Source organism: Streptomyces sp. NPDC006798 (assembly GCF_040635975.1).
Taxonomy (GTDB): domain Bacteria; phylum Actinomycetota; class Actinomycetes; order Streptomycetales; family Streptomycetaceae; genus Streptomyces.
In genome coordinates this window covers 1-57288 of the sequence record NZ_JBEYIS010000037.1, presented here as the reverse complement: position 1 = coordinate 57288, position 57288 = coordinate 1, and the positions used below count along the sequence as shown (strand labels likewise).

The 57288-nt window shown below is 71.0% G+C and carries 48 protein-coding genes and 2 pseudogenes (1 of these 50 only partly in view); 22 read left to right on the top strand and 28 right to left on the bottom strand.

Annotated elements, in window-relative coordinates; genetic code table 11:
* The 15 genes and pseudogenes from ABZ714_RS23760 to ABZ714_RS23690 form a co-directional block, all read right to left on the bottom strand.
* Window positions 1–1244 carry the 5' portion of an NAD(P)/FAD-dependent oxidoreductase gene (locus ABZ714_RS23760; protein WP_358827319.1) on the bottom strand. The gene continues 253 nt to the left of window position 1, outside the view, so the window shows 1244 of its 1497 coding nt (coding positions 1–1244); its start codon is at window positions 1242–1244; the stop codon falls past the left edge of the window.
* 132 nt (window positions 1245–1376) lie between these two features.
* Window positions 1377–3047, bottom strand: coding sequence for a class I adenylate-forming enzyme family protein (locus tag ABZ714_RS23755; protein ID WP_358827318.1), 1671 nt, complete (start codon window positions 3045–3047; stop codon window positions 1377–1379).
* Complete coding sequence (locus ABZ714_RS23750) at window positions 3044–4837, bottom strand: lyase family protein (RefSeq protein ID WP_358827317.1); 1794 nt, start codon at window positions 4835–4837, stop codon at window positions 3044–3046. Before ABZ714_RS23750 ends, ABZ714_RS23755 begins: the two co-directional genes overlap by 4 nt.
* Entirely contained in the window at window positions 4834–5583 is a 750-nt protein-coding gene (locus ABZ714_RS23745) for a 4'-phosphopantetheinyl transferase superfamily protein (RefSeq protein WP_358827316.1), read from the bottom strand. The genes ABZ714_RS23750 and ABZ714_RS23745 overlap by 4 nt, the downstream gene beginning before the upstream one ends.
* On the bottom strand, window positions 5580–6758 hold the full coding sequence (locus ABZ714_RS23740; protein WP_358827315.1) for a C45 family peptidase: 1179 nt from the start codon (window positions 6756–6758) through the stop codon (window positions 5580–5582). The genes ABZ714_RS23745 and ABZ714_RS23740 overlap by 4 nt, the downstream gene beginning before the upstream one ends.
* A gap of 20 nt (window positions 6759–6778) precedes the next feature.
* A complete protein-coding gene (locus ABZ714_RS23735; RefSeq protein WP_358827314.1) occupies window positions 6779–7711 on the bottom strand; it encodes a 3-oxoacyl-ACP synthase in 933 nt (310 codons plus the stop codon).
* 214 nt (window positions 7712–7925) lie between these two features.
* A complete protein-coding gene (locus tag ABZ714_RS23730) occupies window positions 7926–8357 on the bottom strand; it encodes a MaoC family dehydratase (RefSeq protein ID WP_358827313.1) in 432 nt (143 codons plus the stop codon).
* Window positions 8354–8818, bottom strand: coding sequence for a MaoC family dehydratase N-terminal domain-containing protein (locus ABZ714_RS23725; protein ID WP_358827312.1), 465 nt, complete (start codon window positions 8816–8818; stop codon window positions 8354–8356). The genes ABZ714_RS23730 and ABZ714_RS23725 overlap by 4 nt, the downstream gene beginning before the upstream one ends.
* Window positions 8819–9071: 253 nt before the next feature.
* Entirely contained in the window at window positions 9072–10544 is a 1473-nt protein-coding gene (locus ABZ714_RS23720) for a UbiD family decarboxylase (RefSeq protein ID WP_358827311.1), read from the bottom strand.
* A gap of 170 nt (window positions 10545–10714) precedes the next feature.
* Window positions 10715–11296: pseudogene (locus ABZ714_RS23715) on the bottom strand (UbiX family flavin prenyltransferase); the annotation flags it as partial.
* Window positions 11297–11641: 345 nt separating this feature from the next.
* Window positions 11642–12232, bottom strand: coding sequence for a hypothetical protein (locus tag ABZ714_RS23710; RefSeq protein ID WP_358827310.1), 591 nt, complete (start codon window positions 12230–12232; stop codon window positions 11642–11644).
* A gap of 89 nt (window positions 12233–12321) precedes the next feature.
* Window positions 12322–12876, bottom strand: a complete 555-nt coding sequence (locus ABZ714_RS23705) for a beta-ketoacyl synthase chain length factor (protein WP_358827309.1) — start codon at window positions 12874–12876, stop codon at window positions 12322–12324.
* Entirely contained in the window at window positions 12873–14021 is a 1149-nt protein-coding gene (locus ABZ714_RS23700; protein WP_358827308.1) for a beta-ketoacyl synthase N-terminal-like domain-containing protein, read from the bottom strand. Before ABZ714_RS23700 ends, ABZ714_RS23705 begins: the two co-directional genes overlap by 4 nt.
* Window positions 14022–14054: 33 nt before the next feature.
* On the bottom strand, window positions 14055–14759 hold the full coding sequence (gene fabG, locus ABZ714_RS23695) for a 3-oxoacyl-ACP reductase FabG (RefSeq protein ID WP_358827307.1): 705 nt from the start codon (window positions 14757–14759) through the stop codon (window positions 14055–14057).
* A gap of 791 nt (window positions 14760–15550) precedes the next feature.
* Window positions 15551–16939, bottom strand: a complete 1389-nt coding sequence (locus ABZ714_RS23690; RefSeq protein ID WP_358827306.1) for a transcriptional regulator — start codon at window positions 16937–16939, stop codon at window positions 15551–15553.
* Between the two features lie 658 nt (window positions 16940–17597).
* Here ABZ714_RS23690 and ABZ714_RS23685 point away from each other — a divergent pair.
* Window positions 17598–19391, top strand: coding sequence for an AMP-dependent synthetase/ligase (locus tag ABZ714_RS23685; protein ID WP_358827305.1), 1794 nt, complete (start codon window positions 17598–17600; stop codon window positions 19389–19391).
* A 78-nt stretch (window positions 19392–19469) separates the two neighbouring features.
* On the opposite strand, the gene ABZ714_RS23680 is transcribed toward ABZ714_RS23685, so the two are convergent.
* Entirely contained in the window at window positions 19470–20966 is a 1497-nt protein-coding gene (locus ABZ714_RS23680; RefSeq protein ID WP_358827304.1) for an oligopeptide:H+ symporter, read from the bottom strand.
* Between the two features lie 202 nt (window positions 20967–21168).
* Complete coding sequence (locus ABZ714_RS23675) at window positions 21169–21291, bottom strand: DUF3039 domain-containing protein (RefSeq protein ID WP_358827303.1); 123 nt, start codon at window positions 21289–21291, stop codon at window positions 21169–21171.
* Window positions 21292–21440: 149 nt separating this feature from the next.
* Between ABZ714_RS23675 and ABZ714_RS23670 the strand changes: the two genes are divergently transcribed.
* Both ABZ714_RS23670 and ABZ714_RS23665 read left to right on the top strand, forming a co-directional pair.
* Window positions 21441–22118 (top strand): response regulator transcription factor, encoded by a 678-nt coding sequence (locus ABZ714_RS23670; RefSeq protein WP_358827302.1) that lies wholly within the window; start codon window positions 21441–21443, stop codon window positions 22116–22118.
* Window positions 22119–22572: 454 nt separating this feature from the next.
* Complete coding sequence (locus ABZ714_RS23665) at window positions 22573–23838, top strand: ATP-binding protein (protein ID WP_358827301.1); 1266 nt, start codon at window positions 22573–22575, stop codon at window positions 23836–23838.
* A 67-nt stretch (window positions 23839–23905) separates the two neighbouring features.
* On the opposite strand, the gene ABZ714_RS23660 is transcribed toward ABZ714_RS23665, so the two are convergent.
* Window positions 23906–24556, bottom strand: coding sequence for a GtrA family protein (locus ABZ714_RS23660; protein WP_358827300.1), 651 nt, complete (start codon window positions 24554–24556; stop codon window positions 23906–23908).
* 512 nt (window positions 24557–25068) lie between these two features.
* Between ABZ714_RS23660 and ABZ714_RS23655 the strand changes: the two genes are divergently transcribed.
* From ABZ714_RS23655 to ABZ714_RS23645, 3 genes are read left to right on the top strand one after another with little or no spacing between them, the layout of a single operon-like run.
* Complete coding sequence (locus ABZ714_RS23655) at window positions 25069–26208, top strand: 5-(carboxyamino)imidazole ribonucleotide synthase (RefSeq protein WP_358827299.1); 1140 nt, start codon at window positions 25069–25071, stop codon at window positions 26206–26208.
* On the top strand, window positions 26205–26735 hold the full coding sequence (gene purE, locus ABZ714_RS23650; RefSeq protein ID WP_358827298.1) for a 5-(carboxyamino)imidazole ribonucleotide mutase: 531 nt from the start codon (window positions 26205–26207) through the stop codon (window positions 26733–26735). The genes ABZ714_RS23655 and purE overlap by 4 nt, the downstream gene beginning before the upstream one ends.
* A gap of 22 nt (window positions 26736–26757) precedes the next feature.
* Complete coding sequence (locus ABZ714_RS23645; RefSeq protein WP_358827297.1) at window positions 26758–27966, top strand: dipeptidase; 1209 nt, start codon at window positions 26758–26760, stop codon at window positions 27964–27966.
* Window positions 27967–28027: 61 nt separating this feature from the next.
* Here the strand turns inward: ABZ714_RS23645 and ABZ714_RS23640 are convergent, their stop codons facing one another.
* Window positions 28028–28384: a VOC family protein gene (locus tag ABZ714_RS23640; protein ID WP_358827296.1), complete on the bottom strand. Its 357-nt coding sequence runs from the start codon at window positions 28382–28384 to the stop codon at window positions 28028–28030.
* A gap of 80 nt (window positions 28385–28464) precedes the next feature.
* Between ABZ714_RS23640 and ABZ714_RS23635 the strand changes: the two genes are divergently transcribed.
* Window positions 28465–28992 (top strand): CGNR zinc finger domain-containing protein, encoded by a 528-nt coding sequence (locus ABZ714_RS23635; RefSeq protein WP_358827295.1) that lies wholly within the window; start codon window positions 28465–28467, stop codon window positions 28990–28992.
* A gap of 482 nt (window positions 28993–29474) precedes the next feature.
* Here ABZ714_RS23635 and ABZ714_RS23630 read toward each other — a convergent pair whose 3' ends face one another.
* Entirely contained in the window at window positions 29475–30809 is a 1335-nt protein-coding gene (locus ABZ714_RS23630) for a UDP-glucose/GDP-mannose dehydrogenase family protein (RefSeq protein ID WP_358827294.1), read from the bottom strand.
* Between the two features lie 159 nt (window positions 30810–30968).
* Here ABZ714_RS23630 and ABZ714_RS23625 point away from each other — a divergent pair, with 159 nt between their 5' ends.
* A complete protein-coding gene (locus ABZ714_RS23625) occupies window positions 30969–32141 on the top strand; it encodes an acyl-CoA dehydrogenase family protein (RefSeq protein WP_358827293.1) in 1173 nt (390 codons plus the stop codon).
* Window positions 32142–32341: 200 nt separating this feature from the next.
* Here ABZ714_RS23625 and ABZ714_RS23620 read toward each other — a convergent pair whose 3' ends face one another.
* Window positions 32342–33517 carry a site-specific integrase gene (locus ABZ714_RS23620; RefSeq protein WP_358827292.1) on the bottom strand — a complete coding sequence of 392 codons (1176 nt, stop codon included), beginning with the start codon at window positions 33515–33517 and terminating at the stop codon, window positions 32342–32344.
* A gap of 121 nt (window positions 33518–33638) precedes the next feature.
* Between ABZ714_RS23620 and ABZ714_RS23615 the strand changes: the two genes are divergently transcribed.
* From ABZ714_RS23615 to ABZ714_RS23585, 7 genes are all read left to right on the top strand, one after another.
* Window positions 33639–34208 carry a hypothetical protein gene (locus tag ABZ714_RS23615; protein ID WP_358827291.1) on the top strand — a complete coding sequence of 190 codons (570 nt, stop codon included), beginning with the start codon at window positions 33639–33641 and terminating at the stop codon, window positions 34206–34208.
* 23 nt (window positions 34209–34231) lie between these two features.
* Window positions 34232–34384 (top strand): helix-turn-helix domain-containing protein, encoded by a 153-nt coding sequence (locus ABZ714_RS23610; protein WP_358827290.1) that lies wholly within the window; start codon window positions 34232–34234, stop codon window positions 34382–34384.
* Window positions 34385–34466: 82 nt separating this feature from the next.
* The gene (locus ABZ714_RS23605; protein ID WP_358827289.1) at window positions 34467–35075 is read left to right on the top strand and encodes a hypothetical protein; all 609 of its coding nucleotides are present in this window, start codon (window positions 34467–34469) and stop codon (window positions 35073–35075) included.
* 349 nt (window positions 35076–35424) lie between these two features.
* Window positions 35425–35772, top strand: a complete 348-nt coding sequence (locus tag ABZ714_RS23600) for a hypothetical protein (RefSeq protein ID WP_358827288.1) — start codon at window positions 35425–35427, stop codon at window positions 35770–35772.
* Between the two features lie 14 nt (window positions 35773–35786).
* A complete protein-coding gene (locus ABZ714_RS23595; RefSeq protein WP_358827287.1) occupies window positions 35787–36701 on the top strand; it encodes a hypothetical protein in 915 nt (304 codons plus the stop codon).
* A 438-nt stretch (window positions 36702–37139) separates the two neighbouring features.
* Window positions 37140–37991, top strand: coding sequence for a histone-like nucleoid-structuring protein Lsr2 (locus tag ABZ714_RS23590; protein ID WP_358827286.1), 852 nt, complete (start codon window positions 37140–37142; stop codon window positions 37989–37991).
* An 88-nt stretch (window positions 37992–38079) separates the two neighbouring features.
* Window positions 38080–39492 carry a DUF3987 domain-containing protein gene (locus ABZ714_RS23585; RefSeq protein ID WP_358827285.1) on the top strand — a complete coding sequence of 471 codons (1413 nt, stop codon included), beginning with the start codon at window positions 38080–38082 and terminating at the stop codon, window positions 39490–39492.
* Window positions 39493–39740: 248 nt separating this feature from the next.
* Here the strand turns inward: ABZ714_RS23585 and ABZ714_RS23580 are convergent, their stop codons facing one another.
* Window positions 39741–40952: a helix-turn-helix domain-containing protein gene (locus tag ABZ714_RS23580; protein WP_358827284.1), complete on the bottom strand. Its 1212-nt coding sequence runs from the start codon at window positions 40950–40952 to the stop codon at window positions 39741–39743.
* A gap of 345 nt (window positions 40953–41297) precedes the next feature.
* Here ABZ714_RS23580 and ABZ714_RS23575 point away from each other — a divergent pair, with 345 nt between their 5' ends.
* The 4 genes from ABZ714_RS23575 (at window position 41298) to ABZ714_RS23560 (ending at window position 44324) form a co-directional block, all read left to right on the top strand.
* Entirely contained in the window at window positions 41298–41471 is a 174-nt protein-coding gene (locus tag ABZ714_RS23575) for a hypothetical protein (protein ID WP_358827283.1), read from the top strand.
* A 59-nt stretch (window positions 41472–41530) separates the two neighbouring features.
* Window positions 41531–42439, top strand: coding sequence for a radical SAM/SPASM domain-containing protein (locus tag ABZ714_RS23570; RefSeq protein ID WP_358827282.1), 909 nt, complete (start codon window positions 41531–41533; stop codon window positions 42437–42439).
* A gap of 26 nt (window positions 42440–42465) precedes the next feature.
* Entirely contained in the window at window positions 42466–42807 is a 342-nt protein-coding gene (locus tag ABZ714_RS23565; RefSeq protein WP_344476076.1) for a hypothetical protein, read from the top strand.
* A 392-nt stretch (window positions 42808–43199) separates the two neighbouring features.
* A complete protein-coding gene (locus tag ABZ714_RS23560; protein ID WP_358827337.1) occupies window positions 43200–44324 on the top strand; it encodes a glycosyltransferase family 39 protein in 1125 nt (374 codons plus the stop codon).
* Window positions 44325–44389: 65 nt separating this feature from the next.
* Here the strand turns inward: ABZ714_RS23560 and ABZ714_RS23555 are convergent, their stop codons facing one another.
* Complete coding sequence (locus ABZ714_RS23555) at window positions 44390–45691, bottom strand: LCP family protein (RefSeq protein WP_358827281.1); 1302 nt, start codon at window positions 45689–45691, stop codon at window positions 44390–44392.
* A 195-nt stretch (window positions 45692–45886) separates the two neighbouring features.
* Here ABZ714_RS23555 and ABZ714_RS23550 point away from each other — a divergent pair, with 195 nt between their 5' ends.
* Window positions 45887–46444 (top strand): acyl-CoA thioesterase, encoded by a 558-nt coding sequence (locus ABZ714_RS23550; RefSeq protein ID WP_358827280.1) that lies wholly within the window; start codon window positions 45887–45889, stop codon window positions 46442–46444.
* Between the two features lie 100 nt (window positions 46445–46544).
* Here ABZ714_RS23550 and ABZ714_RS23545 read toward each other — a convergent pair whose 3' ends face one another.
* A complete protein-coding gene (locus ABZ714_RS23545; RefSeq protein WP_358827336.1) occupies window positions 46545–47912 on the bottom strand; it encodes an LCP family protein in 1368 nt (455 codons plus the stop codon).
* Window positions 47913–48323: 411 nt separating this feature from the next.
* Between ABZ714_RS23545 and ABZ714_RS23540 the strand changes: the two are divergent.
* Window positions 48324–48635: pseudogene (locus ABZ714_RS23540) on the top strand (glycosyltransferase family 2 protein); the annotation flags it as partial.
* Window positions 48636–48809: 174 nt separating this feature from the next.
* On the opposite strand, the gene ABZ714_RS23535 reads toward ABZ714_RS23540, so the two are convergent.
* The 4 genes from ABZ714_RS23535 to ABZ714_RS23520 form a co-directional block, all read right to left on the bottom strand.
* Entirely contained in the window at window positions 48810–50543 is a 1734-nt protein-coding gene (locus ABZ714_RS23535; RefSeq protein ID WP_358827279.1) for an LCP family protein, read from the bottom strand.
* A 61-nt stretch (window positions 50544–50604) separates the two neighbouring features.
* Window positions 50605–52416, bottom strand: a complete 1812-nt coding sequence (locus ABZ714_RS23530) for an LCP family protein (RefSeq protein WP_358827278.1) — start codon at window positions 52414–52416, stop codon at window positions 50605–50607.
* A gap of 237 nt (window positions 52417–52653) precedes the next feature.
* Window positions 52654–54297, bottom strand: coding sequence for an LCP family protein (locus tag ABZ714_RS23525; protein ID WP_358827277.1), 1644 nt, complete (start codon window positions 54295–54297; stop codon window positions 52654–52656).
* Between the two features lie 402 nt (window positions 54298–54699).
* Complete coding sequence (locus ABZ714_RS23520; RefSeq protein ID WP_358827276.1) at window positions 54700–55506, bottom strand: TIGR03089 family protein; 807 nt, start codon at window positions 55504–55506, stop codon at window positions 54700–54702.
* A gap of 138 nt (window positions 55507–55644) precedes the next feature.
* Here ABZ714_RS23520 and ABZ714_RS23515 point away from each other — a divergent pair, with 138 nt between their 5' ends.
* Window positions 55645–56976, top strand: a complete 1332-nt coding sequence (locus tag ABZ714_RS23515) for an N-acetylmuramoyl-L-alanine amidase (RefSeq protein WP_358827275.1) — start codon at window positions 55645–55647, stop codon at window positions 56974–56976.
* Window positions 56977–57288: the final 312 nt, after the last annotated feature.

Here is a 57288-nt window from a genome sequence, read left to right as displayed (position 1 = left end):
GGGGAGACCGCCTTCAACAGCTCCAGCAGGGACTCCGCGTACTCGGCCTTGGCCCGCCGGTACTCCTCGACGGGTACGGACTCCCACGGCTCCGCGTACTGGAGGGCGACCAGGTTGAGCTGGGTGGCGCCGGCCGGGGCGCCCCCGTTGGGTTTGACGTCGTAGCAGCTCGCCAGCAGGAACGGCGCCGGTTCGAGGGTGTGCATTCCCCGGAGCAGGCTCTCCTCCGTGAGATCGCTGTGGATGAAGTTCGCGGCCGTGGTGAAGCCCAGCTCGGCGGGGCTCGCGTCGAGCCCCAGATAGAGCACCGACGCCGAGATCCCCATCCGCCGCGACCGCAGATCCCGCAGGACGTGCCCGGGCACGTCCGCCGGGTCGAGCAGCCGGGTGTAGGTGGTGGTGGCGGGCGCGTTGGAGACCACCAGCCGGCAGCTCACGGTCTCCCCGTTCTCCAGCCGCACCCCGACGGCCCGGCCGCCCCGGGTGACGATCCGGTCGACGGCGGTGTGGAATCTGGCCCGCCCGCCCGCGTCCTGGAACGAGCGGAGCATCGCGTACGACAGCGCCTGGCTGCCGCCGACGACCTGGTAGGGCTTGGTCTCCACATAGAGCGCCATCACCCGGGCGTAGTCCATGAACGAGATCCGGGACGGCAGCTGGCCGTTGTAGCACCAGTAGGAGGAGAGCACGAGCCGGACCCGCTCGTTGTCGACGTACTCCTCCAGTACGTCCCGGAAGGGCCGCAGCCCGTGCCGCCGGACGTGCGGCAGACTCCGCAGCCGCTCCATCTCGTGGTCGAGCCGGTGGAGATTGGCGCGGGCCGTCAGCTGCCACATCCCGACGTCCCGAACCAGCTCCAGAAAGGCCGTCAGCCGGGCCCGGTCCACCGGGTACTGCTCGTCCAGCGCGTCGGCGATGCCCCGCCAGTCGGCGGGCAGCGTCACATCCAGCACCCCGGGCACCACGGTCCGGTACAGCTGGTCGTCCTCGATGAACTCCACCCGGCGGGTGACGTCCATCTCGTCCAGGACGTGCCGCAGCGGGGCGGGCCCGGCCATACCGCCGAGCTGGTGCAGCGACACCTCGAACTCGAAGCGGCCCCGGACGAACGTGGTGGCCGCCCCGCCGGGCACATTGTGGCGTTCCAGCAGCAGGACCCGCTGTCCGCCGCGTTGCAGCGTGGCCGCCGCGGCGAGCCCGGCGTTGCCCGCTCCGATCACTATCACGTCGTAGTCGACGCCCATGGGTTGTCTCCCTCCGGAGGAATCACGGTCGTGGTCCCGATCCCGGGGCCGGGGCCCGGTGCCGGGGGCGGACGGCAGACGCCCGCCCCCGGCACCCCGCGCGTTCGGCCCCGCGCACGGCCGGGCCGCGGCTCAACAGCCGCCGACGAGTTTCCGCGCCTCGGTCCGTACCACCCGCTTCAGGACCTTGCCGGTGATCCCGACCGGGATGGTCCCCTCGGTGACGACCGAGGCGCCCGCGGTCCTGGGCAGCCCGGCTTTGGTCAGCGCCTCGTTGATCCACGCCGTCGGGTCGTCCGGCGCCTCCGCGCCCTCGACCAGGTTCACCAGGACGTGGGTGGTGGCCCTGCCCTCGCCCTCCCAGCCGAAGTCGACGCCGTCGTCGGCGATCCCGACCACCGTGCAGTCGAGGATCTCCGGATAGGCCCGCAGCAGCACCTCCTCGGTGTACGCGCTGAAGACGAAGCCGTCCTCGGTCCGGATCGCGTCGGTGGTGCGGTCCAGATGGAAGAAGGTGTTCGTGGCGTCCCGGTACGCCAGGTCACCGGTGAGGAAGTAGCCGCCGAGCCACTGCTGGTGCCAGCGGACGTTGTCGTTCCAGAAGCCGGGCGTCAGCGACTTGGAGCGCACCCCGAGCCGCCCCACCTTGCCGGGCGGCTGCACCGAGCCGTCCTCCGCCAGCACCACGGCCTCGGCGAACCGCATCGGCCGCCCGATGCAGCGGCCGATCACCGGCCCGCCCGCCCGGTGCACGAAGTCGAAGAGGACATAGCCCATCTCCGTGGAGCCGAACATGTCGATGAAGATCGCGCCCGGCTCCTTCCGCGGCTTCAGATCCGGGCCGGTGACGGTGTGGTAGCCCTTGTCCAGCAGCCGCCTGATGTGCACCGCGTGGGCCGCGTCACCGGACGCGTAGTACGCCTCCACACTGCTGAGGTCGCGATCGGTGAGGTCCTCGCCCGCCATCTCCGTGAAGGTGTGCGTGAAACCGAAGACGATCGTCGGCCGGTGCTTCTCGATGCCGTCGAGCACGGCCTTGCCGCTGGGGTCGGTGTAGTGGATCACCGGCGCGCCCAGGGTGAGTCCGAGCAGGGTGTTCGACATCGCCGACACATGGTGGCCGGGGAGCGCCAGCAGCCGGGCCCTGGTGGAACAGTCGAGCCCGTCGGCGAGCCGGGACAGCGCGCCGTGGAAGAGCGTCTCGTGGGTGTGGAAGGCCGACTTGGGGATGCCGGTCGTCCCGGACGAGTGGGAGATCAGGATCGGGTCGGTCGGGGCGTGCCGGAACGGATACTCCGCCGGACGGTGCTCCGCGTCCCCGGGGACGATCTCCGACTGGAGCGCCACGAACAGCGGCGGCTGTGGATCCTCCAGATGGGCCCGGAGGTCCTGGTGCCACGGCTCGCGGGTCATGATGCCGACCACCCGCTGCCGCCGGATGTACTCCCGGCGGGTCTCGGCGGGCATATTGGCGTTCACCAGCGACGCGATCGCGCCGATGCTGGTCAGCGCCATCAGATTGAGCGCGAAGTCGGTGATGGACGTGGAGACGATCGCCACCGCGTCCTTGGCCCTGACTCCGGCCCGGGTGTAGTACCCCGCGTACGCGGCCACCACCTCGTGCAGCCCGCCGAGGGTCAGCGACTCGGGGTGGTCGCCGTCGGGGGCCCGCCAGGTGCCGTCGAGCCACAGCACCGGAGCGTCGAGGGAGCGGCCGTACAGGGGCAGGCGATGGATCACATTGCCCGCGCCCAGCGCCGCGTCGGCGAGGATCTGCCGACGGACGTCTTCACTGATCATCATGGGGTTTTCTCCGAATCCTCTGGTACGTCCCGGTCGAGTGCAGCGGCCGGATTCGTCGGGGGAGTGGGGGTGGAGATGGGGACGGTCCCCGCCCGGCGCACGGCCCGGTCCACCAGGGGACCGGCCGAGCCGAGGTAACCGGCGGGGTCGAGCAGCCGTTCGGGCGATACGGACACCTCGTCCGCCCAGCCGGCCTCTTCCAGGGCGCTCCGCACCGCCGCGACGAGCGGGGCGCCCCCTTCCGCGGCGCGTACGGCACGCGTCACGATCTGTTTGGCGCGGGTCCGGCCCAGCTCGGCGCCGAGGGCGACCGAAAGCCGCTCGGCGACCAGGCTTCCGCCGGTCAGCGCCGTATTGGCGGCCACCCGGCCGCCGTGCACGACCAGGCCCTCCGCGAGTTCGGCCGCGGTGTGCGCGGCGCCGCCGGTCAGCCGCAGACAGTGGCGCAGGGGCTCCCACTCGGCGTGCCAGGCGCCCGCGGACCGCTCGTCCTCGGCCACCACCGACTGCTGGAGCACCAGCGCGTACACCGGCACCTGGCGGGCGGCGGCGGCCACCAGCGTGCTCAGTACCGGATTCCGCTTCTGCGGCATCGCCGACGACTGGCCGCGCCCGGTGGCGGCGGGCTCCGCGACCTCGCCGATCTCGGTCCGCGACAGCACCAGTACATCGGCGGCGAACTTGCCGAGCGCGCCCGCCGCGAGGCTCAGCACGGCGGCGAGTTCGGCGACCGGGGTACGGACCGCGTGCCAGGGCACCCCGGGGACGGCCAGCCCCAGCCGCGCGGCCACCAGCTCCACCAGCCGCAGCTCCGGATGGTCCCCGGCGGCCCCGGCGGCGAGCAGCTGGTCCCGGTAGGCGGCGAGGGTCCCGGCCGCGCCGCCCATGGACACCGGCAGCCCCCGGTCCAGCACCGCGCCGACCCGGTCGTGGGCGTCGGAGACCAGGGTGAGCCAGCCCGCCGCCCGCAGCCCGAACGTGGTGGGGACCGCGTGCTGGGTGAGGGTACGGGCCGCGGCCGGGGTGTCGCGGTGCCCGGCGGCGATCCCCGCGAGGGCGGTCCTGATCCGCCCCAGGTCGCCGTGGAGCAGCCGTAACGCCCCGGTGGCGACCAGCATGGCGGCGGAGTCGAGGACGTCCTGCGAGGTGGAGCCCGCGTGGACGTACCGGGCGGCCTCCGGGTCGGCGGCGGCGACGAGTTCGGTGAGCCGGGCGACCAGGAACACCACGGGGTTGGCGGCCTCCCGCCCCCGCCTGGCCAGCGCCACCGGGTCGAGCCCGCCGCCCCGCCCGGCGGCCCGTACGGCGTCCCCGACCCCGGCGGGCACACTCCCGAGTTCGGCCTGGGCGTCCGCGAGCGCCGCCTCGAACGCGACCATTCCGTCGATCCACGCCTCGTCCGAGACCACCGCTGCCACGGGGGTCCCGGCCCAGACGGGCCCGAGCAGCCCGGAGTCGACCCCGGCCGCCCGGCCGTTGACGGCCGGGGGTGCGGGGGTGCCGTCGGTGGTCGGGTGTCCGTCGGCGCCGGTGCCGGCGGGTTCTTTCGGTGCGCGGGTGTTCGGGGTGGGGGGTGTTCGGGCAGTGGTGCTTCCGGCCGGGTGGCCCTGGGGTGCGGGGGTGCCCTTCGCGGCGGGGCCGGACGGGGAGCCGGTACGCGGTGTCGGTGCCGTGTCCGGGGCCGGAGCCGGGTGGAGAGGGCTTTCCTGCCCGGCCGTTCGGTCGGTGGAGGGCACAGGAAAACCGGGTCCGGCGGCGCCGCGGCGGCCGGGCGCGGGGGTGGTCGTCATGGGGTCACCTCGGGGAGTGGCGGGGGGAGCGGGCCGGAGGTGACCACCGCGGTCATCGCCGTCCGCGCGCGGGCGTGGCGGCCGGGTCCCGGGCGCGGGGCGACCGCGAAGCGGTCCGTACGGCCGCTCCACAGCGGGGAGTCCGTACCGCGGATCCCGCCGAGGGCGCACCGGCGGGCGCCCGGGCGGCGGACCAGCCGGACGTCGCGGGCGCCCCGGGCCAGGCCCCGGCCCGACGCCTTGACCGCCGCCTCCAGCAGCGTCCAGGCGGAGAAGAACGCCTCGGGCTCGTCCAGTTCGCCCAGCTCCGGCGCCTTCGGATAGAACGTGCCCAGCACCCGGGCCGCCCGCCGGACCGGGCGGACGACCTCCACGTCCACCCCGACCGGGCCGCCGTACCGGACCGCGACCAGCAGCAGGCCCGCCGACCGCGACCAGCTCACGGACCAGCCGGGATGGGCCGGGAGCAGCGGCCGTCCCCCCGGCCCCGCCACCAGCTCCACCCGGGCCGCCGGACCGCCCAGCGCCTCGGCCAGCAGCCGCCGGACCGCCGCCCGGGACCTGATGTACGTCAGCGCCGCCGCCGGATCCCGGAAGGCGCCCGCCCGGTGCCGCTCGGCCGCCGACAGCACCGCGAGCGCCGCCGGACCACCGGGCGCGTCCCGGGGTGGGTCGTGCAGATCGACCAGCCGGGCCACCCCGGCGGCGTACCGTGCCGGACGCCGGAGCCCGGTCGCCGTACTCATGACCCCGCCGCCCCGCTGAGCGCCCGCGCGCCGAACACCCGCGCGGGCTCCGACGGCCGGGAGCCCAGCAGATGCAGATCGCCGAAGGCGGGCCGCATCGCCACCACCGCCACCGTCCGCTCCCGCCGGATGTTCCCGTTGTCGGGGACGAAGATCGGCGGGGTCGACAGCAGCGCCAGATGCTCGGTGGGCAGCGCCGCCTCCGGCAGCGCGTCCAGCCGGAGCGTGCAGGCGTCGAGCCGCCGCCGCGACGAGTTGCGGGCGAAGACGTTCAGCTTGTCGTAGGGGATGAACTCGCGGTGCAGGAAGTGATTGGTGTGTACGGTCCGCGGCGCCCGGACCGTGTGCATCCGCCCGTCGAGGAACTCCGTATACGCCGCCCCGCGCGGATCGCAGAGCGTCAGGGACCGCGAACTGGCCAGCTTCAGCCCCTCCAGCACGCCCAGCGCCTCGTCCACCGAACCGGCGGTGTCCAGGACGTGCCGTACCGCGAGATACGGCGGCAGCCCGGCCCGCCAGCGGCCCCCCAGCACCAGATTGATGCCGACGGCCAGCCCGTCGCTGTTCATCCCCAGATAGCCGAGCAGCCCGCCGAAGCTGAGGGTCAGCACCTCCCGCCGGGTGCCGGTCCTGGCGACCGAGAGCACACACGTCTGGTCGTCCAGATTCCCGTTGAGGTCCACGGTCTGCGCCAGCACGCTGTGCGGCCCGGCCGGATCGACCCGGGTATAGGTGGTGCAGTCGCCCTGCGGCGGCCGGCCGGTGTCCTGGTAGCCGACGACCTCCCGCCGCATCTGGAGCAGCAGCGCCTCCTCGTGGGAGATGCCCGCGCCCTCGGCCAGCCCCCGGATCTCCTCGGCCAGCTCGGGGACGGCCGCCTCGATCTCCCGCCGGAACGCGGCGATCGTGGGCCGCAGACCGTCCAGGGTGAGCGGGGTGTCGTTGAGATGGTTCAGCCGGGCCAGCCCGTCGCCGAGGAAGGCCCGTAACTCCACCGCGCGGGCCGCGCCGTGCTGCCGTCCCAGCTCGAAGGGGCCACCGGTGAGCCGGACGAACCCGGCCGGCGGCGGCGCCGCCCGGCCGCCGAACTCCCCTTCCCGGGAGTCCCCTTCGGTCCCGGTTCCGGTCGTCGACGGCTTCGGGCCGCCCGAGCCGTTCCTCTCGTACCGCTCCATGTCCGGCACACCCCTTCCCGTCACGGGCACTTGCGGAGGAGGACGCCGTGCCGGGCCCCCGGCACGCTGGAGGCCAGCAGATACAGCCCGTCGTCCACCGCGTCGCCGGAGGCGAGCAGATCGGTCAGATTGATCAGTGGATCCGCCGCGAAGCAGTGCCCGAGGCGCTCGATGTTCCCGGTCCTGGTCCGGTCCGGCGCGAACCCCGCCTGCCGCTCTTTCATCGTGATCAGGGGCCGGACCAGATTCGCCGGGAGCAGGGCCGTCACCTTCTCCGGCGACACCCCCGTGGCGTGCTCCAGATCGGCGTTGACCGCGATCGCCAGCCGGGAGTCGATCTGGTCCCGCAGCCCGAGCACCGCCGGGTCCTGGGCGCCGGCCGACGCCAGCACCGCGAGACCGTCACCACCGGGCCCGGGCCCGGCCGCGCCCACCAGACAACTGGCCGCGCCGTCGCTGAAGAGCGCGAACTTCTCCAGCCGTACGGACTCGTCGAGGATCTTGTCCGTGGTGACCACCAGCACCAGCCGGTGCGCCCCCGAGGCCACCAGCGCCCGGGCCGTGTGCAGCCCGGCCAGCAGGTTGTTGCACCGGTTGAGGGTCACCCCGGCGGTGAACGAGGCCCGGGTGAGGCCGAGTCCGTTGAGGACCGCGCCCACCAGCGGGGCGTGCCCGTCGACGGTGCCGGGGAACGAGCTGGAACAGACGATCAGCCCGTCGACCGACGACCGGTCCGCCCCGGCCGCGTCCAGGGTGGCGTTGCCGCTCTCTACCGCCAGTTCGACGGTGGTCCTGGCGGTCCGGAAGAAGCTGCCCCAGCCCCAGGTGCGGGGGGCCATGGGGATGGCGTACTGGGCCACCCGTTCCGCCAGATCCTCGACGGCGGTGTAGGGCTCCTCGGTCTCACCCAGTACATAGCGGGGCGAGAGGAGGAAAACCGGGGTACTGCTCATCCGTCCTGTGCTCCGTTCGACTCCGGGCGGTTTCCTACGAGTTCGGTCTGGTGCGGTCGTCTGCGGTCTTATTCAGACTTATGCGGTTGGATTCGGTCGAGTCCGGTCTGGTTCGGTCGGGAGGAGGTAGGCCGGTACGCGGCTCTACGAGTCGGGGGCGCGGGGCCTGCGAGTCGGGCGCGCGGCGCCGGGAGCGCGGGGTCCCGGGGGAGCGTCAGCCGGCCGGGAGCCGGACCACCGCCCGCGCCTCGCTCAGTACCTTCGTACCGCCGCTGGTGACGGTGAGATCGATCCGGACCAGTCCGTCGCCGAGCACCTCGGCGACCCGGCCCGCGACCTCCAGCCGGGCGCCCGCCGGATCGTCGGGGACGACCACGGGGCGGCTGAACCGGGTGCGGTACTCCACGATCGCGCCCGGGTCCCGTACCCAGTCGGTGACCGTACGGGCGGCGATCGCCATGGTCAGCATGCCGTGGGCGATACAGTCCGGCAGCCCGGCCTCCCGGGCCACCCGCGGATTCCAGTGCACCGGATTGAAGTCCTCCGACGCGCCCGCGTACCGCACCAGGTCGGCCCGGGTCAGGGTGACCTCGCGGACCGGCAGTTCGGTCCCCGCCGCCGCCTCGTGCGCTCCGTTCGTCGTCACGGCTTCCCCCCGCCGTCCACGGCGCTCAGCGCCACCAGGGTCAGATGCGCGGTGACGACGTGCTCCCCGCCCGCGTCCGCGAGGTCGGCCCGCAGGGTCAGGACGTCCCGCCCCCGCAGCCGCTGCGCTCCGGTGATCTCCACGGTGGTCACCAGCCGGTCGCCCGCCCGGACCGGCCGGGCGTACTCGAACCGCTGGCTGCCGTGGATCAGATAGGTGGGGTCGAAGCCGATGTCCTCGTATCGGAAGACCTCGTCCAGCGCCCGCATGACCACCGGGAACGGAAAGGTCGGCGGGGCGAGGACATCGGCGTGGCCCAGGGCGCGGGCGGCGGCCGGATCGGTGTAGACGGGCGCGGGATCGCCCACGGCCGTCGCGAACCGGCGGATGGTCTCCGGTTCGACCGGATAGGGCCGCGCGGGCGGATACGTCTTCCCGACGCACCCGGGGTCGAGTGCCATATCGCTCCTCGGTCAGCAGGATCGGTCAGCGGGATCGGTCAGCGGGTTCAGGGCGGTGGGTCCGGCGGTGGGCCGGTCGGCGGGTTCGGTCGGTGGCCCGGTGCTGCGGGAAGCCGGTGGCCGGTGGTCCGCGGACCGGCCCACCCGGCCCGCGGACCTCTCGTACGGCCCGGGTGAGGGCGCACCCGGCTTCGGGGGCCGCCGGACCGCGGGGGACACCCCCGGCGCGGTCCGGCGGCCGGTCGGTGGGCGGTCAGTCGTCCCAGTGCTCCAGCACCCGGCGCCGTACCTCCTCCGGATACGCCTGGGCGAAGGACGCGTGGTTCATCCGGCCGTCGCCCCAGGCGGGCAGCAGCCCGTCCACCACGACGCCCGGCCCCTTCTGCGCCGCCCGCTCGTCCTTCGAGTAGCTCGTCATGAACGGCAGCACCCGGCCGTCCCAGTACTGCCGCCGGTCCCGCGGGTGGAGCCGGGTCCCCAGCGCCCACAGCAGATCGGCCTCGTTCGACGGGTCTATGTCGTCGTCCAGGACGTAGGTGACGGGCATCATCGCGCTCGGATGCGGGCTGTTGTGCAGCACCTCGCCGATCCGCCGGACCAGTTCGGTGGTGTCGGCGCCGGGCAGCCGGTCGCGCCAGTCGTCGGGGACGGTGACCACGGCCCAGTGCATGGCCGCCGCGTACGGCAGCCAGACGGTGGTGACCGGCAGCCCCGCCGCCCGCAGCGCGTGCAGCTCCTTCGCGGCCCGGCCGGTCCCGGTGACCGTGTGGTACTCGTCCGGCGGCCGGCCCTCGGCGACCACCGGCCAGATCGGCGCGTCCCGGTGGGTGATCGCCTCGACCGTGAAGACGGGCTGGTGCGAGGTGTGCGTGGAGGCGTACCCCGCGTACTCCCCGAACGGGCCCTCAAGACTGTCCCGGCCGATCGAGAGATGACCCTCGATCACCACCTCGGCATGGGCGGGCACCTCCAGGTCGACCGTCTCGCAGCGGACCACCTCCAGCGGCTCGCCGTGCAGCGCGCCGATGTACCCGGCCTCGTCGACGTCGCGCGGCAGCGGGATGCCGCCGACGAACGGGACCGAAGGGGGGCCGCCCTGCACCAGCGCGTACGGCATCGGCTCGCCCCGCTCGGCCCAGGCCTCCCACATCAGCCCGATGTGCTGCGGCGGGATGACGAGACCGGTCATCCGCTTGCCGTCGAGCTTCATGATCCGGGTGATGGACCAGTTGGTCCACGAGCCGTCCGGCGTCTTCGCGACGATGACGCCCCAGGTGTTGAGGTAGTCCCCGCCGTCCTGTTCGTGGATCCGGGGGATCGCGAACCCGTCCAGGGTGGCGTCCGCGCCCAGCAGGACGTTCTCCTTGCAGGTGGCCCGGTCGCGGGCCACGGTGACCGGCGGGACGGGCTTGGCGTCCCGGGTCCGTACGAGATGTTCCACCAGCTCGCCGCCGCCGGTCTCGGGGGGCAGCCCCACCGACAGGGCGAGTCTGGCCAGCGGCATATCGGCCCGGGAGCTGAGCCCGGCCGGGGCGCCGAAGAACCGCATCCCGATGCCGTCCTCCACCACCTCGGGGATGTACGGGGCGGGGGACCGCTGTTCGTAGGAGCGGCGGGTGATCGCCGCGGCCTCCAGATCGGCCCGGACGGGACGGCCGACGGTCTTCAGATCACCGATGGCCCGGAGGGCGTCCAGATACGCCCGCAGATCGGCCAGATGCGTCATGAGGTCGCCCCTCCCGGGGTGGTCGCGGCCAGTGCGCGGCGGACCGGAACGGTCACCGCCGGATTCGGTCCGGAGCCGGAGGCCGGGCTCGCCGAACGGGCCCCGGCCAGTTCTGGAGCCGGGTCGGCGGCCGGATCAGGAACCCGGTCGGGAGCCGGGTCGGCGGCCCGGTCGGGCATGCCCTCCCAGCGGCGGGCCCGGTGGGACGGGATCCCGAACTGGTCCAGGACCCGCGAGACGAGATGGTCGATCATGTCGTCGACCGACGAAGGCCGGTTGTAGAAGGTCAGCATCGGCGGCAGCACCACCGCGCCCATCCGGGAGAGCGCCAGCAGATGGTCCAGATGGATCTCGCCGAGCGGGGTCTCACGCGGTACGAGGACGAGCTTGCGCCGCTCCTTGAGAGTGACGTCGGCGGCCCGGGTGATCAGCCCGTCCGCGTAGCCGGTCCTGATCGACGCCAGGGTCTTCATGCTGCACGGCATGACGACCATGCCGTCGGCCGGGAAGGACCCGGAGGAGATCGCGGCGCCCTGGTCGTCCGGGGAGTAGGAGACATCGGCGAGCGACTGGACCTCGCGGGCCGTCAGCTCGCTCTCCGTCTTCAGCGTCGCCCGGGCCCAGCGGCTCATCACCAGATGGGTCTCCACGGAGTCGTGGTGGCGCAACTCCTCCAGCAGTCGTACCCCGAGCACCACTCCGGTGGCCCCGGTCAGCGCCACGACCAGGCGCTGGGGTCGTTCCGTCGGCATTGGGCTGCTCCTTCGGCGGAATTCGGTCGGTCGGCGGTGTCGGTGCGGCCCGCGGGCCGGGCCGTACGGTGCGGGGAGGCACCGGACGAACCGGCCGCAGGCCCCCCCCGGGAACCGGTCACGGCACTCGGTGCCGGGGTGGGTGCGCCGGGAGGGCGGGGCCGCGAAGTCGTCGGGGAGGGGGCGCGTCGAGCGGTCGTATACGGCCCCCGGACGACGGGATCGTGCCGCGGTTCGGGTAGTGGATCGCCGGATCCTTGCTTCGGCTTCGGCTTCGGCTTCGGCTTCGGGTCCGGGTCCGGCTTCGGGTCCGGCTTCGGGTCCGGCTTCGGGTCCGGCTTCGGGTCAGGTGAGACAGGCGCGGAAGCGACAGCTCTCCGCCCCGTCGCGCATACAGGTCAGTACCTCGTCGTCGGCCGTGACGCCGATGCCCTCGAACCAGCCCGCGCGGAGTTGGAGGCAGGGGCATTCGTAGCCGTCGAGCGAGCGGCTCGCGGCCAGCATCTTCAGGGCGAAGTGCTCACTGACCACCGTCACCCAGCTGCCGTCGGCGTCGTCGAACTCGGTGGCGTCCAGCTTCACCCGGGTCCGGGTGAACATCAGCCGGGCCAGCGCCTGGAGGGTCGCCGCGACCTCCCGCGGCCCGCTGCCGGGCGGGGTGGGGTGGCGGCGGCTGTAGAGCGTGGCGACCCGGCGGGCCACGAACCGCATGACCTCGGCGTTGAGTTCGTTCGCCACGTCCTGGCCGAACCGGGTCTTCACCGCCTGATACCAGCGGGCGTCATGGAGCCACCACGACTGGCGGAGCATCGAGATCTCGGCGGAGAGCGGGAAGTCGAGCGGGCTCTCGACGGCCCCGGCGACACCGCCGCCCGAAGGCCCGGCGCCGTTCGGCCCGGGGGCCCCGTTCCGGGCCGCCGTACCGTTCCCGTTCACCCGGGCAGCTTCAACCGGTTCAACCGGTTCACCGGCTCCGGCCGGTCCGCCGACGCCCCCGGAAACCCCCGTCGTGCGCGTCATGTCCCTCACACCTCCGCCGTCCCGGCCCCGGGCCCCGGCACGTCGGCGCGGAGCAGCAGCGCCTCGGCCGTGTCCGGGTCGCCATCGGCGACGCCCAGCTCCAGCAGGACCAGCAGGACGTCACCGGCGCTGCCGTCCTCGATCAGCAGCTCGGCCAGCTCCATGCCCTCGGCCAGGGCGTCCCCGGCCGGGCTGACGCAGATCACCGGGCCGCCCAGGCCCCAGCGGGCCGAGACGACACCCAGTACGGCACTGGGCACGGACTGGTAGAAGAGCAGCGGAGACGCCTTGGTCCCCCGGTCGACCGAGCCGGTGACCGCGGTCTCCGTGGCCATGTCGCCCAGGCTCGACACCATGACCAGGGCTGTGTGCCCGGCCGCTTCGCCGGGGGCGGGTGGCTCCCCGTGGTAGGCGGCCAGCGCGCGGTCGGCGACATGGGCGAAGAGCGGCCCGAAGGCCGAGGCGGTGAAGCCGGGCAGGTTGGGCGGCCCCCCGGGGGCCTCGGCCGGATCCCAGACCGAGCGGGCCAGGACCGTGAGCCGGGTCGTGTGCGTGGTCATACGGCGCTCACCACCAATGCCGTGTTGGCCCCGCCGAAGGCGGAGTTGAGGCTGATGACATGGCGGACCTCCCGCTCCCTCGGGGTGTCGAGGACGAGATCGAGCCGGCAGTCGGGGTCGGGCCCCAGATAGCCGGAGTTGACCGGCAGCAGGCCCGAACCGAGGGCCAGTACCGAGATGACGAGTTCGACCATCCCGGCGGCCTGGAGGGCGTGGCCGGTCATCGACTTGGTCGAGCTGACCGGGATCCGCTCCGCCCACTCGCCGAACGCCTTGTGCATACCCGCGGTCTCGGCCGAGTCGTTGTACGGGGTCCCGGTGCCGTGCGCGTTGACGTAGTCCAGGTCCTCCGGGCCGAGCCCGGCGCGGCGCAGCGCCCGTTCGATGGTCCGGGCCATCCCCAGACCCTGCGGGTGCGGCTGGCAGACATGGTGGGCGTCGCCCGCCTGGCCCCAGCCGGTGAGCCGGGCCAGCGGGTTCGCCCCGGGCCTGCTGTCGGCCGCCTCCAGCACCACCACCCCGGCGCCGTCGCCGAGCAGCAGGCCCTTCCGCCCGGCGCTGAACGGCCGGAGGCGTCCGTCGGGGGCGAGGGCCCGGCCCGCGTCGAAGGTGGTGAAGGACTCCGGGTCGACCAGATGCCCGGCGGCGACCACCACCCGGTCCTGGCGGCCCGAGGCGATCAGTACGGCCGCCTCGGCGACCGCCGCGCCCGCCGCGACACAGGCGTTGATGTACGTACGGCCCGCCGCGCCGAAGCCGCACTCCCGCGCCAGCCACCGCGCGGTGTCCCCGATGGGGCGTTCCCGCTGCCGCTCGCGCGGCAGCCGGGAGACGGCGGGATCGGCGTGGCGGGCCGCGATCAGAAGGGCCTCCGCCCGTTCGGCGGTGGAGAGCCCGGCCTGTTTGCACGCCTCCTCGGTCAGGGTCTTCAGCTCGGTGTCGAGATCGAGGTCCGCCGGTCCCTGCGCGGCCACCCCGACCCGGTACCGGTCGGTGTCGAACCTGGTCACGGGCTTGAACGCGGGGACGCCCGAGTAGATCCCGGTCCGCAGGGCGTCGACCCCGTGTCCGTACCCCGTGGTCACCGCCATCCCGGTGAGGACCACGGTCCTCGCGGAACCGCCCGCTCCGGTGGTGCTGTTCATCCCTCGCCTCCCAGCGTCGGTACGGATCGCATGTCAGTGCCCCATGCCCATGCCGCCGTCGACCGGGACGACCGCCCCGGTGATGTACGCCGCGCCGGGCGACGCCAGGAACTCCACGGCCGCCGCCACCTCGTCGGGTTCGGCCATCCGGCCCATGGGGATCAGCCCCAGGATCCGCTCGCGCTGTCCCGCGGTGAGGGCGTCGCTCATCGCGGTGTCGGTGAGCCCGGGGGCGACCACGTTCGCCGTGACCCCGCGCGGGGCCAGCTCCCGGGCCAGGGACCGGGCCAGACCGATCAGACCGGCCTTGGACGCGCCGTAGTTGACCTGGCCCGCGACCCCGCTGAGCGCGGCCGTCGAGGAGATGATCACCACCCGGCCGCCGCGGGCCCTGATCAGATTGCGGGCGGCCCGCCGCACCACGCGGTAGGTCCCGGTCAGATTGGTGTCCACGACGGAGGTGAAGTCCTCCTCGGTCATCCGGATCAGCAACTGGTCCCGGGTGATCCCGGCATTGGCCACCAGTACCTGCACCGGGCCGTGGGCCGCCTCGGCCTTCCCGAACGCCTCGTCCACGGAGACCGGGTCCAGTACGTCGCAGGCGACGGCCAGCAGCCCGTCCGGCGCCTCGCCGGACCGGCTGGTGACCGCGACCCGGTCACCGGCCGCCGCGAGCCTGCGTGCCACGGCCAGGCCGATACCCCGGTTTCCGCCGGTGACGAGGACAGAACGGCTCATGAGCAATCTCCAGCCCGGTGGTGGTGTGAACAACGGAAAGTTCGGAATCGCCGGCGGGAATCAGCGCGGTGGACATCGGCGGCGCCCGGAAGGGCCGTCGACACCGTGAGCATCGGAAACATCGGAAACGACTTCGGAAACAGTGCCCCGCCCGACCGGGGAACGGCGGCGGCCGATGGCAATGGTGTAGTCCACCAAAGGTGAGTCCCCGGGTTCGTCGGACGGACACAGAAAGAGTTTTGGGCCGGCGTTCCGCGTTCGCCAGACGGCACGGTGTGCCTCGGGCGTGCCTTGCCGACGACGCCATTTCGGGGGCACACCGGGGGCACACCGTTTTCCGCCACGATCATCGGGCATTTCACCCCGCGCGGAATTCGATATTCCAGCTCCGGCCGCTGCTCACACGGTTATCCGTACGGCCATTGGCGGCGGTGCGCGGCACCCCGTGGCGGCTTCCCGGACAACGGGAACCGCCCGGCACTGTCCCCTGTGCCGGGCGGTCGTCTCAGCCGGTGGGGACGTGGTCCCGGGAGACCCGCCTCGGTCTCCCCGTCCCCGGACGCCCCGTGAACTCTCCCGGGCTCCGGCCGCGGTCGATGACCGCTGTCCTGTCCTCGTAGCGCGCTGTACCTCCGGCCGGGCCCCGGTCGAGGGCCGGCTTCACTTCACCGGGCTTCACTTCATCGGTCGTCCGTCATCGGGCTCCGGTCAGCGGCCGTCGGCCGCCGCTGTCCGCCGGACTCCGCCGCCGGGCGCTCTTCCCGCCCCCGGGCCGGCCTCGCCCCGGCCGCTCACCTCCGCTCGTTGCGGGCGGCGCGCAACGCCCCGCGCACCCGCTCGGCCGCCGCCGCCTGCACCCCGCCCAGCAGAGCCGACGCCCTGGCCTCCGACTCGGCTCCCGCCGTGACGTCCCCGACGGCGATCTGGGCCTCGGCGGCGCGCAGCAGATACAGCGCCCGCACCACCGGGGGCAGATTCAGCCCCGGCCCCTGACGGGTGAGCACCGGGTCGAAGTACCTGATCGCCCGGTCGGGCTGGTCCATGTCCAGCAGGGAGACCCCGTCGATACAGCTGAGCCAGCTCTCGGAACGGAGCGGCAGGATCGGCATGCCCGACGGCGAGGTGGTGCTCAGGATCCGCCGCCCCGCCGCCATCGCCCGGACCCGGCCCATGTCGTCGCCCCGCTGGGCGTGGATCCGGGCCGTCTGGGCGTACAGCAGTGCCTGAAGGGAGGGGTCCGTCATCTGGTCGGGATGACGCCTGAACAGTTCCCGTACGGCCCCCAGCAGTTCGGCCGCCTCCTCGTGCATCTCCAGGTCGAGGTACTGACCCGCGTGCATGGTGACCACGGCGGCGGCCACCTGGGGATCGGCCGCGGCCGTCGCACACCGCAGGGCCGCGACGTAGTACCGCTGGGCGTTGACGTGCTCGCCCTGTACCCGGGCGATGAAGCCGCAGACCGACAGCCCCTCGGCGGCCAGGATCAGGACGTCCCGGCCGGTGTGGAGCGCGTCGGGCGACGCCAGGAAGTGGTCGGCCAGATTCCGCAGCTCCAGCTCGGTCGCCGGGGCCAGCCAGCCGGCCGAGAACTTGGCGGCGAACCGGTGCAGCGTCCGCAGCCTGGTGCACGCCTCGACCAGACCGCCCGACAGGGCGTCGGACCCGGGCGGTGTCCGCCCCGCGGCCCCGTGCAGGGGGACCGTCGGCGCCAGCGACACCTCCTCGGTGACCGCATCGAGCCAGTTCTTCACCAGTGACCTGGCCGACCATCCGGTGGCCAGCAGATACTCCTGCTGGAACTGCTTGCGTCCGGCGACCGCGTCGAGAATGGCCTCGGGGACCGCGGCACGGGTCCACGGTAATTCCAGCTGCCGGGTGTCCCCGTTGGCCAGGTGCAGCCAGTCCGGCCAGTCGAGCCTCAGAACCTCCTCCTGGGGAACGGCGTGGATATGGGCGATGGCGAGCTGGGCCGTGCGCTCGGGAACGGCGCGGCCCGCCTCCCAGCGGGAGACCTTCTCCCGGCGGGCGGCCATATGGCCGAAGCCGAGTTCGGCATGGGTGACGGCGATCAGCTGGGCGTACTCGCCATGGGTGTAACCGGCCTTGGTCCGCAGCGTGGCCAGGGGATGGCGGTTGCGGCCGGGTGACGCGGAAGGGGAATTCCAGGTATCGCTGCGCATGAACGTGGTGCCTCTCGGTCGAAAGGTTCCTGTGGCTGGACCGGTGGTCGTCGAGCCGAGACAGGGCCCCTGGCCCGTGGCCGGGCGACAGGCGCCTGCTCTCTTCTGGTGGAGTACGAGCCCGCACGGGGGAAGACGTCGTCATGGCAACCGCGACACACCGGAACCGGAGAGGACCCGTCGCTCCCGCGCCGGGACCGCCTCGCCACTCCTCTCGTGTCCGCCGGGTGCGGCTGCTCGACGGCAGCGGAAACCCATGGCGTTCCGACGGGTCTGACACCGGGACCCACGAAACGCCGGACCACCTGTGGCCCAACGGCGGTCCGCGGCAGCCCCGGCCGCCGCGCACGACGACGAGCCGCGTACGCCGAGACGGCGCACACGGCCCGTAACCCCCCGACACCCGGACGACCGGCGGGAGTTCGACCCGGTCGTTCCGTGGGGGAGCGTCACGCGGCAGAGCGGGCACAGGCATCCCCTTCATGACACACGAAACATATTGGGTCCTTGGGAAAAGTCCAGCGGTCCGACATCTGTACCGCCTCCCTTACCCACTGGTAGCGTCCGCAAGCGGCTGGTAGCGTCCGGGCCCGCCGGAACCGGTTCTTCCGATGCGTCTCAGCCGACTTCCCAGCGTCGCCGAGAAGGAGGAGGAGCCGTGCGCGAGTTCAACGTCCCGGCCCTGTACGATGTTCCGCCGCACGGAAATCTGGCGAATATCGCCATCCGGAACGCCACCGAGTTCCCCAATCGCGCGATTCTCGCCCGCAAGGAGTCCGGACAGTGGCGTGACGTGACATCCACGGCCTTTCTCGCCGAGGTGCGGGGCGTGGCGAAAGGGCTGATCGCCTCGGGCGTCCAGCCCGGTGACCGGGTCGCCCTGATGTCCCGTACCCGCTACGAATGGACCCTGCTCGATTTCGCCATCTGGTTCGCGGGCGCCGTCTCCGTCCCCGTCTACGAGACCTCCTCCGCCGAACAGGTGGAATGGGTCACCGGAGACTCCGGCGCGGTCGCCGCGATCGTGGAGACCGCCGACCACCAGGCCGTGGTCGAGGGCGTCCGGGAGCGGCTGCCCCTGCTGAAGAACGTCTGGCGGATCGAGGGCGACGCCGTGGGCGAGCTGACCGCGGCCGGCAGCGACGTCACCGACGAACTCCTCGCCGAACGGGCCGCCACCCCGACCGCCGACTCCCTCGCCACCATCGTCTACACCTCGGGCACCACCGGCCGCCCCAAGGGCTGCGAGCTGACCCACCGCAACTTCCTCGCCGAGTGCGGCAACATCATCGAGCGGAACCCGGAGATGTTCTCCGAGGACGCCTCCGTCCTCCTCTTCCTCCCCCTCGCCCACGTCCTGGGCCGGGTGGTCGAGATCGGCGCCATCATGGGCCCGGTCAAGCTGGGCCATGTCAGCGACCTCAAGGACGTCTCCACCGAACTCGCCGCCTTCCGCCCCAGCTACCTCCTGGGCGTCCCCCGGGTCTTCGAGAAGGTCTACAACTCGGCCCGCGCCCAGGCCAGGGCCACCGGCAAGGGCAAGATCTTCGACCGGGCCGTGGACACCGCCATCGCCCACAGCCGGGCCCGGGACACCCCCGGCGGCCCCGGCCTCGGACTGCGCCTGCGGTACGCGATCTTCGACAAACTGGTCTACGGGAAACTCCGCGCCGCCCTCGGCGGCCGGGCCCGCTACGCCATCTCCGGCGGCGCCGCCCTCGGCGAACGCCTCGGCCACTTCTACCGCGGCCTCGGCATCACCGTCCTGGAGGGCTACGGCCTCGCCGAGTCCTGCGCCGCCACCACCCTCAACCCGCTGGACCAGCAGAAGATCGGCACCGTCGGCCAGCCGCTGCCCAGTACCGGGGTGAAGATCGCCGAGGACGGCGAGATCCTGCTCCGCGGCCCGCACATGTTCACCGGCTACTGGAACAACCCCGAGGCCACCGCCAAGGTCTTCGAGGACGACTGGTTCCTCACCGGCGACCTGGGCTCCCTGGACGAGGACGGCTACCTCCGGATCACCGGCCGCAAGAAGGAGATCATCGTGACCGCGGGCGGCAAGAACGTCGCCCCGGCCGTGATCGAGGACCGGATCCGGGCCCACGCCCTGGTCGCCGAGTGCATGGTGGTCGGCGAGGGCAAGCCCTTCGTCGGTGTGCTGATCACCGTGGACGAGGAGTTCCTGCCCCGCTGGGCCGCCCAGAACGGCAAGCCCGAAGGGGTCACGGTCGCCGAACTCCGCGACGACCCGGTACTGCTCGCCGAGATCCAGCGGGCCGTGGACGACGGGAACGCGGCCGTCTCCAAGGCGGAGTCCGTCCGCAAGTTCCGGATCCTCGAATCCCAGTTCACCGAGGCGTCGGGCCATCTGACGCCGTCGCTGAAGCTGAAGCGGGCGGTGGTCCTGCGGGACTACGCCGCCGAGGTCGACGCCATCTACGGCGGCTGACCGCTCCACCGGCCCCGGAAACGACGGTGCCCCGGCGGATCGAGGATCCGCCGGGGCACCGTCGTGCCGTACGAGTGACTAGTGCACTCCGCCCAGCAGCTTCTGCACCTTGCGGCGCGAGAGATAGATCCCCACACCGGTGAGGACCGCGAGCGCGCCCTGGATCGCGAACCAGGCCTCCGAGTCCGTCGCGGCCCCGAACGTCTGGAGCAGCGCCGTCACCGAGCCGCCGACCGAGATCGCCAGGAACCAGACGCCCATCATCTGGGACGAGTACTTCTCCGGCGCCAGCTTCGACGTCAGCGACAGACCCACCGGGGAGAGGCACAGCTCACCCATGGTCTGGAGGAAGTAGACCGAGACCAGCCACATCGGGGAGACCCGGGCATCGCCCGAGGCCAGCCCCTGCGCGATCATCATCACGCCGAACGAGGTACCGATGAGGACCAGCGCCATGGCGAACTTCGACAGAGTGCCGGGCTCCTTGGCCCGCTTGAACAGGGCCACCCACAGCATCGCGAAGAGCGGCGCGAAGGCCATCACGAACAGCGGGTTCAGCGACTGGAACCAGCTCTCCGGGAAGTCGAAGCCGAACAGCGTCGACTGGGTGTCGTTCTTGGCGAACAGGGCCAGCACCGAGCCGCCCTGGTCGTAGATGATCCAGAACACGGCCGACGCGGCGAGGAACCAGATGTAGCCCGACATCCGGCCCCGCTCGACCTCGGTGAGGTCGGGGTCGCGGCGGATCCGCAGCACGTACCAGACCGGCAGCGAGATGCCGAGGAGCGCCAGCGGGACGATGATCCAGTCCTCGTGGAAGACGCCCGCCAGGCCGACCACCGCGTAGAACGCGGCGGCGATGCCCAGCCAGATCAGCCCCTTGCGCAGCAGCGCCGAACGGTCGGCCCGCGGCAGCGGGTCCGGGATCCGGGCGGACTCGTCGGCCAGGTGGCGGTAGCCGAGGAAGTAGCAGAGCAGACCGATGCCCATACCGACACCGGCCATACCGAAGCCCAGGTGCCAGTTGACCTTCTGGCCGACCGCGCCGATGGTCAGCGGCGCGAGGAAGGCACCCAGGTTGATGCCCATGTAGAAGATCGTGAAGCCGCCGTCCCGGCGCGGGTCGTTCTTGTCCGGGTAGAGCTGGCTGACCATCGTGGAGATATTGGCCTTCAGCACACCGGAGCCGATCGCGATCAGCGCCAGACCGATGAAGAACGCGGCCTTCACGGGCACGGCCAGCATGAAGTGACCGCACATGATCACCACACCGGCGATCGCCGTGGCCTTGCGAGCACCCCAGACGCGGTCGCCCAGCCATCCGCCCGGCAGGGCGAGCAGATAGACCATGGCGTTGTAGACGGAGTAGATCGCGACCGCGGTCGCGTCCTGCAGCCCGAGACCGCCATCGGCCACCTCGGTGGCCAGATAGAGCACGAGCAGCGCCCGCATGCCGTAGAAGCTGTACCGCTCCCACATCTCGGTCATGAAGAGATTGGCCAGGCCGCGGGGGTGGCCGAGGAAGGTCTTCTCGGCGGCGGGGCCGGCCGGAGCCTTCGTCAGGCTTGACGCCATGGTCGTTCCTTGCGTTCGGGACGCGCCGTGCGCTCGGCACGGGAAACGCGCCCGGTGGGGGGTGACCGGCACCGGTGGGAGAGCGACCCGCCCCACGCCTGAGGGGCTCACCCCGGCGTGGGGGCCGGGATGGGGGACGTGTCCGCACCGGGATCCACACCCCGGGCGCGTCCTTGCGCTCGGGGCCCGGTCCACAGGTCATTCACTGTCGGCGGACCGGAACGAACCGGTCCTCACACAGAGGGAGACCCCTGGGCTGCCGCTCGGCAGGCCAAAGGTCTCCGCATAGTGCTACAGGCGTACTCGCCACCATACGACACGACACCTGTCCATAAGGAAGGATATGAGAGATGGATCACAGGGATAAGGGGAAGGGTAGGCAGGAATCGAAGGCTGATATCCGATTCGAACCCGAGACCCGCAGGGTCTGATGATCAAGCCCCGATGCGTCCCCCGGCGGACTACCATCGCCCCATGACGCGTGTACTGCTCGCAGAGGACGACGCATCCATCTCGGAGCCGCTGGCGCGCGCGCTGCGCCGGGAGGGATACGAGGTCGAGGTGCGCGAGGACGGCCCGGCCGCACTGGAAGCGGGCCTGGCGGGCGGAGTGGACCTGGTCGTCCTCGACCTCGGTCTGCCCGGCATGGACGGCCTGGAGGTCGCCCGGCGGCTCCGCGCGGACGGGCACACCGTGCCCATCCTGGTCCTGACCGCCCGCGCCGACGAGGTCGACACGGTCGTCGGCCTCGACGCGGGCGCCGACGACTACGTCACCAAGCCCTTCCGCCTCGCGGAACTCCTCGCCCGGGTCCGGGCCCTCCTCCGCCGCGGCGCCTCCGAGCCCGCGCCCGCGCCCTCCACCCACGGCGTCCGGATCGACGTCGAGTCCCACCGGGCCTGGATGGGCGACGAGGAGCTCCAGCTCACCGCGAAGGAGTTCGACCTCCTCCGGGTCCTGGTCCGCGACGCGGGCCGGGTCGTCACCCGCGACCAGCTGATGCGCGAGGTCTGGGACACGACGTGGTGGTCCTCCACGAAGACCCTCGACATGCACATCTCCTGGCTCCGCAAGAAACTCGGCGACGACGCGGCGAACCCCCGCTACATCGCGACGGTCCGCGGCGTCGGCTTCCGCTTCGAGAAGAACTAACCCCGCCCCCTCCGGGGCGGCGCCCCGAACTCCCCGGGCCGCGCCCGGCGCCCACTGGTTGTCGGCGGTCTGCGGCCCGCCCGTGGCTCGGCTCGCAGTTCCCCGAGCCCCTAGGTCGTCCTCCTCGTCGCCCTCGTAGAGAGGCGGGTCCCTCATTTACGGGGGCGGGGCCCTTTTCGGGGCCGGTGCCGGGGAGAGCATTTAGGGGCGCGGGGAACTGCGCGAACAGCCCACGACGGCGCGCGGGCGAAACACCTCCTGAGGAGGCACCGCCCCTTGCCCGGAGGGCGCCCCTCTTCCGAAGGGCGGTCGGGAAGGCAACCCAGGTGGCGATGGGGGTCCCCCCATCACGGACGCCGAAAGCAGGCGGCGCCCCACGGCGGGGACGCCGGGCGGGAGCCAGTACCCTCCCCGGATGGGGTCCGCTCGTACCCCCCACCCGCCCGGAGGGCCCATGCGTCGGCGACTGATCAATTCCACCCTGGCCGTCGTCCTCGTCGTGATCGCCGTCTTCGGTGTCTCCCTCGTCCTCGTGGAGACCCGGACCATCACCTCCACCGCCGAGGAGTCCGTCGAGGCGGAGGCGGTCCAGCTGGTGAGCTTCCTGGACGGCCGGATCCTGGAGAAGCAGCCGATCACGCCGGAGATCGTCGCGGATCAGAGCCGGCTCCAGCGGTACGCCCTGATCGAGCTGAAGGACCGGCCCCCGTTCTCCGTGGGCAAGAAGCCGTCCGACAATTCGATCAAGGCGGTGAGGGAGGGGGACCACGGCCAGACCGTGACGGTCATGGAGCCCCGGTCCGCCGTCTACGAGGAGGTCGCCCGCACCCTGCTGATCATCGGCGGGGTCGCCCTGCTGGCCGTCGTCGCCGCCGTCGTACTCGCGGTACGGCAGGCGGACCGGCTCGCCTCCCCGCTGACGGATCTCGCCGAGACCGCGGAGCGTCTCGGCTCGGGCGATCCCCGCCCCCGCCACCGGCGGTACGGCGTTCCGGAGCTGGACCGGGTCGCGGACGTCCTCGACGCCAGTGCCGAGCGGATCGCCCGGATGCTGACGGCGGAGCGGCGGCTCGCCGCGGACGCCTCGCATCAGCTGCGGACACCGCTGACGGCGCTGTCGATGCGGCTGGAGGAGATCTCGGCGACGGACGATCCGGAGACCGTGAAGGAGGAGGCGAGTATCGCGCTCACCCAGGTGGAGCGGTTGACGGATGTCGTGGAGCGGCTGCTGACGAACGCCCGGGACCCCCGGGAGGGCTCGGCGCTGGCGTTCGATCTGGACGAGGTCGTCAAGCAGCAGATCGAGGAGTGGCGTCCGGCGTACCGCAGTGCCGGGCGGGCGGTGGTGCGCTCGGGCAAGCAGGGGATGCGCGCGGTGGGCACTCCGGGCGCGGTGGCCCAGGTCCTGGCGGCGCTGATCGAGAATTCGCTGATGCACGGCGGCGGTACGGTCGCGATCCGGACCCGGGTGGTGGGGAACCAGGCGGTGATCGAGGTGACGGACGAGGGTCCGGGTGTTCCGGCCGATCTGGGTGCCCGGATCTTCGAGCGGACGATCAGCGGCCGGAACTCGACGGGTATCGGGCTGGCGGTGGCCCGGGATCTCGCGGAGGCGGACGGCGGCCGGCTGGAGCTGCTGCAGCAGCATCCGCCGGTGTTCGCGCTCTTTCTGAGCCGGGTGGCGCGCAAGCAGGAGGACGAGCCCCCGACGGTCCGCTGAGAGGCCGCGGCGCGGCCCGGCGGCGCGGCCCGGCGGCGCGGACCGACCGCGCCGCCGGGCCGCGCCGTCAGCGCCTCGGTGTCAGCCGGTCCGCCGACGGCCGGGCGGCCGACGCGGACCGTACGCCCTGGTGCCCGGGGAGTACGACCCCCACAGGCTCCGCCACGGGCTCCTCCGGGGGCCGTACGCCTCCCGGCTCCCCGGTGTCCCCGGCCGCGCCCGCCGCGCCCACGCCGCCCGTCCCGGACGCCACGACGGTGGATACCGGCCCGGCCGCCGTCTCCGGCTGGCCGGGGAAGACCCAGGTGCGGTAGGACCAGAACCGGAAGAGCGTCGCGACGCCGATGCCGAAGAACTTGAAGAAGTTGCTCTGCAGCGGGCTGTCCCAGTCGAAGCCGTAGGTCGCGGTGTAGAGGATCCCGTTCTCGATCACCAGGCCGATCACGCTGAAGAGCAGGAAGAGCGACATCTCCCGGGTACGCCCGGTCTTCTCGCGGTCGCGGTAGGTGAAGTACCGGAAGCCCAGGTAGTTGCAGCCGATGGCGACGGCCGTGGCGATGATCGACGCCCGGACCACCGGGATCTCGGTGGTCGCCCGGACGAGGTTGAAGACCGCGAGGTTGACGAGGACTCCGACGCCCCCGACCGCCCCGAACTTGGCGACTTCGCGCAACAGTTGGTCGAGCTGTCCGCGCAACGCTCCGCCTCGTTCACCCATAGTGAGAGTTCAGTCCCGTCTCGTTGACAGCGTCATTTCAATCATGCTAACCAGCGGTCGGCCCGCGCGCCCGGGGACCTCGCCGATGAGTACACCGGCGACGAACCCGACCGTGGGCAAGAAGATACAGAACAGGTCGGCGAGTGGCGTAAATAAGACACATAACGATCAAAGGTGATCGAATTCCTTGGCTTTTTCCGGAACCCTGACCGATCTGTACCGAAGATCGAAAATCCGGCCGAAGATCGACCCCGCACACGGCCCGAACCGGTCCGAACCGGCCCCGGCGGACGTCCGCCGCCCGAGCCGCCGGAGCCGTACCGCCGCCGTCTCCGTCACCCACGGTCACCGGAGCGGCCGGTGGCCGCCGGGCCGTACCCCCGCCGGCTCCGCCCCCGGCCGGTCCGGTCCCGCCCCCGGCCCGGCCGCCGTCCGGGGCTCCGTACGGCCCCGCCCGCCCGCCCCTCGTACACCGCCGTCCGCCCCGGCGCCGCCCCCGATACCCTGTGAGGGTGACGTTCCCGGTAGTCGGCATGGTCGGTGGCGGTCAGCTCGCCCGAATGACCCACGAGGCGGGCATCCCCCTCGGCATCCGTTTCAAGCTCCTCAGTGACACTCCGCAGGACTCGGCGGCTCAGGTCGTGAGCGATGTCGTGATAGGCGACCATCGCGATCTGGCCACCCTCCGCGAGTTCGCCCGCGGCTGCGATGTGATCACCTTCGATCACGAGCATGTCCCGATCGAGCATCTGCGCGCCCTGGAGGCGGACGGTATCCCCGTCCGGCCGGGGCCGGACGCGCTCGTCCACGCCCAGGACAAGGGGGTGATGCGGGCCCGCCTCGGTGAGCTGGGCGTCCCGTGCCCCCGTAACCGGGTGGTCGCGGACCCGGCCGATGTGACGGCCTTCGCGGCCGAGGGCGGCGGCTACCCCGTCGTCCTCAAGACGGTCCGCGGCGGCTACGACGGCAAGGGCGTCTGGGTCGTCGACGACGAGCGGGAGGCCGCCGCGCCGTTCGCCGCCGGGGTCCCGGTACTCGCCGAGGAGAAGGTCGACTTCGTCCGCGAGCTGGCGGCCAATGTCGTCCGCTCCCCGCACGGACAGGCCGTCGCCTACCCCGTCGTGGAGTCCACCCAGGTCGACGGCGTCTGCGACACGGTCGTCGCCCCCGCGCCCGGCCTCGGCGAGGAGCTGGCGGGCGAGGCCCAGCGGCTGGCCCTGCGGATCGCGGCCGAACTGGGCGTCGTGGGACATCTCGCGGTCGAGCTGTTCGAGACCGCCGACGGCCGGGTCCTCGTCAACGAGCTGGCGATGCGCCCGCACAACTCCGGCCACTGGACCCAGGACGGCGCCGTCACCTCGCAGTTCGCCAACCACGTCCGGGCCGTGCTCGACCTGCCGCTCGGCGACCCCCGGCCCCGCGCGCCGTGGACCGTGATGTGCAATGTGCTGGGCGGCGACTACCCGGACATGTACCAGGCGTATCTGCACTGCATGGCCCGCGACCCGCGGCTCAAGATCCATATGTACGGCAAGGACGTCAAGCCCGGCCGGAAGGTGGGGCACGTCAACACCTACGGCGACGACCTCGCGGAGGTCCGCGAGCGCGCCCGCCACGCCGCCGACTACCTCAGAGGAACGATCACCGAATGAGCAGCACCACCCCGCTGGTTGGCATCGTGATGGGCTCGGACTCCGACTGGCCCGTGATGGAGGCCGCGGCCCAGGCCCTGACCGAGTTCGAGGTGCCGTACGAGGTCGACGTGGTCTCCGCGCACCGGATGCCGCACGAGATGATCGCCTACGGCGAGGGCGCCGACGCCCGCGGCCTCAAGGTCATCGTCGCGGGCGCCGGGGGAGCCGCCCACCTCCCCGGCATGCTGGCCTCCGTCACCCCGCTGCCCGTCATCGGCGTCCCCGTACCGCTGAAGTACCTGGACGGGATGGACTCCCTGCTCTCCATCGTGCAGATGCCCGCGGGCGTCCCCGTCGCCACGGTCTCCGTGGCCGGCGCCCGCAACGCCGGACTGCTCGCCGCCCGGATCCTCGCCGCCCACAGCCCGGAGCTGCTGGCCCGGATGCGGGACTTCCAGACCGAGCTGAACCAGCAGGCCACCGAGAAGGGCAAGCGGCTCCGGGCCAAGACCGGCGGCCAGGACTCCTTCGGCTTCGGCAAGTAACCCCGCGGGCAGGAGAACGGCCATGGCAACCGAAACCTCCGCCGCCGAGCGGCGGGACCGGGCGCGGGAGATCCTCGCCGCCCATCCCGTCGTCGACGGCCACAACGACCTGCCCTGGGCCCTGCGCGAACGGGCCCGCTACGACCTCGACCGGTACGACGTCTCCGCCGACCGGTCCGGGGAACTGCACACCGACATCCCCCGGCTGCGGGCCGGGGGCGTCGGCGGCCAGTTCTGGTCCGTCTACGTGCCGTCGTCCCTCACCGGGGACGAGGCCGTCAGCGCCACCCTGGAGCAGATCGACGCCGTACGGCAGCTGATCGCCCGCTACCCGGCCGACCTGGCCCCCGCGGACGGCGCCGACACGCTGGAGAAGGCCAGGGCCGAGGGCCGGATCGCGTCCCTGATGGGCGCCGAGGGCGGCCACTCGATCAACAACTCGCTGGGCACCCTGCGCAGCCTCCACCGGCTGGGGGTCCGCTATATGACCCTCACCCACAACGACAACAACGACTGGGCGGACTCGGCCACCGACACCCCCCGGCACGACGGGCTCACCGCCTTCGGCCGGGAGGTCGTCCGGGAGATGAACCGCTGCGGGATGCTGGTCGACCTCTCCCATGTCGCCCCGGCGACCATGCGGGACGCGCTGGACACCTCCACCGCGCCGGTGATCTTCTCCCACTCCTCCGCCCGGGCCGTCTGCGACCATCCGCGGAACGTCCCCGACGACGTACTGGAACGCCTCCCCGGCAACGGGGGCGTGGCGATGGTGACCTTCGTCCCCAAGTTCGTGCTCCAGGCGGCGGTCGACTGGACGGCCGCGGCGGACGAGAACCTGCGCGCCCACGGCCTGCACCACCTCGACACCTCGCCCGAGGCGATGCGGCTGCACGCCGCCTTCGAGACGGCCCACCCGCGCCCGGTCGCCACGACGGCCACCGTCGCCGACCACCTCGACCACATGCGGGAGACCGCGGGCGTCGACCACATCGGCATCGGCGGCGACTACGACGGCACGGCCTTCACCCCGGCCGGGCTCGACGACGTCTCCGGCTACCCCGACCTGATCGCCGAACTGCTGGACCGGCGCTGGTCCACCGCCGATATCGCCAAGCTGACCTGGTCGAACGCGGTACGAGTACTCCGGGACGCGGAGGCGGTCGCCCGCGACGAACAGTCCCGGCGGGGCCCGTCGAACGCGACGATCACCGGACTCGACGCCGTCTGACGCGGTCCTTTCTCGTCACGCCGGGGGCGCGCGGTCATCGGACCGCGCGCCCTCCGCCGTTTCAGAGGCCGAGACAGAAGGTGTGCCCGACCGGGTCCGCGTAGACCCGCCAGCCGTGTTCCGGCCGGGCCTCCAGCAGAGTCGCGCCCAGCGCCAGGACCTCCTTCTCGGCGGCCTCCAGGTCCGCGACGGTCAGATCGAGATGCGACTGCTGCGGTACGGGCCCCTCGGGCCAGGTCGGCGCGGTGTGCCCGGCCACGCCCTGGAACCCCAGCCGAGGCCCGTCCACCGGCTGCAGCACCGCCCAGCCCTCCTCCCCGGTGTCCAACTCGCCCCCGAGGACCTTCTGATAGAAGCGGCCGAGCGCGACGGGGTCGGGGCAGTCGATGGTGACCATCTGGACGGTGGCGATACTCATGACTCTCCTGGGTTACCGACTAGCCGGTCCTATGGGTAACGGTGACCTCATACTGCCCCCATGGAGGTAACGTCGCAACCATGGAGGAGAAGGAGCCCGCGCCCGGCGGACTGGCGCTGATCGAAGCGCTGGTGAACACACTCGACGTGGAATCCGGCACGGACGCGCTGGACACGGAGGAGAACCGGACCCGCTTCGGCCTCACCCCGGCCGACACCCCCGGAGCCCGGGAACTCCGCGAAGCCCTGCGCGCGACACTGCTGGCCCACGCGGGCCACCACCCCGCCACCGGCCCGCGCCCCCCGGAACTGGGCCGGCTCCTCACCGCCGCGCCGCTCACCATCACGATCGCCCCCGACGGCGGCGCGACCCTCGCCCCGTCCCCCACGGCCCCCGGCGCTCCCGCCCTGACCGCCCGGGTGGCCGCCGCGATCACCGAAGCGCTGCTCGCGGGGGTCTGGCACCGCCTGAAGTGCTGCGAGGCGGAGACCTGCCACTGGGCCTACTACGACCGCAGCCCGGCGTCCCGCGGCCGCTGGTGCTCCATGTCGGTCTGCGGCGCCCGCGCGAAAATGCGCACCTACCGCGCGCGAACGCGTCCCGCGTAGCGATCCCGGAGCCCGCGAGGCCCGCCTGGGTCCGCTCGCCGGGCGCCCGCGCGCCGCCTGTGGCTTGTCTCGCAGTTCCCCGAGCCCCTGGCTGCCTTCCCGCCCGCCCTTGGGAAGTGGCGGCCCCTGTTACCGAGGCCGGGTCCCCTTCCAGGCTCGGCGCGAGGGAGAGCCCTTAGGGGCGCGGGGAACTGCGCGAACAGCCACAGGCGGGCCGCAGGCCGCCGACGACATCAGGTCGCCGGGCGAGACCCGGGTTTGGGCGGCAACCCGGAGGGCCAAGGCGCTGGGGGTCCCCCCATTGCCGAAGGCATAGGGGGCGGAACTGCGCGACCAGCCACGCACGGTCCGCAGACCGCGAACGAGATCAGGTCGCCGGGCGGGATCCGGGTAGTTTGGGGCGGCAACCCGGAGGGCCGAGGCGCTAGGGGGCCCGGCAACCCCGCCCGGGCCGGGCGCGCCGCACCCCTGAAAGCCCGGCGCTAAGCCGTCGGGCGGCCCATCGCCCGGTACGTCCAGCCCGCGTCGCGCCAGACCGCCGGGTCGAGGGCGTTGCGGCCGTCGAGGAGGGTTCGGCTGCTCACGGCCTCGCCGAGCGCCGCGGGGTCCAGCTCGCGGAACTCGGCCCACTCCGTGAGGTGGAGGACGGCATCCGCGCCCCGGACCGCGTCGAGCGCGGAGTCCGCGTACCCCAGGGTGGGGAAGACGGCCCGCGCGTTGGTCATGCCCTTGGGGTCGTAGACCGTGACCTGGCCGCCCTGGAGATGGATCTGCCCGGCGACGTTGAGCGCGGGGGAGTCCCGTACGTCGTCCGAGTCGGGCTTGAACGTGGCGCCCAGGACCGCGACCCGCTTGCCGAGGAAGGATCCGCCGACGGTCTCCCGGGCCAGCTCGACCATGTGGGTCCGGCGCCGCATGTTGATCGAGTCGACTTCGCGCAGGAAGGTCAGGGCCTGGTCGGCGCCCAGCTCACCGGCGCGGGCCATGAAGGCGCGGATGTCCTTCGGCAGACAGCCGCCGCCGAAGCCGACCCCGGCGCGCAGGAACTTCTTCCCGATCCGGTCGTCGTGCCCGATGGCCTCCGCCAGCCGGGCGACGTCGCCGCCCGCGGCCTCGCAGACCTCCGCCATGGCGTTGATGAAGGAGATCTTCGTGGCGAGGAAGGAGTTCGCCGCGGTCTTCACGAGTTCGGCGGTGGGGAAGTCGGTGACGACGAAGGGCGAGCCTTCGGCGACGGGCGTGGCGTACACCTCGCGGAGCAGCTTCTCGGCCCGCTCGCTCTCCACCCCGACCACGATCCGGTCGGGGTGGAGGGTGTCCTGGACGGCGAAGCCCTCCCGCAGGAACTCGGGGTTCCAGGCCAGCTCGACATCGCCGGGCGCGAGTTCGCGCAGCAGTCCGCCGAGCCGCTCGGCGCTGCCGACGGGCACGGTCGACTTGCCGACGACCAGCGCCGACCGGTTCAGATGCGGGGCGAGGGACCCGAAAGCGGCGTCCACGTAGCTCATGTCGCAGGCGTACTCGCCGTACTTCTGCGGAGTGTTCACACAGACGAAGTGGACGTCGCCGAAGGCCCCGGCCTCCTCGTAGGAGGTGGTGAACCGCAGCCGCCCGGTGGAGCCCTCGATCCCGGCGACGTGCCGGGCCAGCAGCTCTTCGAGGCCGGGCTCGTACATCGGTACGCGCCCGGCGGCCAGGGTCGCGATCTTCTCGGGTACGACATCGAGCCCGAGCACCTCGAAGCCCAGCTCGGCCATGGCCGCGGCGTGCGTGGCACCGAGATAGCCGGTACCGATCACGGTGATCTTCAGGGCCATGCGTACTCCAAATACCTATCCGGGCGGACGGCCCGAGCATAACCGCGCGGCCGGGGCGGCCGTTCGCCACCTGTCGCGCAGGTCACCTATGCCTGCGGGGGCGGCGGTCCTACCATGAGTTACTTAACGGTAGTGAACATCATTGGGGAGTGAGAGAACGTGGCCGGATCGGCTGATTTCGACCTGTACCGCCCGTCCGATGAGCACGACATGCTCCGCGACGCCGTCCGCTCCCTGGCCGAGGCGAAGATCGCCCCGTTCGCCGCCGACGTCGACGAGCAGGCCCGCTTCCCGCAGGAGGCGCTGGACGCGCTGGTCGCCAATGATCTGCACGCCGTCCACGTCCCCGAGAGCTACGGCGGCGCGGGCGCCGACGCGCTCGCCACGGTGATCGTGATCGAGGAGGTCGCCCGGGTCTGCGCCTCCTCGTCCCTGATCCCCGCCGTCAACAAGCTCGGCTCGCTCCCGGTGATGCTCTCCGGCTCGGAGGAGCTGAAGGCGAAGTACCTGGGCCCGCTGGCCAAGGGCGACGCGATGTTCTCGTACTGCCTCTCCGAGCCGGACGCGGGCTCCGACGCGGCCGGGATGAAGACCCGCGCGGTCCGCGACGGCGACCACTGGGTGCTCAACGGTGTGAAGCGCTGGATCACCAACGCGGGCGTCTCCGAGTACTACACGGTCATGGCCGTCACCGACCCGGAGCAGCGCTCCAGGGGCATCTCCGCGTTCGTGGTCGAGAAGTCCGACGAGGGCGTCACCTTCGGCGCCCCGGAGAAGAAGCTCGGCATCAAGGGCTCCCCGACCCGCGAGGTCTACCTCGACAACGTCCGCATCCCCGCCGACCGCATGATCGGCGCCGAGGGCACCGGCTTCGCCACCGCGATGAAGACCCTCGACCACACCCGGATCACCATCGCCGCCCAGGCCCTCGGCGTCGCCCAGGGCGCGCTCGACTACGCCAAGGGCTATGTCCGCGAGCGCAAGCAGTTCGGCAAGCCGATCGGCGACTTCCAGGGCGTCCAGTTCATGCTCGCCGACATGGCGATGAAGCTGGAGGCGGCCCGCCAGCTCACCTACGCGGCGGCGGCCAGGTCGGAACGCGTCTCCGCCGGCGCCCAGGGCGAACACCTCACCTTCTTCGGCGCGGCGGCCAAGTGCTTCGCCTCCGACGTCGCGATGGAGGTCACCACGGACGCGGTCCAGCTCCTCGGCGGCTACGGCTACACCCGCGACTACCCGCTGGAGCGGATGATGCGCGACGCCAAGATCACCCAGATTTATGAGGGCACGAATCAGATCCAGCGGATCGTCATGGCGAGGAACCTGCCGTAGCTGGGTTTTCGCAGGTCAGCGGCCCTGTGTCTCGGTCAGGGACACCAGCTTGGGTTCCGGTCCGTTCGAGCCCTTTTCGGGGTGATCCTGGGCGTCATGCTGGGGGAATCCTGGGCGGATATTGGGACTGGAACCGCCTCTGAGCTGCATAAACACCACGGCCCCCGGCATGACACCGGGGGCCGTTGGTGCGTGCTTGCTCAGGCCACTTCTGTCTTGTCGGATGGGTCGTCCGCCCCCGGTGTCAGCATCGTTGCGATGGCCGCACGTCCCCGCTGCTCGGCTCCCTCGAAGATGTAGTGGTAGTGCTCGCGCAACACGTCAGTGCTGCTGTGGCCCATCCAGTCGGCCACGTCGTTCTCAGGGACACCCGCGTACAGCAGGCGCGATCCGTAGTAATGCCGCATTGAGTGCGGTTTGCAGTACGCCACCTCGCCCTTGGACAGGGCGACCATCCAGATTTGCCGGTAGAAGTACGAGGCGTACACGTACCCGGTCCGGGTCACATTGGGGAAGAGAAGCCGTTCAGGCCCCCACACCCCGTGATTCTTGATGTGCCTCCGCAGCTCGAATGCCACGTTGGGCGGTAGCGGCACGACCCGCCCCGGCTCCTCTTCGTCACGAGCCTTGATGTGCCGTCGCTGTAGAGCGCTGTTCTTGCCTGACTCGGATTCGCCGTCTTCCGCGATCTGAAAATCGACGCGCAACACTTCGGCCTTGAAGTCGATCTGGTCCCGCGAGACGGCCATGGCCTCACCGATGCGGAGTCCGCAGCCAGCCATGAGCCAAAGCATCGCCCTGTACCGGGGTGGGGCCCCGTTCAGCATCGCCAGGACTTCCCGAGTGGTCAGCCGCCGGGCGGTGCTCTTGTGCTCGCGTATCTCCTTGGCGCGACTGCCCGCGTGCTTGATCCTCTTGCACGGGTTGCGCCCGATGATCTCGTTGACGACAGCCCACTCCATCATCCCGGAGAAGAAGGAGAATCGCTGGCGTCTGGTCCGCGCTGACAGCTTGCGTTCCGTCTCCATCCACAACAGCCACCGCTCGATGTCAGCCACCTTCAGGGACACGATGGTGCGGGCCTTGAAGAACGGTTCCAGTGTCGTCATCTGGATCGAGCGGTACTGCTTCTTCGTGCTGTTCTCCAGCTTCCTTTGATTCGTCCACTGCTCCCAGACCGCCGTTACCGGCTGCTTCCCAAGCCTGTCGTCCAAGTAGGTTCCGGCGTCAAGCTCCCGCTCCTTCTTCTTCCGGTAGTCGTCGGCGCGCGTCTTCGTCTCGAACGACTTCTGTCTCTGCTTGCCGTCCGGGTCGTACCAGAAGGTTGTCCACTTCTTCGGATCGTCTGTGGAGCGCGCTATCCATGCCTTTGCCATGTGACCTGGTCTTCCTTGCCGTTGCTGGGCCGCCGTGCGCTGCCTTGTGGCGCAAGTTTGACCACTGGCACCCCAGGGTTGTCAACACGGGGTGGGCAACCCTGCGTGGTACCTTGTGGGTATGGAAGACAGAGAGAGTGGGTTGGAGATCACCCAGCAGCAGGGGGCGTGGACCGTCCGCCTGTGGTGGCCGGCCGGTCCCATCACCGGAGGGCCGCAGCGCATCACCATCGAGACGGCGGATGGTGCGCCCGCCCGGGACGTGGCCCGTGGCATCTCCACGACCGTGCTTCGGAGGCTGGACCTTTCTGGCGCTATCAAGCAGGCGCAGGAGCAGGCACCCGAAGCGATGGCGAAGGGGGAAGACCTGGCGGGGACGTTTCGGGGCTTCGGCACCATGGCCCGCCTGTTGCTCGAAAGAGACGGGGTGTCGGCTGCCTATCTGGCAGTGCTGGCAACCGCGTACAAGATCATGGCCGACGGCGGGGCTCAGGCTCTGGTGCCTACGCTGGCGCAGCTCGTCGGCCGACGTCCGGAAACGATCAAGAGTCACTTGAAGCAAGCGCGCCGGGACGGCTATCTCACGACGCTCGCAGGAAAGGCCGGGGGCGAGCTGACTGATAAAGCGGCGGAAGCGCTCAAGGGAATCGACTTCGAGGCACTGGAAGAGGAAGCGCGGGACCTGGGTTGAGGAGTATCGCGGCAGGCAGGCTGATGACCGTGGACGACGTGGCCGAATACCTGAACAAGCCCCGATCGTGGGTGTACGGAAACTGGAGGACGGAGCAGATCCCGTTCCGGAAGGTAGGGCAATCGCTCCGCTGCCGACCGGCCGACTTGCAAGAGTGGCTGGACGACCAGAACTGAACAGCAGGACCGGCAGAGCCCCCGAGGTAATCGGGGGCTTTTTCTTTGATGAGAGGGCTGTGTGGACGAGACAATCCCACCCTTGGACGAGTCGAAGCGAGCCAAGTGGGAGCGGCAGGCGGATGCGCTGCTGGAGGCAGCCGGGGAAGAGGCGGACGAGGGGTGGCCGGGGTTCTGGCCGAAGCGGGCGGAAACAGAGTTCGATCGGATAGCGGCAGCACACACCGGGATGACCCCTTTGAGTTGGACCCCGATCATGGCGATGCTTCCTTCCTGCGATCCGGAGTTGCGTTACCGGGACGTGCAATCCGTCATGGAACAGCGCCCCGGAGAATGTGAGCCGGACCGCTACGCCGAACTGTTCTCTCTACTCTCCGAAGCGGAGAGGGACGGCGCGCACCACGGCACCGGCTTTACGCTGGAGCGCCGGAACTACCCTCCGGATTTGTGCCGGTGGACTGCTTGCCGTGAGCCTCTGCACGCCTCGCAGGGGGCGCGGAAACGGGGGCGTCCTCGGAGGTACTGCGAGGCTCACCAGAAGCCCGCCAGGGCTCGTACGCGGCGTTTGAGGTATGCGGGGATTCAGGTGGGGCGCAATAGGAACCTCGTGTACGACTTCGACGGCCTGAAGGAGCAGGATCTATCGGGTTACCGGGAACTGTGGGGCCGGGTCAACGTCGCCGGATCATGATGCGCCGGAGACCGCTTCCGGAGGATTCTCTGCTGTGTCGCAATAATTCAGAACAGTGGAGGAGTGATCCTCCGGGGCCATGCACACTCGGCGGTGTGCCTCTGGCACGGCCAGCGGGTCGGGCAGTTCCCAAGTCGTCATGGGGCTCTGCGGACACCTCCCTGTGAGAGGGACAGCGTAGAGAAACACTCCCTCCCTTACTTCCTGCTGTCTTGATCTCAGTGGGGGGTAAGGGGGGCAGTGTCTTCTCTTACGTTGTCCTCTTGTGAGGGGGTAGGGCCGCCCTGAGAGCGGCCCATTCCCTTCCTTCTACTTCCTGTCTTAAGTTAGATTTTTAGGAGGTGTCGCCGTGAGCGACCACCCGACCGATTCCCCGTTCCCGGACTTGGTGCCAGCCGAACCGGCTGATTCCATCCGGGCCGAGATCCAGCGGGAGTACGCCGCCAAGCTTGCCGCGGCTGAACTCAGGACCCAGGCCGCCAAGGATGGAATCACCTTTCCGGACGGGTTCACCGATTTCCTTGATTCTTCGAAGCTTGTCGGGGATGACGGCTCGCCCTCGGTTGAAGCTATCGGGAGGGTCCTGGCCCCCTGGGCGGCGGCGAAGGAGCCTGAGTTCCCCCAGCTCAGGGGCGCAGGCAATTACAAGCCGATGTCGCCGGAGCCCCGCATGTCCCTTGATGTTCGCAAGCGCTGAACTGGAGTACCTGTATGACCCTTTCGTATCAGTCCCCCGGCACTACCACCTTCGTTCCAGAAGTCTGGGATGCCGAACTCCTCACCGCCTTTGATCCTCTCCTGGTGTGGGCGTCTCCCATCGTCTCGAATAACAAGTACGAGGGGAATATTCGCCAGAAGGGCGATGTGGTCCACATCAACAGCCTCCTCCGCCCGACTGTCGGGGACTACAATCTCCCTGACGGGATGACGGCCCAGCGTCCGGAGACCGTTGATCAGAAGCTCGCCATCACTGAGGCGAAGTACCTTCAGGTTCTGATCGAGGACGCGGAGCGGGTACAGCTCAACTCCGGAAATCTGAACTCGCCGATCAATCAGCAGATGATCCGTTCCCTTGCCCGTGAGGCCGACACCTTCATGGGTGACATCATCGCCAAGGGAGCGACGGCCCTTCCCGTTGTCAAGGCGTCTGCCGCGAACGTGCCCCAGGCGCTTTACAGCGCGATCCTGGACATGATGCTGGCCCTGGACGACAACGACGTTCCCGCAGGCCGTTACGTCGTCGTATCGCCCCGCGTGAAGCGGCATCTTGTCGAGCATCCGGCCGTTGCCAACGCCGCCGCGTACGGTGAGGGCGGCGTGACCGCGAACGGTGTCGTGGCGCGACTGGCCGGGTTCACCATCCTCACGACCACGGCCATGCCGACCGGCGTGGACATCGTGGCCGGACACAAGGAATTCGCCACGTACGCGAGCCAGTTCACCGGCTTCCGCGAGGGTCAGTCGGAGAAGTACCGGGCGGACTACATCGACACGCTGCACCTGTACGGCGGCAAGATCGTCCGCTACCCCGACATGGACACCAAGAAGGCGGACAGTTCCTTTGATGAGTCCAAGCCCACGAAGGGCATCGTGAAGGCTTCCGTGGAATGGGCGCTGGCCGCCTGACAGCGGCGGTTTGTTCGGGTCCCGCCGATCGGCGGGACCCGCCCGTTCACCCTCCGTCGAACCTAACGGGTGCCGGCCACCAGCCCAGAGTGACGGAAACAGCTCCGCCCGAAGGCTGCTAGGTGAAATTCACGAATCTCCCTACGGTGCAGTTCGAAGAGGTGGTGAACTCCACCCCCATTCGGGCATCAACGGGGCCAAAAGGAATGCCGTCAAGGTCAAGGGGAATGCTTTTCCCTGCGAATCGCAACAGGTAATCGAGAATTCTCGATAATTTGATACCCGTACACGGTTCGAGAAAGGCACCCCCGGTGGTCCCTATCTCAATCTAAGAACCCATTACCCCCGCCTCTCGCATTTCCGTGAGTTACACATCATTTATCTGTACGTGATTGTTTCGTGATTGATTATGGGCAGTGTTGATCTCGCACCGCAGAAGTGAAAGCGGTCGGCCGTCAGAGCGAATCGCTCCGGTCGAACAAGAGACTTGACTGTCCCTCACGAACGAAGGAATGCAGCATCATGCGCAAGACGGTTCTGGTGCCCGTTCTCAAGACCCTGTGCGACGCTCACATAGCGCGGGACGGGAGCGAGCATGAGGCCACGGCGACACTCACCCTGGGGAAGCGCGCATGGGACCTGTGCGGGGAGCACCGCACCACGTTCGACCGCTACCTGACGGACGCCCTGGGAGCAGGGGTGGACGATGACCACGGGCCGGTGGGCGAGCCCGTGCCGGACGATGACGACGCGGCCCCGGCCGGGCCGGAACCTGTCATCGAGACCACAGCGGAAGCGGACACGGCCGTGTGTGAGGCGGGCCCGGATGACTCCGGGCCGGAACCGGTGCTGTCCGTGATGATCGCGGGGGAGATACCGGGGTACGAGTGGGACACCGCCCGTGAGGCGGTCCGGAACGCCGGGTACGAGGTGGTGGGCCGGGCGGACGACAGCACGGTTCTGCTGATCCTGGGTGAGGGTGGCGAGCGCAACGGAACCAAGCTGCGGGACGCGGCAGAGCGAAGCATCTCGTGCATGGACGTGCGGACCCCGGGACGGTTCCGTGACGCGGTGCGGGCCGGACAGTTCACAGGAGGTGACCCGCTTCCGCAGCCTGTCAAGGCGGACCGGCCGGGGATGAGTGACCGGGAGCGCAACCGGCTGGTCCGGTCGTGGGCCCGCGCTCAGGGCTTCACCGTTCCCGCCCAGGGCCGTATCCCGATGCACGTGCGACACGCGTACGAGATGGCTCACCGGGATGCCCCGGAGGGAAAAGCGGCAGCGGCCTGAGCGCCGCTCCCACCGTGCCGGGCGCGGAGCGCGCCCGGCACCCCCGGCCACAGGCCACCCAACTAACCTTCCCTGAGATAGAGGCAGCATGAACACCCCCGTTCTCTATGGTCCGATCGGCCGTGCGGTCCGTAAGGTCACCCCGTTTCTGGAGACCGACGCATTGGGGGTGTACGTGGCCGCTCTGTCGATGTGGTCCGCCGCCATTGGCGGAACCGTCAAGGTCTCTTCCCGTGGCAACGCCCGGCCGGTTCTCCTGTGGTCTGCGCTGGTAGCCGGTACCGGACGGGGAAAGGGGACCGCGCTCCGGGCCGCGCTTCAGATCCTGGACAGGTCCCTTGGCCGGTTCGTCGCCACACACACCACATCGGGGATCACGTCAGGCGCAGCCCTGGTGAACGCCCTGTTCGAACGCCAGGAAGCAACGGAAGAGACCGAACAGGGGCGGGACGTCCGGGCCCTGGTGGTCGAAGAGGAGTGGACGGAGGTCTTGAAGCGGGTCAAGCGTGACCCGTCGTTCACGACCAAACTCCGGGCCGCATGGGACGGGGCAACCCTCCGCAACACCACCAAAGAGGGGCCGCAAGAGGTCCGCGACCCCGCCATGGTCCTCCACTCCCACATCACCCCGTCCGACTGGGCACGGTACGTCGGCGAATCGGAAGCGGCCGGAGGGTCGTACAACCGCATCCTCCCGTTCCTACTCGGATCGGTGCCAATGCTCGATGACGACCGAATCAGCCTGCCGACCGTGGACGGACGGGAACTGTCCGACGCCTACGCATGGGCCACCGCCCGGCCCCGGGTGATCACACTCTCGGACGACGCCCGCCCCCTGTGGCGGATCATCCGCCGATACGCCCGCATCCTGGGGGAGACCCTGCCGGAAGGGCAGGCCGTGTTCATCGAGCGGACGGCGGAACAGACCCTTCGCACGGCCGCGTGCCTGGCCGCCTCCGAGCGCTCGGAGATCATCACGGACCGGATGCTGTCGGCCGCGTTCTCCCTGGTTCGCCGTTCCGTCCAGGACGCCGTACGGATCACAAAAGGGGCCACGGCCCCGAAGGTGAAGCGTCAGCCGCCCAGCCTGGCCGACAAGGTCCGGGCCCGGATCGAACTCCACGGCGGCCGGGCCACCTCTTCCCAGGTCCTCCCCTATGTGGGAGCGACCGCCCACGACGTCCGGGCACTGCCCGGAATCACAGTGACCGTGGAACGGAACGGAAAGAGCGGCCGACCCGCCACCGTCTTCACCCTCAGCGAGAACACGTCCCGTCACTCAGAACCCCAGCCGGCCAGCGCGGAGCGTGACCAGAACGGAGGCCACCATTCTCCTGACGTTGAGTCGCGGCCGGCCAGCGCGGAGCGTCACGAGAACCGCGCCACCGTCGTCCAAATCGACGCCTACCGGCCCACCCTCACCCCAGCCCCGGCACCCGCGCCGATCCGGAAGCGACCCGCACCGGTAGCTGACAGCAACCCGTTCCGCGCACTCCTCTAACCAACAAACCCATGGGTCCGGTCGGAGCATTCCGGCCGGGCCATCGGCCGCCCGATATCGCGTCGGGGCTTACTCGTTCTGGTCCGGCGCGGAAGGCGCAGAGCAGGCATTGACGGCCTCATGCGAGAACCCCGCCTCAGAGGAAGAGGGAGCGAGGTTAGTTCGGACCCGTGTGCCCCTCATCAGGCGTTGAGGCCGTATCACGAACGAGCTTGACCGGTCCGCCGAACAGGTAGTGGTCTGCCTGCTCACGCCGCGCTGTCGAGTACCGCCCGAACCTCTGCGACGTGGGCGTACTCAGCAAGCCTGGCCAGCACGATCCGGCCCCGTTCCGCTGTGCGCTCGCTGGCCACGTCCGCTGACAGGCTGAGCACCCGTTCGGCGGTCGCCGCCGCTTCCTCCGGTTCGTTGGCGTCGGCGTAGGCCACGGCTAGCCACGACAGATAGAGCGCGAGTTCCCGGGCGTGCGTCGCGTCGTACCGGCTGAGCACATCCCGCAAGAGCGGCACAGCCCGAAGTGGTCGGTGCAACTCCGTGTAGACCCGGGATTCCATGACCTGGAGTTCGCCAGCGTCCACCCAATACAGCCAGGTCGGGGACTCGGTTCCTTCGCTGTCCTCGGCCAGCGCATCCCCCGCCTCTCCGAGGGCCCGCATGGCGTGCTGCGCGGTCTCTGGTCCCCCGGCTTTCGTGTGGGCCCATGCCACCCTGTCGAGGTACAGCGCCCGTGCCTTCGGGGGTGCCTCCGGCCCGGCTTCGGCCAGCGCAGCGCGAGCGAGATCCAGGCCCTCCGCTTCGCGGCCGGTGTTGCTGAGCTGGTAGGCCAGCGACCCGGCGAGGTTCCCGGCCAGGGTGTGGTCCTCGGCTTGCTGGGCCGCGCTGAGCCCCAGCCGGTAGATGCGCTCGGCGTCGGCGTGCTGTCCAGCGTCGCTGGCGATCCATCCGGCGATCTGAGCGAACTCTCCGATCAGACTCAAGAGGTGGCGGCCGGTCTCCTCGGTGTGCAGGGCTTCCCGGTAGAGGGTGATGGCGGCACGCAGGTCCCGCACAGCCCGGCCGATCAGATCCATCCCGTAGACGACATCGTCGGCCAGGCGCAGCCCGTGGACTCTTTGGTGCAGGTCACGCACGACCCCCTCTCCGATACGACGCCCGTTCTTGGCACCGAGAGGAGCGAGAGGGTCACCTTCGGGCAGGTAGTCGGCCAGCGAAGGCATCGCCACATCTGGGGGCACTGGAGGGCCTGTGAGCACTTCCGCGGAAACCCCCAGAACAGCGGCGAGGAAGGGAAGCCAGTCACGGGGGGTGCGCCTGCCTGCCTCCCACCTGCTGATCTCCTGGGCGCTGACGGGTTTGCCCTGCACCCCCGCCGCACGGCACAGCTCCCAGGCCAGACGCGCCTGGGTCCATCCGCGCTGTTTCCGTAGACGCCTGATGTTGGCCCCGATCGCGGTGGTCATCTAACCAGTGTGGCCTACATGTTGGCCTTCACGCGGGCCCATGTCGGGCCAATGGATACCTATCCTCCGCAGGCGGACGCTGAACGGCATGAATCCCAGCACTGAGGCCCGACGATTCCTGTCCCGTCTCTCCGGAGCACGCGGAGTGGTGGGGGTGCTCCTGGTGCAGAAAGCCGACCCCGGCCCGGAGGGAGCAGACCTCATTCCGGGGGATGCCCTGCGGTGGCCGAAGTGCCGGTGTGGATCAAAGCGGTGCCCGGACTATGCGCCCTCGGCCGAACAGGCCGGGAACGGCTTGCGAAGCAGCCTTGCGGAGGTCAACCAGAGAAGCCGCAGGGGCAAGCCGTGATCCAACAGCCGGTCGCCGAGCGGCGACGCGGAACCGCGCGGCTTTCCGCCCGGGGGACATGGGCGGTTGTCAAGCGGTTCCTTGGTCGCGCCGCGTGGCCGACGTTCGCGTTCAGCGTGGTCGTTCTGTGCCTCGCCACCGTGGCGCTCGCCATCACGGACAACCTCTGAAATCCGCTCCCTGCTCAGCGGAGAACCACCACCCCCAAGACAGCCTTAAGGAGGCTCCCATGAGTGCTGCCCAGAACCTGTTGAAGTTCGCGTGGTTAGAGGTGACGGGACTCTGCAACGAGTTCTGTGATCACTGCTACGCCGACTCGTCCCCCAAGGGGACGCACGGCACGATGACCGTGCCGGACTGGAAGATCACCATTGACCAGCTCTCGGCCATGGGGGGACAGGACGTTCAGTTCATCGGCGGAGAGCCGACGCTGTACCCGCACCTCCGTGAGCTGATCGAGCACGCGCACGGGGCGGGGCTGGGGATCGAGGTGTTCTCGAACCTGACTCACATCCGCGAAGAGCTGTGGGAGACCTTCACTGAGTGCGGCGTCAAGCTCGCAACGTCGTACTACTCCGACAGCGCGGAGGACCACGACGCGGTGACCCGGCTCCGGGGTTCTCACAAGCGGACCCGGGCGAACGTGGAAAAGGCGCTGAGCCTGGACATCCCGCTTCGCGGCGGAGTCGTGGCAGTCCGGGAAGGCCAGCGCGTCCAAGAGGCGGCACGGGACCTTACGGCGCTCGGCGTGGGCACGGTGGGCGGCGACAGGACCCGGGCGTTCGGCCGGGCCAGTCAGGGAGCCGCGCCGACCATCGCCGACCTGTGCGGGCACTGCGCCCATGAGAAGTGCGCCATCGGCCCGACCGGGGACGTGTGGCCCTGCGTCCTGGGACGGTTCCTCACCCTCGGCAATGTGCGAGAAACGCCGCTCGCCGACATCTGGGGCGGCGCGCAGATGGCCACGGTGACCGCTGACATCGCGGCCGTCCACGGGGAGGGAGTGCAGTCGTGCACACCCCCGCAGTTCCTCCCCATGTGCGGACCCTGCGGGCCGTGCGTTCCCTCGGTGGGGCACTGCGACCCGAAGGAGGCGAACCCGTCGGCCGAAGCCGCTAGCATCGGCGCACCCGCTTGACCCTCCGAGAACCCTGGGGTGCGCAGATGGACGACCACGGAGACGACTTCGGCCGGTGGGGGACGGAAGCCTCCCCCGACGCCGTCCAGCGGAGCGACGAGGAGTGGGCCGTCATCGCCGGGTACATCCGGCACGCCGCGAACAAGGTCGGTCCCACGCTTCCGCTCTGTCTGCCCGGGGAACCGCAGGAGTGCGGGCGCACCGCGCAACAACACGTGCTGGCGTGGTCGGCCCACCTCAAGGCCGTCGCCCACCACCTGATCGAACAGTCGGCCCCCAGCGAGGCACGCGCCGCCCACGTGGCCGGACCTCTGTACCAGCGGCGACTGACCGAGCTGCGCTCCCTGAACGCACCCCAGCACGTCTAGCGAGATCCCCGACGCCCCGTCCGTGCGCGCTGCCCCCGTGGCCGTGCGGACGGGGCGCGAGGTTGGGCGATCATGGGGAAATGCTGGGGATGCACCCTTGTAAGGGTCCATCCATGCAGGTCAGAGTCGTATGACCGGTAAAGCACCCAGATCTACGAGGGCACGAACCAGGTCCAGCGCATCGTCATGGCCCGCAACCTGCCGTAACGCCCGACCGCCACCCGTCACGGGCCCGGAGCCCCGGGACACCCGGCCTCCGGCCCGGTCCGGCCGGGGAACCCGCCCCCGCCCGTCGCGGATACTGGTCGGGTCCCCCACCCCGACCGACCCCAGGACCAGGCGTGACCCTCAGCCCCACCAGCAGCGCCGCCCCGGTGCCGGAATCGACGACCGTGCGGCGGCGGGCCGGGGACGCCCTGCGGTACGCCGCTCCCGCGCTCCTCGGCTATGCCGCGATCCGGCTGCTCGGGCTGGGTGTGCTGTTTCTGTGGGCCGCCGTCGCCGGGCGGGACGCGTGGACGTTGCTGGCCGGGCGGTGGGACTCCCTCTGGTACGTACGCGTCGTCGAGCACGGCTACGACTTCACCCTCACCGCCCCCGACGGGCGTGTGCTCTCCGACATGGCGTTCTTTCCGCTGCTGCCGTGGCTGGAGGAGGCGGTCTCGGCGATCACCCCGCTGGCGCCGGGCCCGGCGGGGCTGGTGGTCAGTGCCGTCGCGTCGGTCGCCGCCGCCTGGGGGATCTTCCGGCTGGTGGATCTGTTGTACGGGCGGCGCGCCGGGGTGCTGACCGTGGTCCTGTGGGCCGCGCTGCCGGTGGGGATCGTGCAGTCCATGGCGTACAGCGAGTCGCTGTTCACCGCCCTGGCCGCCTGGTCGCTGTACGCGGTGGTACGCGGGCACTGGCTCACCGCCGGGCTGCTCGCGGCGCTCGCCGGGCTGACCCGGCCGGTGGGGCTCGCGGTGGCCGCCGCCGTCTGGGCCGGGGCGTACGCCGCCCTCCGGCGCGGCCCGGAACCCGGCTCGCGGTTCCGGACGGCCGTCGCCGTACTCGTCGCGCCGCTCGGGGCCGCCGGGTACGTGCTGTGGGTCGGGATCCGCGAGGGCAGCCCCCTCTTCGGGTATCTCGACGTCCAGGGCGCCTGGGGGAACGGTTTCGACGGCGGGCTGGCCTTCGCCCGCTTCGTCGGGGAGCTGGTCGTCACCACCCCGCCCGCGGGGCTGGCGCTGGCCGCCGGGGTCGCCGGGGTGCTCTGGCTCTACGTCCTCGGGGTGCGCCGGGGGCAGCCCGCGCCGCTGCTGGTGTACTGCGGGATCGTCACCGCCCTCGCCCTCTGCTCCTCGGGGTACTTCGGCTCCAAGCCGCGGCTGCTGATGCCCGCCTTCCCGCTGCTGATCCCCGCGGCCCTCGCCCTCGCCCGGGCCAAGGCGCCGGTGGTGTGGGCGGTGGCCGGGGTGCTGGCCACCGGGTCCGCCGTCTACGGGGCCTTCTGGCTGCACGGGTCCGGCCCGCCGTAGGCCCGCGTGCGGAAAGGAAGAAGGGGGAGGCCGACGGTGTCGGCTCCCCCTTCCGCGATCCCGGGTCAGTTCCCGGTGACCGTGATCTTCTCGTCCTTCTCGATCTGCTCCATGAGCTTGTCGACCTTCGCCCGGTCCCAGGTCAGATTGCCGCCCCTGGTGCCCGACAGCGGAATGTTCATCGAGGTGCCGTCGCCGCCCGTGACGCCCTTCATCGCGAAGAACATCTGGCTCAGGTCCCACAGGGACATGTCCTTGTCGACGACCAGGGTGTCCAGGCCCGCGCCCATCGTCGGATAGAGCTTGAACGGGTTGAGGATCGTGCCCGGCGTCGCCGTCTGGCCGGCCAGGGCCGCCAGGAACTTCTGCTGGTTCTTCGTCCGGTCCAGGTCGGAGCCCGGCAGCGCGTACCGGGTCCGGACGAACGCCAGCGCCTCCTCGCCGTCCAGGGTCTGCTTGCCCGCCTGGAAGTCGGCGCCCGACTTCTTGTCCTTGAACGCCTTCGGGATGTCCATCTCGACCCCGCCGATCGCGTCCACGATCTTCGCGAAGCCGCCGAAGCCGATCTCCGCGTAGTGGTCGATCCGGAGCCCGGTGTTGTGCTCGACGGTACGGACCAGCAGCTCGGGGCCGTCCATCGCGTACGCCGCGTTCAGCTTGGTCCGCTGGCCCCGGGCGGGGAACGTCTTCCCCGACTCCGAGCCCTTGAAGGACGGGATCTCCACATCCGAGTCACGCGGCAGGGAGACCATCACCGGGCCGCGCGAGCAGTCGGCGAGGATCATCATCGAGTCGGTCCGCTTGCCCGCGGTCGAGCCGGTCCGCAGCCGCTTCCGCTCCTCGGCGGACATGCCCTCGCGGCTGTCGGAACCGACGATCAGATACGTGGTGCACTCGCCGCCCTTCGGCCGCTCGATCACCTTGGAGAGGTCGACCTCCCGCTTGACCTTCGAGTCGGCCCAGAAGTACGTCCCGATGGTGACCGCGAGCAGGGAGACCACCAGCACCAGGGAGCCGATCTTTATCCGGCGCCGCCAGTCCGGCGGCTGCCGGTACGGCTGGGAGCCGGGCGGCGGACCGGGCGGTCCCTGGGGCGGTCCGCCGTACTGCCCCTGAGCGGGGCCCTGCCCCTGGCCCTGGGGGTCGTACGGGCCGCCCTGCTGCTGGTTCCGGCCCTGTCCCGACGGGTTGCCGTAGACCTGGCCCGTGTTGTACCCGCTGTCGTAGGGGGGCTGTCCCTGCTGGTCGTCGTACCCCTGCGACTGCTGCGGCGGGACCTGCGGGCGCTGCACATGGCGCATCGCGCGTGCGCCTTCGGGCTGCTCGCCCCGGCTGCCTCGTCCGTACCCATCGGGCCAATCGTTCATGTGATCAGTGTGCCGAATCACAGGGCCCGCCCGACAGTGCGGGTGCGGTTCTGGGCCGGGGCCGTAGCAGAGCTGTGGCATTCGTCGCCGGATGTCCGAAGCGTGTCCGCGAAAAGGTCGCGGAGGCCCTGCGCGGGCGCCGAGCGGGGCCGGGATACGGACGGATGTGCGGCATGTCCCGCTTAGGGTGGAGGCATGACAGACCAGGTCTCGTACGCGGAGGAGGCGGAGTCGGCGATCCCGGCCAAGCCGACCGCCGCCTCCCGCACCACTCTCAGCCACATCATGACCGGCAGTGACACCAACCTCCTCGGTACCGTCCACGGCGGGGTGATCATGAAGCTGGTCGACGACGCGGCGGGCGCGGTCGCCGGGCGGCACTCCGGCGGGCCCGCCGTCACCGCCTCCATGGACGAGATGGTCTTCCTGGAGCCGGTCAGGGTCGGCGATCTGGTGCATGTGAAGGCCCAGGTCAACTGGACCGGGCGGTCCTCCATGGAGGTCGGGGTCCGGGTTCTGGCCGAGCGGTGGAACGAGTCCACCCCGGCCCAGCAGGTCGGTTCCGCGTATCTGGTCTTCGCCGCCGTCGACGGGGACGGCAAGCCCCGGCCGGTGCCGCGGGTCGTCCCGGAGAGCGAGCGGGACAAGCGGCGCTACCAGGAGGCCCAGATCCGCCGGACGCACCGGCTGGCCCGCCGCCGGGCGATCAAGGAACTGCGGGAGCAGCGCGCCGCCGAGGGCATGCAGGACTGACCACGGGACCGGCCATCCGTACGTGACGGGGGCGCCCGGCGCCGGTCCGGAGCCCGTGCCCCGGAGAGCCCCGGCCCCGGCCCCGTACCGCCCCCGTCTCTCAGGGGCAGACCACCTCGTCCCCGCGTACGGCCCCGAACTCGCCCTCGTTCGTGTTCTCGGCCCGGACCGGGACCACGTCCGTGAAGTCCTTGCCCGCCGTCACCCGCAGGGTCCGGCCGAGGCCCTTCACCGGCCGGGTCTCGCAGCCCTTGAGCGCCGTCGACAGCGCCTTCGCCGAGCGGTCCCAGCGGGGGTCGTAGGAGACGAAGGTACGGTCCACCTCGGGGCCGGTCCCGTTCAGCGGCGTCTTCGTCGTGGCGAAGCCCGTACCGCGCAGCGCCGCGTCCACCCGGCGGCCCAGACCTGCCGTCCCCGTCCCGTTGTAGACCTGGACCCGGATCTGCTGCGGCGCGACCTCCACCAGGGTCCGCCGCTGGCCCTTCCGCAGGCCCGCGCCCGCCAGCGGCCGGTCCTCCCGGATCATCCGGAACAGCCGGTCGGCCTTGGCCCGGTCCCAGACCACGGCCGAGCCGCCGCCCGGGACCCGGCGGCCCCCGGCGGCGACCGGTACGGAGGCGAATTCCGACGACGACGCCGAGAAGCCGCGCATCGCCCGGCCGAGCGCCAGCAGCTCGTCCGTACCGAAGTTCCGGTCGGCCCGGACCGAGCCCAGCATCGTGGACGCGACCTGGCGGAACCGCACCGGGTTGAGCATGATCCCGGTACTGCCGACCTCCTTGACCAGCCCGGCCAGGAACTTCTGCTGGCGCTGCATCCGGCCCAGGTCGCTCGCGCCGTCGACATGGCGGGAACGGACGTACTGGAGCGCCTGCCCGCCGTCGAGCCGGTGGTTGCCCGCGGGCAGGTCGAGCCCGGTGTACTCGTCCTTCATCGGCCCGGCGGTGCAGACGTCCACCCCGCCGACCGCGTCGACGGTCTTCATGAAGCTGGTGAAGTCGACCTCCAGATAGTGGTCGATCTTCACCCGGGTCAGCCGCTCCACGGCCCGTACGGTCAGGGCCGGGCCGCCTTCCGCGTAGGCCGCGTTCAGCTTCACCGGATGCGCCTTGTGGTTCCGGCCGCTGGTCCGGTCGGTGTGCGGGGGCAGTTCGGCATAGCTGTCCCGGGGCAGGCTGACGACGCTCGCCCGGTCCCGCTTCCGCGAGATGTGCACCAGCATGATCGTGTCGGTGCAGTTGCAGGGCGCCCCGCCGAGCCGGTAGCGCTCCTTCTGCGGCCCGGTGATCTTCTCCCGGCCGTCGGTACCGACCACCAGCAGATTGGTGCCGTGGCCGCCCTCGGGGCGGTTCTTCATGTCCCGGAACGGGTCCACCCGGGCGATCCCGGTGTCGATCCCCGACATCAGCGCGTGCCCGATCGCCCCGGCGCCCAGGACCAGCACCGAGAGCGCCGTCACGGCCCGCAGCGCCCACCGGGGCCGCCGGCGCGGCGGCGCCGGGCGTCTGACCCCCGCCCTGACCCGGGGCCCTGCGGGGTGCGGCGGGCGGGGGCGGGGGGAGCGGGGCGGTGTGGGCACGAGGAGGACACTCCGCGGGTGTCGGGGGACCGTGGTCCGAACGGGTGAGTACGGGAAGCGGCGAACGGGTGACGAGCCGGGCGACCGGCTCAGTCGAGTGACAGTATGATTACTCGGGGTGACTTCATGGGGCGTACGGCCTCCAGGGGGACGGACCTCGCGGAACGTTCCCGGACGGGTGAGGGCGGATGCGGCTACAAGGGCGAATCCAGCACACCGTAGGCCCATACGATCGACGGTCCGTCGCACCGGACGGCCGCCGCGCGTCCGTGTCCCCCGTTCGCGGTAACGCGGCGGACGGTGAACGCCACGCCCACCGCCTCCGTGATCATGCCGGTTCCCGACGAGGAGCGGCAGCCGCGCGACACGGTCCGGCACATCCCCGGCCAGGAGTCCGACGGCGGGACGGAGGTGGTGATCGCGCCGGCCCCGTCCGCGGACCGCGCCGACGAGATCGCCGCCGAACCGGACCGGGAGGACCTCCGGGTCCGTACGGTGCCCGATCCGGCCGGCCGGACGCCCGCCGCGCTCGACGCCGCCGTCGAAGCGTCCTCTCACCCGATCGTGGTACGCGTCGACGGGCGCGGGACGCTCTCCGCGAGCTGCGTGGCCGGCCGCCGCCCGGCGGTGACGGCGACGGACCTCGCGCCCGCCGAGCCCGCGACGCCCTCGGTCCGGGCGGGGCGCCGGGGGAGCCCTCCCCGCGTACCGATGACGACATACGACGATCGGGCCCGGTGGCCGGCCGGCCACCGGGCCCGATCGTCATACCGGTTCACCGGGTCCCTACCAGGTGAAACCCTTCTGGACCGGCATACACGCCTTGTCGTCGGCGCCGTTCAGCGCCTTCGCCGACGTCGGCAGCTCCTTGCTCACCGGCTTCGCCTTCGGGAAGCTGTCGCCCGTCCGCCAGTCCGCGCCGACCGTCAGGGTGATCCCGGTCAGCCCGTCCGCCGCCGGGGCCTTCACCACCGCCGACAGCGGCACCCCCAGCGCCTTGGCGACCGCCTGCGCGTCCCCCGCCAGATCGTCGGCGCCGTACCGGATCACCGTCTTCTCCTTCGGGTTCCGGACCGACGACGTCACCGTCCGCGTGAAGCCCTTGGCGCCGAGGGCGCCCGCGATCTCGGCCGCCCGGCCCGGCGCCGGGGACGCACCGTCCCCGTCCGTACCGTTCTGCACCCGGACCGCGATCTCCCCGGCCGGGGCCGCCGGATCCTTCGACACCGGGGTCTTCTCGGCCGGGGGCTTCTTCGCCGCCTCGCCCTTGCCGTCCAGCGAGATGTCCTCCCGGATCTTCCGGAAGACCTCCTCGGCCGCCCCGGGCTCCGGCTCCACCTTCCCCGCCCGCCGCGTCGAGTAGACATTCGGCATCGTCACGGTGGTGATCCGGTCCGCCGGGACCTTCTTCAGATCGTTCCCGATGTCCAGCAGCTTCTTCACCGAGTTGACGGTGTCGCTGACGGTCAGCGAGTCGATCGCCGCCTCCGCCAGCTTGCGCAGCTTGTTGGGGTCGGTGAGCTTGGTGTTCTTCCGCAACTCCCGGACCATGGAGGTCATATACATCTGCTGCGCCCTGGCCCGGTAGAGGTCCGTACCGTCACCGAAGCCGTAGCGGGTCCGCAGCCACTGGAGCGCCTGCTCCCCCTGGACGTACGTGGTCCCCTTCTCCAGCTTCAGATTGGAACCCTTGCCGTCCCGGGTGAGGGAGTGGATGTTCTCCTCGACGCAGACCGGTACGCCGCCGATCGCGTCGGCCATCGAGACCACACCCGCGAAGTCGATCATCATGAAGTGGTCGATCCGGATCCCGGTCAGGTTGTACCAGGTCGCCACCGTGCACCCCGGGCCGCCGCGATCCAGCGACTCGTTGGTCGGCGCGAACGACAGCGCCGGATAGGTCTTGTTCTCCTTCTTGTCCCGGCACTCGGGTATCTCCAGCATCGTGTCCCGGGGCATGCTGAGTACCGATATGTTCGAGCGGTCGGCGGCCACGTGGATCAGCATCTGCACATCGGCGAGCGGTGGGGCGTCGAAGGACTTCTTGGCGCCGCCGAGCCGCTTGTTCGCGGGGCTGTTCCGGGCGTCGGAGCCGATCAGCAGGATGTTCAGCGGCGTCTGCCCGTCGGCGTTGGGCTTGTGGTCGCCCATGTCCGAGCCGAGGTTCAGATCGTCCTTCTTGAGCTTGCCGTTGAGGTGCTCGTAGTAGAGATAGCCCGCGCCCGCGGTGCCGAGCACCAGGAACGACAGCACCCCCGCGGTCCAGACGAGGACACGCTTGCGCCGCCCCCGCCGGTTCGCCGCCCGGCCGGTCCCGGCGCCGTCGCCGGAGCCGCCCTTCCGCCGTGCCGCCCGGCCGCCGACCGGGTCTGTGCCACCGGGCGCGCCCCCGTCGGCCGGGCCGCCTGTTCCGTGCCCTACCGAACCCTGGCCGGGTATCGCGCCCCGGCCGGAGTCCCCGGTACGGCGGTTCTCGCCGCCGGTCCGGGTTCCCCTCCCCCGTGCGTGGTTCTGTCCCACCCCAAAGTCCCCTGTGTCCAGGTGCGCCGAGGGGACCGGGATCCGATCGGGTGTGCCCAGGTCATCCGGCGCACGTCTGTTTGTCTGCTTCGACCTTCTTGACGCCCTCGGGCACCTTGGCCTTCTCGGGAGAGACCGGGATCCCGGCGCCCGTGAAATCGGCGCCGAGCGTGAGCACCATCGGCTCACGTCCCTGCGAGTTCTCCGCCTTCTGCTTCAGTGCCGCGGCCGGCAGTCCCATCAGGTCCGCGAGCCTGCGCGCCTGATCCGCCTGGTTGGGGCCGTACTCCAGAGTCGTCTTGGCGATGTTCCGCGGAGCGTTCGCCTCATTGCTCGACTTGTTCACGCCCTGGGCCTGGAGCCAGGTCAGTGTGGCGCTCGCGGCGCCCTGGGTCTCGCTCCCGTTGTAGATCGCGACCCGGACGTCGGACGGCTGCGCCCGGGGGCCGTCGAGCGGGCCCGGTGTCTTCTTCTGGGCCGCCTTCTCCTTCTTCTCCACCTCGGTGAGCGACACATCGTTCTTGATCATTGAGAACAGCGGTCCGGCCTGCGACTCCTCCAGCAGCACGGTGGCGCCGTCGGAGTTGTCCTTGACGGGCACCGTCGTGAAGGTGATGTTCTTCGTATTGACCTTCGCCAGCTCCAGGCCGAGGCTCTGCAGCTTCTTGATGCTTCCTATGCCGGTGTCGACCGTCAGCGCCTTGGTGGCCGCGTTGGCCAGATCCCACATCTTCGTGGGGCTGGTCAGGGTGTCGCCGGACTTCATCTTGCGGATCATCGAGCTGAGGAACTGCTGCTGGATCTCGATCCTGCTGAGATCGCTGCCGTGGCCCACGGACTTGCGGGTCCGTACGAACGCCAGGGCTTCCTCACCCTTGACGACGTGTTTTCCCGCCGAAAGGTTCAGCTTGGAGTCCTTGTCGTTGATCGGCTTGTCGAGGCAGACCTCGACTCCGCCGACCGCCGTCGACAACTCCTTCACCGCGTTGAAGTCGGCCATCATGAAGTGGTCGACGGGAATGCCGGTCAGTTCCTCCACGGTCTGCATGGTGCAGCCGGGGTCGCGGCCCGCGACGCCGAGGCTCTCGTTGAACCGCTTGCCCGACGTGCCGGGGATGGTGGTGATCTCCCCGTCGACCTTGACCTGGCAGTCCGGGATGTCGGTGATCAGATCCCGGGGAATGGAGAGCGCCGTCGCGTTCGAGCGGTCCTTGGCGACATGGAAGAGGATCGTGGTGTCGGCATGGCCCTTGCTCTTCCGGTCGCCGTAGGCCGTATTGCCCTTGCCGGTCCGCTTGTCCGTGCCGATCACCAGGATGTTGACGGCCTGGTCCTTCTTGAACGTGTTGGAACCGCCCACCACGTCGACGGTGTTGAGATTCCCGTCGAGCCGCTGGTAGATCACGAAACCGGTGATGGCGCCCGCCGTGAGCACCAGGGCGAGGCCGCCGCCGGTCCAGATCAGGACCTTCTTCTTCCGGGAGGCGCCCTGCTTGCGCTTGCGGCGGCCCGGCGGGGGCGGCGTACCGCCGCCGGAGCCGTCCCGCGACCTGCGCCGCTGGCCGGGGACCTGGCCGGGGATCCCGGTCTCGGTCTCCCCGGCGCCCGTACCGGTACCCGTGCCCGGCCCGGCGCCGCGGTTCGCGGCGCCGCCGCGGTGTCCACCGCGACCGCCCCGGCCACCGTGCCCCCCGCTCTGCTGATCGGACGGTGTGCGCGGCCCCGGGGTTCTCGGACGCTCGGGTGCCGCGGAAGGCGAGGACTGCGCTCCGGAATGGTCCAGTCGCAACTCGTAATTGCCGGTCTGCGGGTTGAACACCCACTGGTCGGCGGGGTCGATGTCGTCTCCCCGGCCGCGGCTCTGCGCATCCACGGTTTTCTGAGTCCTCCGTCGGGTGGCCACGCGAAGCGCCTCCCCCCGAGGGCGCCCGGTGTCTCGATCTCAGCGGTGCGGGACGCGGGTCCGAGCACCGGATCGCGTCACATTAACCGCCCAGGTCAGTGCGGAGCGACGCCGGTGACGAATTCCACGACCCTTACAAGGGGCAATCTGCCCAATCCGTGTGGCCTGGGCACTTGCTTGGGCATCGCTTTACTCACACCACACCATTCAGTCACATACGCCCACCGCCGCGTTCGTCCCGGTGTAGCCGGGGTTGCTACCGGACGCACCGGACGGTGAGCCGGAGGGAGAGGTCGAAGGAGACCCCGGAGGCGAGGCCGAGACCGGGCTTCCGGGGGTGCCGGAAGGGGAGCCCGACGGGCTGCCGGGCGTACCGGCACGTTCGGTTCCGGCCATCGGGTCGGCGGTGCCGCGGGTCCCGTCCCGGGCTCCGCCGGTCGGCGAGCCGCTCGGGCCCGTACCGCCGTCCGTACGGCCGCCGTCCGCCGCGCCGGAGTCGCGCGCCGACACGGTGATGGGGGAGTCCTCCCGTAGCTGCCGGAAGAGCTCCGAAGCCTGCGGCTGCACCAGTTCGTCCCGATTGCGGTCCATTGCCCAGGGCTGCCGGGGGACCGTGAGGAACTGGACGTTCTCGGTCGGGATGTTCCGCAGCGAACGGGTGAGGTCGTACAGCTCCTTCAGGGAGTCGAGCCCCGGATCGGTCGTCAGCGACTTGGTCGCCGCGTCCAGGACCGGGACGAGCTTCCCCGGGTTGAGCAGCACCCCGTCGCTCTGCACCTTCTTCACCAGCGAGCCCAGGAACTGCTGCTGCCGGTCCATCCGTTCGGTGTCGCTGCCGTTCCCGAACGACTTGCGGGCCCGTACGTAACCCAGGGCCTCCTCGCCGTCGAGCGTCTGCCGCCCGGCCGGGAGGACCAGATGCGCGTCCGGGTCGTCCACCGGCTCCTTCAGGCAGACCTCGACCCCGTCGACCGCCTCGACCATGTCGGTGAAGCCCCGGAAGTCGACCACCAGGTGGTGGTCGATCCGTACGCCCGTCATCAGCTCGACCGTACGGATCGCGCAGGCCGCGCCGCCGGTCTCGAAGGCCGAGTTGAACTGGGCGAGCCGCTCCCGGGTCCGGGTGCCGTCCGCGCGGCGGCAGGACGGGACCGTCGTCATCAGATCCCGGGGTATCGAGACCGAGGTGGAGCTCTGCCGGTCCGCCGCGACGTGCAGCAGGATCACCGTGTCCGCGCGCTGGCTGCCGCCGTCGTCCCGGCCGTACTTGGAGTTGCCCTCGCCCCGGCGGCTGTCCGACCCCATGAGCAGGATGTTCTTGGCGTCGAGGGAGATCGGTACGGGCCGCTCCTTCTCGTACGTCCGCAGCTCGACGGCCGTCGCGGTGTCGGTGGTGATGTTGCCTTCGAGCTTGCGGTAGAACCACCAGGCCGTCGCGGCACCCGCGAGCAGTACGAAGGAGACGGCGACGGCGGTCCAGCGCAGCCACCGGCGCCGCTTGCGCGGGCGCGCGGCCGGGGCCGTGTCGGACTCGGTGGCGGTGACCGTCTTGGTCGCGGTCGCGGTGTGCGTGCCGCCGGGGGAGCGGTCCGGAGTGGCGGTCGTACCGGCCGCCGGTATGTCCTCGGCGGCTTCGGAACCGGGGTCGGTACGCCCCTCCTCCGCGGGGTTCCCGGGGTCCACCGGGCTCGCGGGGCCGTCCCCGGCCGCGTCGGTCGCCTCGGTCGGCGGCGATATGCGGTCCTCCGTACCGCCGCCCTTCGGGTCACCGGCGGCTGTGTCCTCGCCGTCTCCGCCGTCTCCGCCGCCCGGCCCGTCGGAGCCCGTCGGTGTGCCGGCACTGTCCGTCACTTTGCGTCCATCCTTCACGGCGTCAGCGGTGCGCTGGACCGCCGATCGCAGGGCTAGACGGCTGGGCCTGGCGCTTGGTTGTGCGGAATCCGGGGGCGATCGGCGGCAAAGGCCGGTCGGCCAACGGAGTTGGGCCCCGGGCGGTACGCCCGGCCCGTCGCTCGTCGTGGACCGTACGGGCCGGGCGCTCGCCCGCCTCGGTACGGTCCCGCGCGATACGGCCGGTGCCGCCGGGGCCGTACGCGACAGGGCCTCGGGCCCGTCGTCCGTCCGGCTCCGACGGCATCCGGTAGTGCTTCTGGTGCTTTTGGTGCTCGTGCTGCTGGAGTTGCCCGAAGTGCGTGAGCTGCGCGGTGGTGCGAAAAGTCGGCAGATATCCGGGCGGTCGCCGTGACCCCTGCGTCAGGCGTCGTCCCCGGTGTTCGAGGAGTCTTCCAGACCCGTGTCACCAACCGGCAACAGGGTCGTCACCGTGACCCGTTCGCTCTCGATCCGCCGGGCCAGCTGCGCCGCGGGAAGCTGGTCGAGACGGCGGCACAGCACCACCGAAGCGCCTGCCGCCAGGGGTGCGTACAGCCCCGCCGACAGCCCCTCCCAGGAGTCGTAGCCGGCCCCCGTGAGCAGCCGCGATCCCGGGGCGAGCCCCAGCCGGGCGGCGTCCGCGCGGGCCCGCTCGACCAGACCGGCGCCGGTCAGCACGTCTCCACCGACGGAAAGCGCCGGGGCGGCGGGGTCGACGGCTGCGAAGGGGGCGAACCGGTCGCCCTGCCCCGGCACCTCCACCGCGTAGTCCGCGAATCCGGCCGGGGGCTGCGGGAAGCGCCCGCCCAGCGGCCGCAGCGCCAGCGCCACCCGCTCCCCGCCGCAGGCCCGCGCCTCCGCCAGGGCGTCGGGTCCGGCGACCACGAGGTCCGCGTCCGCCGGGTCGCCGCCGATCTCGGCGGTCACGCCGACCGACGCGGCGGCGAGCAGCCAGACGGCGCTCTGCCAGTGCGCGGGCAGCAGCAGGGCGAGCCGGTCACCGGGCTCGGCGGCGAGATCGCCCTGGAGCAGATTCGATGTCTTAGCCACCCAATTGGCGAAGGTGGCGACGGACAATTCCACCCGTTCACCGGTGGCGTCGTCGTAGAAAGTGATCAAGGGGCGCCCCGGGTCCGCGGCGAGGGCGGATCGCAGCAGGTCGGCGGGGGTGCGGTCACTGGCGTTCATCCCCGCAAGGGTACGCGCGGCCTCCGGGCGGCGTCCCTCGTACCGGTGACGGTGTCCTCCGGTCGGCCCGCAGTACTCCGGCTTTCCCGGCCCGGTCCGGGCGAGCGGACTCCCCGACGGGCCCTCAGGATCTTTCGCATGCGTGGATTTCTGGCTTCCTCGACCGGTGTCGCGGCATGCGCCGCGCTCGTACTCCCGCTCTCGCTGCCCTCGGGCGCGTCGGCGGCGACCGCCGCCCGCGACGTCCCACCGGTGCCCCGCGCCCACCTCGCGGCGGCGCCCGGGCAGCCCCGGGTACCCGACGTCCCCGGCACCACCCAGTCGCTCCCGCTGGCCGAGAGCCCCGGTGCCGACACCCCTTCCACCCGCTCCGTCTCCCCGGCCGTCCCGGCGCTCCCCGAGCGGGCCCGCTACGAGCCCCGGGTCCGCCCCTTCTCCCTCGTCGGCGTGGTCTGGGACGACGCCGACGCCGAACTCCCCGGCACGGTCCAGATCCGCACCCGGGCCACCGGTTCCGGCGCCTGGACCCGCTGGCAGGACGTGGAGACCCACACCGACGGCCACGGCGCCGACCCCGGCACCGCCGAGGCCGAGTCCGCCCGGCTCAAGGGCGCCACGGCCCCGCTGTGGGTGGGCGCGTCCGACGGTGTGGAGGTACGGGTACGGGGCCGGGCCCCCGACACCGAACTGCCCGGCGGCCTCCGCCTCGAACTCGTCGACCCGGGCGAGGCACCCGCCGCGGCCCCGGCTCCCGCGAGCCGCGCCGGTTCTCCCGCGAGCCGCGCCGTCGGGCCCGCCCCGCAGCCCCGGGCGCTGCCCAGCGCCTTCAGCTACCCGTACACCGAACTCCTCGCGGCGAAGAAGTACGTCGGCCCCCGCCCGAGCATCGTCAGCCGCAAGGGCTGGGGCGCGAACGAGTCCCTGCGGGAAGGCGGCTACGTCTACACCTCGACGGTGAAGGCGGCCTTCGTCCACCACACCTCCACCGGCAACAACTACAGCTGCGGCCAGGCGCCGTCCGTACTCCGCGGCATCTACCGCTACCACGTGGTCAGCAGCGGCTGGCGGGACTTCGGCTACAACTTCGCGGTCGACAAGTGCGGCACGATCTACGAGGGCCGGGCGGGCGGTGTCACCAAGGCCGTACTCGGCGCCCACACCCTCGGCTTCAACTCCAACACCATGGGCGTCGCGGTCCTGGGCAGCTTCAGCGGTACGACCCCACCGGCGGCGGTCTCCACCGCGGTCGCCAAACTGACGGCCTGGAAGCTGGGCCTCTTCAACGCGAACCCCAAGGGCAAGGTGACCCTGACGTCCGGCGGCAGCGGCAAGTACAAGAAGGGCCGGAAGGTCAGCTTCCATGTGATCTCGGGCCACCGCGACGGCGTCTCCACGGACTGCCCCGGCACCCGCCTCTACAACCGCCTCCCCACGATCCGCACCACATCGGCCACCTACCAGGGCCGCTGACCCCCTCCGGGGAGGACCCGCCACTCTCCGGGCCGCGCCGCCCGGCGGCCCGTCTGCGGCTTGTCGCGCGGTTCCGCGCCCTATGCCTCCGGCGATGGGGGGACCGGCCCTTCGGGTGAGGCCCGCGCCTTCCGCCCCCTGTGCCTTCGGCAATGGGGGGACCCCCAGCGCCTTCGGCAATGGGGGGACCCCCAGCGCCTTGGCCCTCCGGGTGAGTTCCACGATCCGGGCCGCGCCCGGCGGCTAATGCTTGTTCGCGGTCTGCGGACCGTGGCCGGCTGGTCGCGCAGTTCCCCGCGCCCCTGGGTTGCT

Excerpts from the sequence above, each read along its gene's own strand:
- ABZ714_RS23755 (WP_358827318.1), bottom strand. The coding sequence starts at position 3,047 with ATGATGATCAGTGAAGACGTCCGTCGGCAGATCCTCGCCGACGCGGCG.
- ABZ714_RS23750 (WP_358827317.1), bottom strand. The coding sequence starts at position 4,837 with ATGACGACCACCCCCGCGCCCGGCCGCCGCGGCGCCGCCGGACCCGGT.
- ABZ714_RS23745 (WP_358827316.1), bottom strand. The coding sequence starts at position 5,583 with ATGAGTACGGCGACCGGGCTCCGGCGTCCGGCACGGTACGCCGCCGGG.
- ABZ714_RS23740 (WP_358827315.1), bottom strand. The coding sequence starts at position 6,758 with ATGGAGCGGTACGAGAGGAACGGCTCGGGCGGCCCGAAGCCGTCGACG.
- ABZ714_RS23735 (WP_358827314.1), bottom strand. The coding sequence starts at position 7,711 with ATGAGCAGTACCCCGGTTTTCCTCCTCTCGCCCCGCTATGTACTGGGT.
- ABZ714_RS23725 (WP_358827312.1), bottom strand. The coding sequence starts at position 8,818 with ATGGCACTCGACCCCGGGTGCGTCGGGAAGACGTATCCGCCCGCGCGG.
- ABZ714_RS23720 (WP_358827311.1), bottom strand. The coding sequence starts at position 10,544 with ATGACGCATCTGGCCGATCTGCGGGCGTATCTGGACGCCCTCCGGGCC.
- ABZ714_RS23705 (WP_358827309.1), bottom strand. The coding sequence starts at position 12,876 with ATGACCACGCACACGACCCGGCTCACGGTCCTGGCCCGCTCGGTCTGG.
- ABZ714_RS23700 (WP_358827308.1), bottom strand. The coding sequence starts at position 14,021 with ATGAACAGCACCACCGGAGCGGGCGGTTCCGCGAGGACCGTGGTCCTC.
- fabG (WP_358827307.1), bottom strand. The coding sequence starts at position 14,759 with ATGAGCCGTTCTGTCCTCGTCACCGGCGGAAACCGGGGTATCGGCCTG.
- ABZ714_RS23690 (WP_358827306.1), bottom strand. The coding sequence starts at position 16,939 with ATGCGCAGCGATACCTGGAATTCCCCTTCCGCGTCACCCGGCCGCAAC.
- ABZ714_RS23680 (WP_358827304.1), bottom strand. The coding sequence starts at position 20,966 with ATGGCGTCAAGCCTGACGAAGGCTCCGGCCGGCCCCGCCGCCGAGAAG.
- ABZ714_RS23670 (WP_358827302.1), top strand. The coding sequence starts at position 21,441 with ATGACGCGTGTACTGCTCGCAGAGGACGACGCATCCATCTCGGAGCCG.
- ABZ714_RS23665 (WP_358827301.1), top strand. The coding sequence starts at position 22,573 with ATGCGTCGGCGACTGATCAATTCCACCCTGGCCGTCGTCCTCGTCGTG.
- ABZ714_RS23660 (WP_358827300.1), bottom strand. The coding sequence starts at position 24,556 with ATGGGTGAACGAGGCGGAGCGTTGCGCGGACAGCTCGACCAACTGTTG.
- purE (WP_358827298.1), top strand. The coding sequence starts at position 26,205 with ATGAGCAGCACCACCCCGCTGGTTGGCATCGTGATGGGCTCGGACTCC.
- ABZ714_RS23645 (WP_358827297.1), top strand. The coding sequence starts at position 26,758 with ATGGCAACCGAAACCTCCGCCGCCGAGCGGCGGGACCGGGCGCGGGAG.
- ABZ714_RS23640 (WP_358827296.1), bottom strand. The coding sequence starts at position 28,384 with ATGAGTATCGCCACCGTCCAGATGGTCACCATCGACTGCCCCGACCCC.
- ABZ714_RS23635 (WP_358827295.1), top strand. The coding sequence starts at position 28,465 with ATGGAGGAGAAGGAGCCCGCGCCCGGCGGACTGGCGCTGATCGAAGCG.
- ABZ714_RS23630 (WP_358827294.1), bottom strand. The coding sequence starts at position 30,809 with ATGGCCCTGAAGATCACCGTGATCGGTACCGGCTATCTCGGTGCCACG.
- ABZ714_RS23620 (WP_358827292.1), bottom strand. The coding sequence starts at position 33,517 with ATGGCAAAGGCATGGATAGCGCGCTCCACAGACGATCCGAAGAAGTGG.
- ABZ714_RS23615 (WP_358827291.1), top strand. The coding sequence starts at position 33,639 with ATGGAAGACAGAGAGAGTGGGTTGGAGATCACCCAGCAGCAGGGGGCG.
- ABZ714_RS23610 (WP_358827290.1), top strand. The coding sequence starts at position 34,232 with ATGACCGTGGACGACGTGGCCGAATACCTGAACAAGCCCCGATCGTGG.
- ABZ714_RS23595 (WP_358827287.1), top strand. The coding sequence starts at position 35,787 with ATGACCCTTTCGTATCAGTCCCCCGGCACTACCACCTTCGTTCCAGAA.
- ABZ714_RS23585 (WP_358827285.1), top strand. The coding sequence starts at position 38,080 with ATGAACACCCCCGTTCTCTATGGTCCGATCGGCCGTGCGGTCCGTAAG.
- ABZ714_RS23580 (WP_358827284.1), bottom strand. The coding sequence starts at position 40,952 with ATGACCACCGCGATCGGGGCCAACATCAGGCGTCTACGGAAACAGCGC.
- ABZ714_RS23570 (WP_358827282.1), top strand. The coding sequence starts at position 41,531 with ATGAGTGCTGCCCAGAACCTGTTGAAGTTCGCGTGGTTAGAGGTGACG.
- ABZ714_RS23565 (WP_344476076.1), top strand. The coding sequence starts at position 42,466 with ATGGACGACCACGGAGACGACTTCGGCCGGTGGGGGACGGAAGCCTCC.
- ABZ714_RS23555 (WP_358827281.1), bottom strand. The coding sequence starts at position 45,691 with ATGAACGATTGGCCCGATGGGTACGGACGAGGCAGCCGGGGCGAGCAG.
- ABZ714_RS23550 (WP_358827280.1), top strand. The coding sequence starts at position 45,887 with ATGACAGACCAGGTCTCGTACGCGGAGGAGGCGGAGTCGGCGATCCCG.
- ABZ714_RS23520 (WP_358827276.1), bottom strand. The coding sequence starts at position 55,506 with ATGAACGCCAGTGACCGCACCCCCGCCGACCTGCTGCGATCCGCCCTC.
- ABZ714_RS23515 (WP_358827275.1), top strand. The coding sequence starts at position 55,645 with ATGCGTGGATTTCTGGCTTCCTCGACCGGTGTCGCGGCATGCGCCGCG.